Source organism: Streptomyces sparsogenes subsp. cuspidosporus (assembly GCF_039532705.1).
GTDB classification, from domain to species: domain Bacteria; phylum Actinomycetota; class Actinomycetes; order Streptomycetales; family Streptomycetaceae; genus Streptomyces; species Streptomyces sparsogenes.
Genome location: NZ_BAAASD010000011.1, coordinates 54,766 through 110,873, shown reverse-complemented (window position 1 = coordinate 110,873; position 56,108 = coordinate 54,766). Strand labels below are relative to the sequence as shown.

The 56,108-nt window shown below is 71.8% G+C and carries 53 protein-coding genes (2 of these 53 only partly in view); 35 read left to right on the top strand and 18 right to left on the bottom strand.

Annotation, left to right across the window (positions count from 1 at the left end):
- From uvrC to pgi, 11 genes are all read left to right on the top strand, one after another.
- Positions 1–1,463, top strand: partial view of an excinuclease ABC subunit UvrC gene (uvrC, locus tag ABFY07_RS16085; protein ID WP_346175161.1) — the 3' portion only. Its footprint begins 586 nt before the window's first position; only the last 1,463 of its 2,049 coding nucleotides appear in the window; its start codon lies off the left edge, out of view; its stop codon occupies positions 1,461–1,463.
- Positions 1,460–2,395 (top strand): RNase adapter RapZ, encoded by a 936-nt coding sequence (rapZ, locus tag ABFY07_RS16080; protein WP_346175160.1) that lies wholly within the window; start codon positions 1,460–1,462, stop codon positions 2,393–2,395. Before uvrC ends, rapZ begins: the two co-directional genes overlap by 4 nt.
- Positions 2,392–3,411 carry a gluconeogenesis factor YvcK family protein gene (locus ABFY07_RS16075; RefSeq protein ID WP_346175159.1) on the top strand — a complete coding sequence of 340 codons (1,020 nt, stop codon included), beginning with the start codon at positions 2,392–2,394 and terminating at the stop codon, positions 3,409–3,411. Before rapZ ends, ABFY07_RS16075 begins: the two co-directional genes overlap by 4 nt.
- On the top strand, positions 3,402–4,391 hold the full coding sequence (gene whiA, locus ABFY07_RS16070) for a DNA-binding protein WhiA (protein ID WP_065958444.1): 990 nt from the start codon (positions 3,402–3,404) through the stop codon (positions 4,389–4,391). Before ABFY07_RS16075 ends, whiA begins: the two co-directional genes overlap by 10 nt.
- A 283-nt stretch (positions 4,392–4,674) precedes the next feature.
- Positions 4,675–5,679 carry a type I glyceraldehyde-3-phosphate dehydrogenase gene (gap, locus tag ABFY07_RS16065; RefSeq protein WP_065958443.1) on the top strand — a complete coding sequence of 335 codons (1,005 nt, stop codon included), beginning with the start codon at positions 4,675–4,677 and terminating at the stop codon, positions 5,677–5,679.
- Positions 5,680–5,780: 101 nt separating this feature from the next.
- On the top strand, positions 5,781–6,983 hold the full coding sequence (locus ABFY07_RS16060; protein WP_346175158.1) for a phosphoglycerate kinase: 1,203 nt from the start codon (positions 5,781–5,783) through the stop codon (positions 6,981–6,983).
- A 5-nt stretch (positions 6,984–6,988) separates the two neighbouring features.
- Entirely contained in the window at positions 6,989–7,765 is a 777-nt protein-coding gene (gene tpiA / locus ABFY07_RS16055; protein ID WP_346175157.1) for a triose-phosphate isomerase, read from the top strand.
- 181 nt (positions 7,766–7,946) lie between these two features.
- Positions 7,947–8,174, top strand: coding sequence for a preprotein translocase subunit SecG (secG, locus tag ABFY07_RS16050; protein ID WP_065958451.1), 228 nt, complete (start codon positions 7,947–7,949; stop codon positions 8,172–8,174).
- A gap of 194 nt (positions 8,175–8,368) precedes the next feature.
- Positions 8,369–8,704 (top strand): RNA polymerase-binding protein RbpA, encoded by a 336-nt coding sequence (locus ABFY07_RS16045; protein WP_076971064.1) that lies wholly within the window; start codon positions 8,369–8,371, stop codon positions 8,702–8,704.
- A gap of 131 nt (positions 8,705–8,835) precedes the next feature.
- Positions 8,836–10,089 carry an MFS transporter gene (locus ABFY07_RS16040; protein ID WP_346175156.1) on the top strand — a complete coding sequence of 418 codons (1,254 nt, stop codon included), beginning with the start codon at positions 8,836–8,838 and terminating at the stop codon, positions 10,087–10,089.
- 49 nt (positions 10,090–10,138) lie between these two features.
- Positions 10,139–11,791, top strand: a complete 1,653-nt coding sequence (gene pgi / locus ABFY07_RS16035; RefSeq protein ID WP_346175155.1) for a glucose-6-phosphate isomerase — start codon at positions 10,139–10,141, stop codon at positions 11,789–11,791.
- A 121-nt stretch (positions 11,792–11,912) separates the two neighbouring features.
- Here the strand turns inward: pgi and pgl are convergent, their stop codons facing one another.
- From pgl to tkt, 5 genes are read right to left on the bottom strand one after another with little or no spacing between them, the layout of a single operon-like run.
- Complete coding sequence (pgl, locus tag ABFY07_RS16030) at positions 11,913–12,695, bottom strand: 6-phosphogluconolactonase (protein ID WP_076971062.1); 783 nt, start codon at positions 12,693–12,695, stop codon at positions 11,913–11,915.
- Positions 12,692–13,858, bottom strand: coding sequence for a glucose-6-phosphate dehydrogenase assembly protein OpcA (opcA, locus tag ABFY07_RS16025; RefSeq protein WP_346175154.1), 1,167 nt, complete (start codon positions 13,856–13,858; stop codon positions 12,692–12,694). The genes pgl and opcA overlap by 4 nt, the downstream gene beginning before the upstream one ends.
- On the bottom strand, positions 13,855–15,390 hold the full coding sequence (gene zwf, locus ABFY07_RS16020; RefSeq protein ID WP_346175153.1) for a glucose-6-phosphate dehydrogenase: 1,536 nt from the start codon (positions 15,388–15,390) through the stop codon (positions 13,855–13,857). Before zwf ends, opcA begins: the two co-directional genes overlap by 4 nt.
- Positions 15,391–15,396: 6 nt before the next feature.
- A complete protein-coding gene (gene tal / locus ABFY07_RS16015; RefSeq protein ID WP_346175152.1) occupies positions 15,397–16,539 on the bottom strand; it encodes a transaldolase in 1,143 nt (380 codons plus the stop codon).
- Between the two features lie 44 nt (positions 16,540–16,583).
- Positions 16,584–18,662 (bottom strand): transketolase, encoded by a 2,079-nt coding sequence (tkt, locus tag ABFY07_RS16010; protein ID WP_346175151.1) that lies wholly within the window; start codon positions 18,660–18,662, stop codon positions 16,584–16,586.
- A 290-nt stretch (positions 18,663–18,952) separates the two neighbouring features.
- Between tkt and ABFY07_RS16005 the strand changes: the two genes are divergently transcribed.
- From ABFY07_RS16005 to ABFY07_RS15995, 3 genes are all read left to right on the top strand, one after another.
- Positions 18,953–19,894, top strand: coding sequence for a heme o synthase (locus ABFY07_RS16005; protein WP_346175150.1), 942 nt, complete (start codon positions 18,953–18,955; stop codon positions 19,892–19,894).
- A gap of 24 nt (positions 19,895–19,918) precedes the next feature.
- Positions 19,919–20,323, top strand: coding sequence for a hypothetical protein (locus ABFY07_RS16000; protein WP_346175149.1), 405 nt, complete (start codon positions 19,919–19,921; stop codon positions 20,321–20,323).
- Positions 20,324–20,476: 153 nt separating this feature from the next.
- Positions 20,477–21,739, top strand: a complete 1,263-nt coding sequence (locus ABFY07_RS15995) for an amidohydrolase (protein WP_346175148.1) — start codon at positions 20,477–20,479, stop codon at positions 21,737–21,739.
- Here ABFY07_RS15995 and ABFY07_RS15990 read toward each other — a convergent pair.
- The 3 genes from ABFY07_RS15990 to ABFY07_RS15980 all read right to left on the bottom strand — a co-directional run bounded on the left by ABFY07_RS15990 (position 21,703) and on the right by ABFY07_RS15980 (position 24,706).
- On the bottom strand, positions 21,703–22,689 hold the full coding sequence (locus ABFY07_RS15990) for a COX15/CtaA family protein (RefSeq protein ID WP_346175147.1): 987 nt from the start codon (positions 22,687–22,689) through the stop codon (positions 21,703–21,705). The two genes, ABFY07_RS15995 and ABFY07_RS15990, sit on opposite strands and share 37 nt — an antisense overlap.
- Before the next feature lie 320 nt (positions 22,690–23,009).
- Positions 23,010–23,783, bottom strand: coding sequence for an ABC transporter permease (locus ABFY07_RS15985; protein WP_346175146.1), 774 nt, complete (start codon positions 23,781–23,783; stop codon positions 23,010–23,012).
- Entirely contained in the window at positions 23,780–24,706 is a 927-nt protein-coding gene (locus ABFY07_RS15980) for an ABC transporter ATP-binding protein (RefSeq protein WP_346175145.1), read from the bottom strand. The genes ABFY07_RS15985 and ABFY07_RS15980 overlap by 4 nt, the downstream gene beginning before the upstream one ends.
- Before the next feature lie 274 nt (positions 24,707–24,980).
- Here ABFY07_RS15980 and ABFY07_RS15975 point away from each other — a divergent pair, with 274 nt between their 5' ends.
- The 10 genes from ABFY07_RS15975 to ABFY07_RS15930 all read left to right on the top strand — a co-directional run bounded on the left by ABFY07_RS15975 (position 24,981) and on the right by ABFY07_RS15930 (position 32,721).
- Complete coding sequence (locus tag ABFY07_RS15975) at positions 24,981–25,805, top strand: helix-turn-helix transcriptional regulator (RefSeq protein ID WP_346175144.1); 825 nt, start codon at positions 24,981–24,983, stop codon at positions 25,803–25,805.
- Positions 25,802–27,223 carry a Fe-S cluster assembly protein SufB gene (sufB, locus tag ABFY07_RS15970; RefSeq protein WP_346175143.1) on the top strand — a complete coding sequence of 474 codons (1,422 nt, stop codon included), beginning with the start codon at positions 25,802–25,804 and terminating at the stop codon, positions 27,221–27,223. The genes ABFY07_RS15975 and sufB overlap by 4 nt, the downstream gene beginning before the upstream one ends.
- An 84-nt stretch (positions 27,224–27,307) precedes the next feature.
- Complete coding sequence (sufD, locus tag ABFY07_RS15965) at positions 27,308–28,477, top strand: Fe-S cluster assembly protein SufD (protein WP_346175142.1); 1,170 nt, start codon at positions 27,308–27,310, stop codon at positions 28,475–28,477.
- Positions 28,474–28,797: a bifunctional 3-phenylpropionate/cinnamic acid dioxygenase ferredoxin subunit gene (locus ABFY07_RS15960; protein ID WP_065958402.1), complete on the top strand. Its 324-nt coding sequence runs from the start codon at positions 28,474–28,476 to the stop codon at positions 28,795–28,797. The genes sufD and ABFY07_RS15960 overlap by 4 nt, the downstream gene beginning before the upstream one ends.
- Before the next feature lie 7 nt (positions 28,798–28,804).
- A complete protein-coding gene (sufC, locus tag ABFY07_RS15955) occupies positions 28,805–29,572 on the top strand; it encodes a Fe-S cluster assembly ATPase SufC (protein WP_346175141.1) in 768 nt (255 codons plus the stop codon).
- 48 nt (positions 29,573–29,620) lie between these two features.
- Entirely contained in the window at positions 29,621–30,877 is a 1,257-nt protein-coding gene (locus ABFY07_RS15950; RefSeq protein ID WP_346175140.1) for a cysteine desulfurase, read from the top strand.
- Between the two features lie 11 nt (positions 30,878–30,888).
- Positions 30,889–31,353: a Fe-S cluster assembly sulfur transfer protein SufU gene (gene sufU / locus ABFY07_RS15945; protein WP_065958399.1), complete on the top strand. Its 465-nt coding sequence runs from the start codon at positions 30,889–30,891 to the stop codon at positions 31,351–31,353.
- Complete coding sequence (locus tag ABFY07_RS15940; protein ID WP_065958398.1) at positions 31,350–31,688, top strand: metal-sulfur cluster assembly factor; 339 nt, start codon at positions 31,350–31,352, stop codon at positions 31,686–31,688. The genes sufU and ABFY07_RS15940 overlap by 4 nt, the downstream gene beginning before the upstream one ends.
- Before the next feature lie 149 nt (positions 31,689–31,837).
- Positions 31,838–32,158 (top strand): DMT family transporter, encoded by a 321-nt coding sequence (locus tag ABFY07_RS15935; RefSeq protein WP_346175139.1) that lies wholly within the window; start codon positions 31,838–31,840, stop codon positions 32,156–32,158.
- On the top strand, positions 32,158–32,721 hold the full coding sequence (locus ABFY07_RS15930) for a TetR/AcrR family transcriptional regulator (RefSeq protein WP_346175138.1): 564 nt from the start codon (positions 32,158–32,160) through the stop codon (positions 32,719–32,721). The genes ABFY07_RS15935 and ABFY07_RS15930 overlap by 1 nt, the downstream gene beginning before the upstream one ends.
- On the opposite strand, the gene ABFY07_RS15925 is transcribed toward ABFY07_RS15930, so the two are convergent.
- From ABFY07_RS15925 to ABFY07_RS15900, 6 genes are all read right to left on the bottom strand, one after another.
- The gene (locus ABFY07_RS15925; protein WP_346175137.1) at positions 32,703–33,635 is read right to left on the bottom strand and encodes a PfkB family carbohydrate kinase; all 933 of its coding nucleotides are present in this window, start codon (positions 33,633–33,635) and stop codon (positions 32,703–32,705) included. The two genes, ABFY07_RS15930 and ABFY07_RS15925, sit on opposite strands and share 19 nt — an antisense overlap.
- A 116-nt stretch (positions 33,636–33,751) precedes the next feature.
- On the bottom strand, positions 33,752–34,753 hold the full coding sequence (locus ABFY07_RS15920) for an SIS domain-containing protein (protein ID WP_346175136.1): 1,002 nt from the start codon (positions 34,751–34,753) through the stop codon (positions 33,752–33,754).
- Positions 34,754–34,838: 85 nt separating this feature from the next.
- Positions 34,839–35,684, bottom strand: a complete 846-nt coding sequence (locus ABFY07_RS15915) for an ABC transporter permease (RefSeq protein WP_346175135.1) — start codon at positions 35,682–35,684, stop codon at positions 34,839–34,841.
- Positions 35,681–36,508 (bottom strand): ABC transporter permease, encoded by an 828-nt coding sequence (locus ABFY07_RS15910; protein ID WP_065958436.1) that lies wholly within the window; start codon positions 36,506–36,508, stop codon positions 35,681–35,683. Before ABFY07_RS15910 ends, ABFY07_RS15915 begins: the two co-directional genes overlap by 4 nt.
- Positions 36,509–36,555: 47 nt before the next feature.
- Positions 36,556–37,827, bottom strand: a complete 1,272-nt coding sequence (locus ABFY07_RS15905; RefSeq protein WP_346175133.1) for a polyamine ABC transporter substrate-binding protein — start codon at positions 37,825–37,827, stop codon at positions 36,556–36,558.
- 16 nt (positions 37,828–37,843) lie between these two features.
- Positions 37,844–39,022 carry an ABC transporter ATP-binding protein gene (locus tag ABFY07_RS15900; protein ID WP_346175132.1) on the bottom strand — a complete coding sequence of 393 codons (1,179 nt, stop codon included), beginning with the start codon at positions 39,020–39,022 and terminating at the stop codon, positions 37,844–37,846.
- Between the two features lie 164 nt (positions 39,023–39,186).
- Here ABFY07_RS15900 and ABFY07_RS15895 point away from each other — a divergent pair, with 164 nt between their 5' ends.
- The 4 genes from ABFY07_RS15895 to dapD all read left to right on the top strand — a co-directional run bounded on the left by ABFY07_RS15895 (position 39,187) and on the right by dapD (position 43,343).
- On the top strand, positions 39,187–40,350 hold the full coding sequence (locus tag ABFY07_RS15895; protein ID WP_346175131.1) for a LacI family DNA-binding transcriptional regulator: 1,164 nt from the start codon (positions 39,187–39,189) through the stop codon (positions 40,348–40,350).
- A 127-nt stretch (positions 40,351–40,477) separates the two neighbouring features.
- Positions 40,478–41,092, top strand: coding sequence for an RNA polymerase sigma factor (locus ABFY07_RS15890; protein ID WP_346175130.1), 615 nt, complete (start codon positions 40,478–40,480; stop codon positions 41,090–41,092).
- A complete protein-coding gene (locus ABFY07_RS15885) occupies positions 41,085–42,206 on the top strand; it encodes a CU044_5270 family protein (protein ID WP_346175129.1) in 1,122 nt (373 codons plus the stop codon). The genes ABFY07_RS15890 and ABFY07_RS15885 overlap by 8 nt, the downstream gene beginning before the upstream one ends.
- Before the next feature lie 144 nt (positions 42,207–42,350).
- Positions 42,351–43,343, top strand: a complete 993-nt coding sequence (dapD, locus tag ABFY07_RS15880) for a 2,3,4,5-tetrahydropyridine-2,6-dicarboxylate N-succinyltransferase (RefSeq protein WP_346175128.1) — start codon at positions 42,351–42,353, stop codon at positions 43,341–43,343.
- A gap of 176 nt (positions 43,344–43,519) precedes the next feature.
- Here the strand turns inward: dapD and ABFY07_RS15875 are convergent, their stop codons facing one another.
- On the bottom strand, positions 43,520–45,346 hold the full coding sequence (locus ABFY07_RS15875) for an endonuclease/exonuclease/phosphatase family protein (RefSeq protein WP_346175127.1): 1,827 nt from the start codon (positions 45,344–45,346) through the stop codon (positions 43,520–43,522).
- A gap of 449 nt (positions 45,347–45,795) precedes the next feature.
- Here ABFY07_RS15875 and ABFY07_RS15870 point away from each other — a divergent pair, with 449 nt between their 5' ends.
- Together ABFY07_RS15870 and ABFY07_RS15865 are read left to right on the top strand one after the other, a co-directional pair.
- Complete coding sequence (locus ABFY07_RS15870; protein ID WP_346175126.1) at positions 45,796–47,307, top strand: hypothetical protein; 1,512 nt, start codon at positions 45,796–45,798, stop codon at positions 47,305–47,307.
- A 177-nt stretch (positions 47,308–47,484) separates the two neighbouring features.
- Complete coding sequence (locus tag ABFY07_RS15865) at positions 47,485–48,942, top strand: alkaline phosphatase PhoX (RefSeq protein ID WP_346175125.1); 1,458 nt, start codon at positions 47,485–47,487, stop codon at positions 48,940–48,942.
- 246 nt (positions 48,943–49,188) lie between these two features.
- Here ABFY07_RS15865 and ABFY07_RS15860 read toward each other — a convergent pair whose 3' ends face one another.
- Positions 49,189–49,617: a pyridoxamine 5'-phosphate oxidase family protein gene (locus tag ABFY07_RS15860; protein ID WP_346175124.1), complete on the bottom strand. Its 429-nt coding sequence runs from the start codon at positions 49,615–49,617 to the stop codon at positions 49,189–49,191.
- 114 nt (positions 49,618–49,731) lie between these two features.
- Here ABFY07_RS15860 and ABFY07_RS15855 point away from each other — a divergent pair, with 114 nt between their 5' ends.
- The gene (locus ABFY07_RS15855; protein ID WP_346175123.1) at positions 49,732–50,721 is read left to right on the top strand and encodes a cupin domain-containing protein; all 990 of its coding nucleotides are present in this window, start codon (positions 49,732–49,734) and stop codon (positions 50,719–50,721) included.
- Here ABFY07_RS15855 and ABFY07_RS15850 read toward each other — a convergent pair.
- A complete protein-coding gene (locus tag ABFY07_RS15850) occupies positions 50,696–51,928 on the bottom strand; it encodes a TerD family protein (RefSeq protein ID WP_346175237.1) in 1,233 nt (410 codons plus the stop codon). The genes ABFY07_RS15855 and ABFY07_RS15850 overlap by 26 nt on opposite strands.
- Before the next feature lie 161 nt (positions 51,929–52,089).
- Here ABFY07_RS15850 and ABFY07_RS15845 point away from each other — a divergent pair, with 161 nt between their 5' ends.
- From ABFY07_RS15845 to ABFY07_RS15830, 4 genes are all read left to right on the top strand, one after another.
- Positions 52,090–52,923: a YwqG family protein gene (locus ABFY07_RS15845; RefSeq protein WP_346175122.1), complete on the top strand. Its 834-nt coding sequence runs from the start codon at positions 52,090–52,092 to the stop codon at positions 52,921–52,923.
- 105 nt (positions 52,924–53,028) lie between these two features.
- The gene (locus ABFY07_RS15840) at positions 53,029–53,913 is read left to right on the top strand and encodes a hypothetical protein (protein WP_346175121.1); all 885 of its coding nucleotides are present in this window, start codon (positions 53,029–53,031) and stop codon (positions 53,911–53,913) included.
- 82 nt (positions 53,914–53,995) lie between these two features.
- Positions 53,996–54,751 carry an ArsR/SmtB family transcription factor gene (locus ABFY07_RS15835; protein ID WP_346175120.1) on the top strand — a complete coding sequence of 252 codons (756 nt, stop codon included), beginning with the start codon at positions 53,996–53,998 and terminating at the stop codon, positions 54,749–54,751.
- A 184-nt stretch (positions 54,752–54,935) separates the two neighbouring features.
- Positions 54,936–55,901, top strand: a complete 966-nt coding sequence (locus ABFY07_RS15830; RefSeq protein WP_346175119.1) for a DMT family transporter — start codon at positions 54,936–54,938, stop codon at positions 55,899–55,901.
- A gap of 8 nt (positions 55,902–55,909) precedes the next feature.
- Here ABFY07_RS15830 and ABFY07_RS15825 read toward each other — a convergent pair whose 3' ends face one another.
- Positions 55,910–56,108 carry the 3' portion of a serine hydrolase domain-containing protein gene (locus tag ABFY07_RS15825; RefSeq protein WP_346175118.1) on the bottom strand. Its footprint extends 1,178 nt past the window's final position, so 199 of the gene's 1,377 nt are visible here — the last part of the coding sequence; the start codon falls outside the window, past its right edge; it ends in the stop codon at positions 55,910–55,912.

The window sequence follows — 56,108 nt, the reverse complement described above, 5'->3', positions numbered from 1 at the left end:
CCGAGGAGTTCTGCGACTTCATGGCCGGGCGCACCGGCACCTACCTGCGCCGCCTCGAGCAGCGGATGCAGCAGGCCGCCGAGGAGATGGAGTACGAGAAGGCGGCCCGGCTCCGCGACGACATCGGGGCGCTCAAGCGCGCCATGGAGAAGAACGCGGTCGTCCTGGCCGACGCCACCGACGCCGACCTGATAGCGGTCGCCGAGGACGAGCTGGAGGCCGCCGTCCAGATCTTCCATGTGCGCGGCGGCCGGGTCCGCGGCCAGCGCGGCTGGGTCACCGACAAGGTGGAGGCCGTCGACACCGCCGGCCTGGTCGAGCACGCGCTCCAGCAGCTCTACGGGGAGGAGAAGGGCGACGCGGTGCCCAAGGAGGTCCTGGTCCCCGCCCTGCCCGACCCCGTCGCCCCGGTCGCCCAGTGGCTCGGCGACCGCCGCGGCTCCCGGGTCGACCTGCGCATCCCGCAGCGCGGCGACAAGAAGGACCTGATGGCCACCGTCGCGCGCAACGCCCAGCAGGCGCTCGCCCTCCACAAGACCAAGCGCGCCTCCGATCTGACCACGCGCTCCCGCGCCCTGGAGGAGATCGCCGAGGCCCTGGAGCTGGACTCCGCCCCGCTGCGCATCGAGTGCTTCGACATCTCGCATCTGCAGGGCGAGGACGTCGTGGCGTCCATGGTGGTCTTCGAGGACGGTCTGGCCCGCAAGAGCGAGTACCGCCGCTTCCAGATCAAGAGCTTCGTCGGCCAGGACGACGTCCGCTCCATGCACGAGGTCGTCAGCCGCCGCTTCCGCCGCTATCTGCAGGAGAAGACCGACACCGGGGAGTGGGGCCCGGCCGCCGAGGGCGGCGCCCCCGGCGACGAGGGCGCCGACGGGGCAGGAGCGACCTCGGGGCCCATCGACGACAGCGGCAGGCCCAAGCGGTTCGCCTACCCGCCGCAGCTCGTCGTCGTGGACGGCGGCCGGCCGCAGGTCGCCGCCGCCAAGCGGGCGCTGGACGAGCTCGGCATCGACGACGTGGCGGTGTGCGGCCTCGCCAAGCGGCTGGAGGAGGTCTGGCTGCCCGACGACGAGGACCCCGTCGTGCTGCCCCGCAGCAGTGAGGGCCTCTACCTCCTGCAGCGCGTGCGCGACGAGGCGCACCGCTTCGCCATCACCTACCAGCGCAGCAAGCGGGCCAAGTCCATGAAGGCCGGCCCGCTGGACACCGTGCCCGGGCTCGGCGAAAGCCGTCGGCAGGCCCTCCTGAAGCACTTCGGCTCGCTCAAGAGGCTGCGCGCCGCGACAGTGGAGCAGATATGCGAGGTGCCGGGGGTGGGCCGCAAGACCGCCGAAACGGTCGCCGCCGCCCTCGCCACGGCGGCCCCGGCCGCCCCGGCGGTGAACACCGCCACAGGAGAGATCATTGAGGACGAGGCCGCGAGCGCGGCGTCGTCATCGACGCGGGGGACGGGAACATGAACGAGCATGAGAAGTATGGAGACGGAGCGCAAGTGAATACGGGCACCCCGCCGGATGCCGCCGAGGCGACGGCCATCCCCGAGCTGGTGATCATCTCCGGCATGTCGGGGGCGGGCCGCAGCACCGCCGCGAAGTGCCTGGAGGACCTCGGCTGGTTCGTCGTCGACAATCTGCCGCCCGCGCTGATCCCCACCATGGTGGACCTCGGCGCCCGCTCCCAGGGCAATGTGGCCCGCATCGCGGTGGTCGTCGACGTCCGAGGCCGTCGTTTCTTCGACAATCTCCGCGAATCCCTGGCCGACCTGGCCGCCAAGAACGTGAAGCGCCGCGTGCTCTTCCTGGAGGCGTCCGACGAGGCCCTGGTGCGCCGCTTCGAGTCGGTGCGCCGCCCGCACCCGCTCCAGGGCGACGGCAGGATCGTGGACGGCATCGCGGCCGAGCGCGACCTGCTGCGCGAGCTGCGCGGCGACGCCGACCTGGTCATCGACACCTCCAGCCTCAACGTGCACGAGCTGCGCGCCAAGATGGACGCCCAGTTCGCCGGCGAGGAGGAGCCGGAGCTGCGCGCCACCGTCATGTCCTTCGGCTACAAGTACGGCCTGCCGGTCGACGCCGACCTGGTGGTGGACTGCCGCTTCCTGCCGAACCCGCACTGGGTCCCGGAGCTGCGCCCCTTCACCGGGCTCAACGAGGAGGTCGCCGGCTATGTCTTCAACCAGCCCGGCGCCAAGGAGTTCCTCGACCGCTACGCGGAGCTGCTGCAGCTGATCGCGGCCGGCTACCGCCGCGAGGGCAAGCGCTACGTCACCATCGCCGTCGGCTGTACGGGCGGGAAGCACCGCAGTGTCGCGATGTCCGAGCGCCTCGCCGCCCGGCTCGCCGCCGAGGGAGTCGAGACCGTCATCGTCCACCGTGACATGGGGCGCGAGTGACGATCCGGACCAGACGGCTGCGGCGGCTGGTCGGATCCCGGACGAGCCGGGGAGCGCAGCCCAAGGTGGTGGCGCTCGGCGGCGGCATGGGACTGTCCGCCTCGCTGGCCGCCCTGCGCCGGATCACCGGCGATCTGACCGCCGTCGTCACCGTCGCCGACGACGGGGGCTCCAGCGGGCGGCTGCGCGACGAGCTCGGCGTGCTGCCGCCCGGCGACCTGCGCAAGGCGCTGGCCGCGCTGTGCGGGGACGACGACTGGGGCCAGACCTGGGCCCGGGTCATCCAGCACCGCTTCGCCAGCGAGGGCGAGCTGCACGGCCACGCGGTCGGCAATCTCCTGATCGTCGCCCTCTGGGAGCAGCTGGGGGACCACGTCGAGGCCCTGGACCTGGTCGGCAAGCTGCTGGGCGCGCACGGCCGGGTGCTGCCCATGTCGGCGGTCCCGCTGGAGCTCCAGGCGTTCGTCCGCGGCCATGATCCGAGCCGCCCGGACGAGGTCTCCACGGTGCGCGGGCAGGCCACCGTCGCGCTCACCCCCGGCGAGGTGCAGTCGGTCCACCTGGTGCCGAACGACCCGCCGGCCGTCCCCGAGGCCGTCGAAGCGGTGCTGGACGCCGACTGGGTGGTGCTCGGCCCCGGCTCCTGGTTCTCCTCCGTGATCCCGCACCTGCTGGTCCCCGAGCTGCTCGAGGCGCTCACCGACACCAAGGCCCGGCGGGTCCTGTCGCTGAACCTGGCCCCCCAGCCGGGCGAAACCGACGGCTTCTCCCCGCAGCGTCATTTGGAGGTTTTGGCCCGACACGCCCCTAAACTCGCCTTCGACGTGGTGCTGGCCGACGAGGCCGCCGTCCCCGACCAGGGCAGTCTGTGCGAGGCCGCGAAGCGGCTGGGAGGCACGGTCGAGCTGGCGCCGGTGGCCAGGCCCGACGGCTCTCCGAAACACGACCCGGAGCTTCTGGCGGCCGCGTACGACCGTATTTTTCGGATGCATGGAAGGATCGGCCCATGGCGATGACGGCAGCGGTGAAGGACGAAATCTCCCGGCTCCCCGTCACCCGCACCTGCTGCCGGAAAGCGGAGGTCTCGGCGATCCTGCGGTTCGCGGGCGGGCTGCACCTGGTCAGCGGGCGCATCGTGATCGAGGCGGAGCTCGATACGGGCATCGCGGCCCGCAGAGTCCGCAAGGACATCCTGGAGATCTTCGGCCACTCCTCCGACCTGGTGGTGATGGCCCCCGGCGGGCTGCGCCGCGGCAGCCGCTACGTGGTGCGGGTGGTGGCGGGCGGTGACCAACTGGCCCGGCAGACCGGGCTGGTCGACGGCCGCGGCCGGCCGATCCGCGGGCTGCCGCCGCAGGTCGTCTCGGGTGCCACCTGTGACGCGGAGGCCGCCTGGCGCGGGGCCTTCCTCGCCCACGGCTCGCTCACCGAGCCCGGCCGCTCCTCCTCGCTCGAGGTGACCTGCCCCGGCCCCGAGGCCGCGCTCGCCCTGGTCGGCGCGGCGCGTCGGCTCCAGATCGCCGCCAAGGCGCGGGAGGTGCGCGGGGTTGACCGCGTCGTCGTCCGTGACGGTGATGCGATCGGCGCGCTGTTGACGCGGCTCGGCGCCCATGAGTCGGTGCTCGCCTGGGAGGAGCGCCGGATGCGCCGCGAGGTGAGGGCCACCGCCAACCGGCTCGCCAACTTCGACGACGCCAACCTGCGCCGCTCGGCCCGGGCCGCCGTCGCCGCCGGGGCCCGGGTGCAGCGCGCCCTGGAGATCCTCGGCGAGGAGGTGCCCGAGCACCTGGCCGCGGCCGGGCGGCTGCGCATGGAGCACAAGCAGGCGTCCCTGGAGGAGTTGGGCGCGCTCGCCGATCCGCCGCTGACCAAGGACGCCGTCGCGGGCCGTATCCGCCGCCTGCTGGCCATGGCCGACAAGCGCGCCCAGGACCTGGGGATCCCGGGGACGGAGTCCAGCCTGACCGAGGAGATGGCCGAGGGCATGGTCGGCTGACCCCACCGGCTGACCGCACCCGCTGACCGTACGTCAGGGGTCCGCGCCCCCGGTTCCCATGAGGAGCCGGGGGCGCCGCGGCGTCGACCGTCCGTGGCGGAACGTGACAGAACGTGACCGAGATGTCGACGGAGCGGGCGGTCCGTCCCCCTTTCCGGTGGCGGATGGCCACTGGTGCCAATGTCACGTACGTCCCGTGATAGCGGTAGGGTCGGAGGCGGTCGGGGACATCCAAGTCAGCTCGCCGGCGTCCATACCGGCACACCAACGAGGAGATCGGTTCGTGACGATCCGCGTAGGCATCAACGGCTTCGGCCGCATCGGACGCAACTACTTCCGCGCGCTCCTGGAGCAGGGCGCGGACATCGAGATCGTCGGTGTCAACGACCTGACCGACAACGCCACTCTGGTCCACCTGCTGAAGTACGACACGATCCTCGGTCGGCTGAAGCAGGAGGTCAGCCACACCGACGACACCATCACCGTCGGCAACCAGACGTTCCGCACGCTCGCCGAGCGCGATCCGGCCAACCTCCCGTGGGGCGAGCTCGGCGCCGACGTCGTCATCGAGTCGACGGGCATCTTCACCAAGCGTGACGACGCGGCGAAGCACCTGGCCGCAGGCGCCAAGAAGGTCCTGATCTCCGCGCCCGCCAAGGACGAGGACATCACCATCGTCATGGGCGTCAACCAGGACAAGTACGACGCCGCCAACCACCACATCATCTCCAACGCGTCCTGCACCACCAACTGTGTCGCCCCGATGGCCAAGGTCCTCGACGAGGCCTTCGGCATCGCCAAGGGCCTGATGACCACGGTGCACGCGTACACCAACGACCAGCGCATCCTGGACTTCCCGCACAAGGACTGGCGCCGGGCGCGGGCCGCCGCGCAGAACATCATCCCGACCTCCACCGGTGCCGCGAAGGCCACCGCCCTGGTGCTCCCGCAGCTCAAGGGCAAGCTGGACGGCATCTCCATGCGCGTCCCGGTGCCCACCGGCTCGGTCACCGACCTGGTCGTCGAGCTGGACCGCGAGGTCACCAAGGACGAGATCAACACCGCCTTCCAGAAGGCCGCCGAGGGCCAGCTCAAGGGCATCCTCGACTACACCGAGGACCAGATCGTGTCCTCGGACATCGTCAACTGGCCTGCCTCCTGCACCTTCGACTCCTCGCTCACCATGGCCCAGGGCAAGCAGGTCAAGATCGTCGGCTGGTACGACAATGAGTGGGGCTACTCGAACCGCCTCGTCGACCTGACCGTCTTCGTCGGCAACCAGCTCTGACCAGCCGCCGTTACCTGCTCTGACCGCTGTCGCGATGAGCCAGGACAGGGCCCGGTACGACGCTGTCGTACGGGCCCTGTCCCATGAACAAGGAGTCCTCAGTGAAGACGATTGACGATCTTCAGGTCGCCGGGAAGCGGGTCTTCGTCCGCGCCGATCTGAACGTGCCGCTCGACGGCGAGACGATCACCGACGACGGCCGTATCCGCGCCGCCGTGCCGACCATCGCCAAGCTCGTCCAGGCGGGCGCCAAGGTGATCGTCGCCTCCCACCTGGGCCGCCCCAAGGGCGAGCCCGATCCCCGCTTCTCGCTCGCCCCGGTCGCCCGGCGGCTCGGCGAACTCCTCGGCAAGGAGGTCGCGTTCGCGGCCGACACGGTCGGGGACGGCGCCCGCCAGGTCGTGGACGGGCTCGCCGACGGCGATGTCGCGCTGCTGGAGAACCTGCGCTTCAACGCCGGGGAGACCAGCAAGGACGACGCCGAGCGCGGCGCCTTCGCCGACCGGCTGGCCGCCCTCGCGGACCTCTACGTGGGCGACGGCTTCGGCGCGGTGCACCGCAAGCACGCCTCCGTGTACGACCTCCCGGCGCGGCTGCCGCACGCCGCGGGCGATCTGATCGCCGCCGAGCTGAACGTCCTCAAGCAGCTCACCGAGAATGTGAAGCGCCCGTACGCGGTGGTCCTCGGCGGCGCCAAGGTGTCCGACAAGCTCGGTGTCATCGGCCATCTCCTGGAGAAGGCCGACCGCATCCTCATCGGCGGCGGCATGGCGTACACCTTCCTCAAGGCCCAGGGCCACGAGATCGGCACCTCCCTGCTGCAGGAGGACCAGATCCCGGCCGTCCAGGAGTACCTGGCGCGCGCCAAGGAGCGCGGCGTGGAGTTCGTGCTCCCCGTCGACGTCCTGGTGGCCCCCGAGTTCCCGGACCTGAAGACGAAGGCCCCGGCCAACCCGCGGGCCGTCTCCGTCGCGGAGATCCCGGCCGACCAGCAGGGTCTGGACATCGGCCCGGAGACCCGCAAGCTGTACGCCTCGAAGCTGACCGACGCCGCCACCGTCTTCTGGAACGGGCCGATGGGCGTCTTCGAGCACCCCGACTTCGCCGAGGGCACCAAGGCCGTCGCCCAGGCGCTGGTCGAGAGCCCGGCCTTCACCGTGGTGGGCGGTGGCGACTCCGCCGCGGCCGTCCGCATCCTGGGCTTCGACGAAAAAGCTTTCGGCCACATCTCGACCGGCGGCGGAGCGAGCCTCGAATACCTCGAGGGCAAGACGCTCCCCGGCCTCGCCGCACTGGAGGACTGAACACCGTGAGTGACCGCACCCCGCTGATCGCGGGCAACTGGAAGATGAACCTCAACCACCTCGAGGCCATCGCCCATGTCCAGAAGATCACTTTCTCGCTCACCGACAAGGACTACGAGGCCGTCGAGGTCGCGGTCCTGCCGCCGTTCACGGACCTGCGGACGCTGCAGACCCTGGTCGAGCACGACAAGCTGAAGATCAAGTACGGCGCCCAGGACCTCTCGGCGCACGAGTCCGGCGCGTACACCGGGGAGATCTCCGGCGCGATGCTGGCCAAGCTGCGGTGCTCGTACGTGGCGGTCGGCCACTCCGAGCGGCGCCAGTACCACGCCGAGACCGACGAGCTGTGCAACGCCAAGGTCAAGGCCGCCTTCCGGCACGACCTGGTGCCGATCCTGTGCGTCGGCGAGGGCCTGGACGTGCGCAAGGCGGGCAATCAGGTCGCCCACACCCTCGCGCAGCTCGACGGGGGCCTCAAGGACATCCCGGCCGAGCAGGCCGAGCGGATCGTGATCGCCTACGAGCCGGTCTGGGCCATCGGCACCGGCGAGGTGGCCACCCCCGAGGACGCCCAGGAGGTCTGCGGGGCCATCCGGGGCCGGCTGGCCGAGCTCTACGGCCAGGAGGTGGCCGACAAGGTCCGGATCCAGTACGGCGGCTCCGTGAAGCCCGGGAACGTCGCCGCGATCATGGCCCAGCCGGATGTGGACGGCGCGCTGGTCGGCGGAGCGTGCCTGGACGCGGACGACTTCGTCAAGATCGTCCGGTTCCGCGACCAGTGAGCGGACCGGCGAGCGACCGGCGAGCAGACCGGTGGGTAACCGGCGAGCAGCCGGTGAGTAGGCCGTAGCAGGTCGCTCGTCGTACCCTGGCGGGGGTCGAGGTGGTGCGGTCGTCACCACCCGGCCCCCTCGTTCCTCAACCGTTCCGTCCAAGCCCGAGAGAGTTGGTCCAGCCGTGGTCATGGGGTTCTCGATCGCCCTCATCATCTTCAGCGTCCTGCTGATGATGCTGGTGCTCATGCACAAGGGGAAGGGCGGAGGTCTGTCCGACATGTTCGGCGGTGGCATGCAGTCCTCCGTGGGCGGCTCCTCGGTCGCCGAGCGCAACCTGGACCGGATCACCGTCGTCGTCGGACTGCTGTGGTTCGTGTGCATCATCGTGCTCGGCCTGCTGATCAAGCTCGATTGAGCCGATAGCTGACGTACCGTCGTGAGCGCGGCCTATCATGGGCTTGCGTCCTCGGGGGCACCTCCCGGCCGCGGGCTGCGGGAGGGTGTAACTCCTCTTACTGGACGCGCGTTGGGCCTTACGTAGACTGGGGCGCCCGGCAGCGGAGCTGCCTACCAATGCTTCGCGGCACCATCACGCAGGGAGTTACGACCGTGGCAAGTGGCAACGCGATCCGTGGAAGTCGGGTCGGAGCGGGGCCGATGGGAGAAGCGGAGCGAGGCGAATCGGCGCCTCGTCTGCGCATTTCCTTCTGGTGCTCGAACGGGCACGAGACTCAGCCGAGCTTCGCCAGCGACGCGCAGATCCCGGACACTTGGGACTGCCCCCGCTGCGGCTTCCCGGCCGGCAAGGACCGGGACAACCCGCCGGACCCGCCGCGCACCGAGCCGTACAAGACGCATCTGGCGTATGTGCGGGAGCGGCGGAGCGACGCCGACGGCGAGGCGATCCTCGCCGAGGCCCTCGCCAAGCTCCGCGGCGAGATCTGACCGACAGGCAGGACGGCGCACGGTACGACGGCCCGGCCGGGCACCTCTGACGGGGGTGCGCGGCCGGGCCGTTGTCAGTGGTGGGGGCTACGGTCGTGAGGTCGGTCGGGGCACGGGCGCGAGGGGGCGGCATGACCACGGCGGAGGCGGCGGACCAGGACGCCGGGGGACAGGCGCGGCAGGCGCCGCTCGCCTGGCGTGGCGGGTTCGGGCGCTTGTGGGGTGCCGCGGTGGTGTCGCGGTTCGGGGACGCGCTGCGCGGGGCGGCGCTGCCCTTGCTGGCCGTCTCACTGACCGACTCCCCGGTGCTGGTCTCCCTGGTGACCGTGTGCGGATTCCTGCCGTGGCTGCTGTTCGGGCTGCTCGGCGGGGCCATCGCGGACCGGGTGGACCAGCGGCGGGCGATGTGGGCGGTGGACGCGGCCCGGGGCGCGCTGATGGCCGCCTTCGCCGTCGCCGTATGGCTGGGGCATGCCACCATCGGCCTGCTGCTCGCCCTCGCCTTCGCCCTGACCACCCTGCAGACCCTCTTCGACAACGCGGCCACGGCCCTGCTGCCCTCCGTGGTGCCCCGGGAGGCCCTGAGCCGGGCCAACGCACGCCTGATGACCGGCCAGGAGGTCATGGGCCGGTTCGTGGGCGCGCCGCTGGTGCCGGTGGCCCTGGGGCTCGGCGCCGCGGTGCCGTACGCGGCGGACGCGGTCACCTATCTCGCCGCCGCCGCGCTGGTCGCCTCGCTGGGCGGGGGCGCGCGGGCGGAGCGGCGGGAGCCCCGGGCGCCGGGGCGCACGATCCGCAAGGACATGGCCGAGGGCGTCAGGGTGCTGTGGCGGGACCGGCTGCTGCGGGCGCTGTGCGTGTCCACCACGCTGTGCAATGTGGGCATCGGCGCCCTCATCGCCACGCTGGTGCTGCACGTCACCGGCTGGCTGGGCGCCGGGGACGCGGGTTACGCGGCCGTCATCACGGTGTACGGGATCGGCAGCGTGGCCGGCGGGCTGGTGGCCGCGCGGGTGGCGGAGCGGCTGGGGCGCGCCCCCACGATCATGGTGTGCGGTATCGCGCAGATCGCCGCCCTCCTCGCCCTGGGCACGATCCGCGCGCTGCCGGCCGCCATGGCCGCCCTCGGCGTCTTCGGCCTCGCCGGGATCATCTGGAACGTCACGGAGGTGACGATGATGCAGCAGCGCAGCCCCGCCGAGATGCTGGGCCGGGTCAGCGCCGCCTTCCGCACCCTGTCGATCGCCGGCAGCCCGCTCGGCGCCCTGCTCGGCGGGGTCATCGCCGCAGCCTGGGGGCTCAACACACCGGCGCTGGCGGCCGCCGCGCTGTTCGCCGGCGGTCTGGTGGCCCTCGTTCCCGGGATGCGGTCCCCGATCAATTAGGTTGGGGACACGGGGGCCAGGCACCGATGAGAAGTGGGCTGATTCCGAGATGAACGCAGACGGCCGCAGCAGGCTCGACCAGCTGCCCGAGTGGAACGCACTGGCCGCACACCGCCAGGAGCTGGGCGACGCGCATCTGCGCGACCTGTTCGCCCAGGACCCCGAGCGCGCGGAGCGGTTCACCCTTCAGGTCGGCGACCTCCATCTGGACTACTCCAAGCACCTGGTGACCGACGAGACCCTGCGGCTGCTGCGGGAGTTGGCCCGGGCGACCAAGGTGACGGAGCTGCGGGACGCCATGTTCCGCGGCGAGAAGATCAACACCACCGAGGACCGGGCGGTGCTGCACACCGCCCTGCGCGCGCCGCACTCCGCCGTCATCCGGACCGACGGCAAGGACGTCGTCCCGGAAGTGCACGCGGTGCTCACCAAGATGGGCACGTTCGTCGACCGCGTCCACTCGGGGGAGTGGACCGGCCACACCGGCAAGCGCATCAAAAACGTCGTCAACATCGGCATCGGCGGCTCCGACCTGGGCCCGGCGATGGCGTACGAGGCGCTGCGCGCCTACAGCCACCGCGAACTGCGGTTCCACTTCGTCTCCAACGTCGACGGGGCGGACCTGCACGAGGCGCTGCGCGGCCTGGACCCGGCCGAGACCTTGTTCATCGTCGCCTCCAAGACCTTCACCACCATCGAGACCATCACCAACGCCACCTCCGCCCGCCGTTGGCTGCTGAGGGGTCTCGAAGCGGGCCAGGAAGCGGTCGCCAAGCACTTCGTCGCCCTGTCGACCAACGCGGAGAAGGTCGCGGAGTTCGGCATCGACACCGACAACATGTTCGAGTTCTGGGACTGGGTCGGCGGGCGCTACTCCTTCGACTCGGCCATCGGCCTCTCGCTGATGCTCGCCATCGGCCAGGACCACTTCCGCGAGATGCTGGCCGGCTTCCACCTCGTCGACGAGCACTTCCGCTGCGCCCCGCCGGAGGAGAACGCGCCGCTGCTGCTCGGCCTGCTGGGCATCTGGTACGGGCAGTTCTTCGACGCGCAGTCCCACGCCGTGCTGCCGTACTCGCACTACCTGTCCAAGTTCCCCGCTTACCTCCAGCAGTTGGACATGGAGTCCAACGGCAAGTCGGTGGACCGCGAGGGCCGGCCGGTGAGCTGGCAGACCGGCCCGGTCGTCTGGGGGACACCCGGCACCAACGGGCAGCACGCCTACTACCAGCTGCTCCACCAGGGCACCAAGACGATCCCGGCCGATCTGATCGGCTTCGCCAACCCGGTGGCCGACCTGCCCCCGAAGCTCGCCGCCCACCACGACCTGCTGATGGCCAACCTCTTCGCCCAGGGCCAGGCGCTGGCGTTCGGCAAGACCTCGGAGGAGGTGGCCGCCGAGGGGGTGGCGCCGGAGCTGGTGCCGCACCGGACCTTCCCCGGCAACCGCCCCACGACCACCATCCTGGCCGCCGAGCTGAGCCCCTCGGTGCTCGGCCAGCTGATCGCGCTGTACGAGCACAAGGTGTTCGTCCAGGGCGCGATCTGGCACATCGACTCGTTCGACCAGTGGGGCGTGGAGCTGGGCAAGGTCCTGGCCAAGCGGGTGGAACCGGCGCTCACCGAAGGCGCCGCCGTGCCCGGACTGGACGCCTCCACCGCCGCGCTCGTCGCCACCTACCGTTCGCTGCGCGGGCGCTGACCCGTCGTAGGGCGCTGACCCCCCGTAGGGCGCTGAGACGCGGCAGGGCGCCTCTCAACGCCGGACGGGCCGACCGGGGTTCTCCCAGTCGGCCCGTCCGGGTCGGTCTCATGGGTGCCGGTCAGGGCGACGCCGGCGGGTACAGCTCGCGCGGCAGGCCCGCCGCGGCGGCCCGGTCCAGCAGCCACAGCGTGCGCCGGCGGCCGTACGCGCCCGCGGCCGGGGCCTGGATCTCCCCGGCGCCCGAGAGCGCGATCGTCACCGCCTTGGCCTTGTCCTCGCCCGCCGCGAGCAGCCAGACCTCCTGCGCCGCGCGGATCGCGGGCAGGGTCAGGGAGACCCGGGTGGGTGGCGGCTTGGGCGCGCCGCGCACCGCCACCACCGTCCGCTCGGTCTCCCGCACCCCGGGCAGCTCCGGGAAGAGCGAGGCCACATGGGTGTCGGGGCCGACGCCCAGCAGCAGCACGTCGAAGGACGGCGCCTCGCCGTGGTTCTCCGGCCGCGAGGCGCGGGCCAGCTCCTCGGCGTACGCCTCGGCGGCCGCCTCCACATCGCCGCCCCAGGGGCCGTCGGAGGCGGGCATCGGATGCACCCGGGCCGGGTCCAGACCGACCGCGTCCAGCAGCGCCTCCCGGGCCTGGGTGACATTGCGGTCCGCGTGGCCTTCCGGGAGGAACCGCTCGTCGCCCCACCACAGGTCGAGCCGCGACCAGTCCACGGCGTCCCGGGCCGGTGCCCCGGCGAGCGCGGCCAGCAGGCCGTTGCCGTTGCGACCGCCGGTCAGCACGACCGAGGCGGAGCCGCGGGCGGACTGGGCGTCCACGATCTTGGTGATCAGGCGGGCGGCGGCGGCCTGCGCCATCAGCTCCTTGTCGCGGTGGACGACCACCTGCGGAGCGGTCACGACGCCGCCTTGCCGGCGGTCCTGTCCCCCGCCTTGTCCGCTGTCCTGTCCCCCGTCTTGCGAGCTGCCTTGGCGCCGGTGCTGTCCCCGCTGTCGCTCTTCTCAGCGCTCTTGTCAGCGGTCTTCCCGGTGGTCTTCTCGGCGGGGGCCTTCGACGGGGCGGCCTTGCGGGCCCCGCCCGACCGGTTGTCCCCGCCGGACCCGGCCCGCGCCGTCGCGCGCTCCGCTCCGAGCACGCCCTTGCCGAGCCGGCTCACCCCGTACCGCACCGCCGAGGCGTAGGTCTCGTCCGGGTCGAGCCGGCGCAGCTCCTCCGCTATCAGCTCCGACTTCTCACGGCGCTGCAGCGCGACATGCCGGTCGGGCTGCCCCGGCATCGCCAGCTCGGCCAGCGACCCGTTGGCCCGGTCCAGGCAGATCTCGCCGTCGGCCGTCTCCAGCCGCACCGCGGTCAGCCCGGGGCCGTCCGAGACCTGCCGCTGGACCGGGACCCGCAGCCGCTCGGCGAGCCACAGCGCCAGCAGCTCGCTGCTCGGGTTGTACGCCTCACCCTCGACCACCGCGGAGGTGATCGCCGAGTGCTTCTGGTCGAGCGCCGCGGCCAGCACGCTGCGCCACGGGGTGATGCGGGTCCAGGCCAGATCGGTGTCGCCCGGGGTGTACGTGCGGGCCCGCAGCCCGAGCGTGTCCACCGGGTCCTCGGTGGCCTGGGCGTCGGTGATCCGGCGGGTCGCCAGCTGGCCCAGCAGGTCCTCGCTGGGGTGCTCCGGCGCGTCCTCCGGCCACCACACCACCACCGGGGCGTCCGGCAGCAGCAGCGGCAGCACCACCGACTCGGCGTGGCCGGCGAGCTCGCCGTACAGCCGCAGCAGCACCGTCTCACCGGTGCCGACATCGCCGGCGATCCGCACCTCGGCGTCCAGCCGGGCGACCCTGCGGTCGCGCGGCGAGCGCCCCGGCCGCTTGATGACGACCAGGATGCGCGACGGGTGTTCCTTGGACGCCTCGCTCGCGGCCTTCAGCGCGTCGTAGTGATTGCCCTCGTCGGTGACGATGACAAGGGTGAGCACCATGCCCACGGCCGGTATCCCCGCCGCCCGCCGCGCCTGGACCAGAGCGGAGTTGATCTGGCTTGACGTGGTGTCGGTGAGATCGATGTTCATGGCCGGCGCCAGCTCCGTCCGTCTCGTGCGAGCATCTCGTCCGCCGCCTTCGGCCCCCAGGTGCCCGCCGTGTACTGCTCGGGCTTGCCGTGCTGGTCCCAGTACTCCTCGATCGGATCGAGGATCCGCCAGGACTCCTCCACCTCCTGGTGGCGCGGGAAGAGGTTGGCGTCGCCGAGCAGGACGTCGAGCAGCAGTCGCTCGTACGCCTCGGGGCTGGACTCGGTGAAGGACTCGCCGTAGGCGAAGTCCATCGTCACGTCCCGGATCTCCATGGAGGTGCCGGGCACCTTGGAACCGAACCTGATGGTGACGCCCTCGTCCGGCTGCACCCGGATGACCAGGGCGTTCTCCCCGAGCTCCTGGGTGTCGGTGGCGTCGAAGGGCGAGTACGGGGCGCGCTGGAAGACCACCGCGATCTCCGTGACCCGCCGGCCGAGCCGCTTGCCCGTGCGCAGATAGAAGGGGACGCCCGCCCAGCGGCGGTTGTCGATCTCCAGCTTGATCGCGGCGTAGGTGTCGGTCTTGGAGTTGGGGTCGATGCCCTCCTCCTCCAGATAGCCCGGCACCTCGCTGCCGCCCTGCCAGCCGTGGGCGTACTGGCCGCGCACGGTGTGCTTGCCCAGGTCCTTGGGCAGCTTGACGGCCTTGAGCGCCTTGAGCTTCTCGGTGACCAGGGCGTTGGCGTCGAAGGAGATGGGCTCCTCCATGGCGGTCAGCGCGAGGAGCTGGAGCAGGTGGTTCTGGATGACGTCGCGCGCCGCGCCGATGCCGTCGTAGTAGCCGGCCCGGCCGCCGATGCCGATGTCCTCCGCCATGGTGATCTGTACGTGGTCGACGTAACTGCGGTTCCACAGCGGCTCGAACATGGTGTTGGCGAAGCGCAGCGCCAGGATGTTCTGGACCGTCTCCTTGCCCAGGTAGTGATCGATCCGGAAGACGTCGCTCGGCCGGAAGACCTCGTGGACGACCTGGTTGAGCTCCTGGGCGCTGGCCAGGTCGTGGCCGAAGGGCTTCTCGATGACGGCGCGCCGCCAGGAGTCGCCGGACCCGGAGGACAGGCCGTGCTTCTTGAGCTGCTGGACGACGGTGGGGAAGAACTTCGGCGGGACCGACAGGTAGAAGGCGAAGTTGCCGCCCGTGCCGCGCGCCTTGTCGAGTTCCTCGATCGTCTCCCGCAGCTTGTCGAACGCCTCGTCGTCGGAGAACTCGCCGGGTACGAAGCGGAAGCCCTCGGCGAGCTGCTGCCAGACCTCCTCGCGGAAGGGGGTCCTGGCGTGTTCCTTGACCGCGTCGTGCACGACCTGGGCGAAGTCCTCGTCCTCCCAGTCGCGGCGGGCGAAGCCGACGAGCGAGAAGCCCGGCGGCAGCAGGCCGCGGTTGGCCAGGTCGTAGACGGCCGGCATCAGCTTCTTGCGGGACAAGTCGCCCGTGACGCCGAAGATGACCAGGCCGGACGGCCCCGCGATGCGCGGAAGCCGCCGGTCCCGGGGGTCACGCAGCGGATTGGCTCCGCTCGTGGAAAGTGACAAGGTCTCTCACGCCTCCGAAGGTGCGAGGCGGCCCAGCTCCGCCTCAGTGGACTTCAGCAGGTCGTTCCAGGACGCCTCGAACTTCTCGACGCCCTCGTCCTCGAGGAGCTGTACAACGTCATCGTACGAGATACCGAGGCGCTCCAGCGCGTCGAGATCGGCCCTGGCCTGCTCGTACGTGCCGCGGACCGCGTCGCCGGCGATCTGGCCGTGGTCGGCGACGGCCTCCAGCGTGGCCTCCGGCATGGTGTTCACCGTGCCCGGCGCGACCAGCTCGTCCACGTAGAGCGTGTCCTTGTAGTCCGGGTCCTTGACGCCGGTGGAGGCCCACAGCGGGCGCTGCTTGTTGGCGTTCGCCCGGTCGAGGGCGGCCCAGCGCTCCGACGGCGGGGTCGACTTGTCGTGGGAGCCGAACACCTCCTCGTACGCCTGGTAGGCGAGGCGGGCGTTGGCCAGGGCGGCCCGGCCGCGCAGCGCCTTGGCCTCGTCGGTGCCGAGCTTGTCGAGGCGCTTGTCGATCTCGGTGTCCACGCGGGACACGAAGAAGGACGCCACCGAGTGGATCTTCTGCAGGTCGAGACCCGCGGCCTTGGCCTTCTCCAGACCGGCCAGGTAGGCGTCCATCACCTCGCGGTAGCGCTCCAGCGAGAAGATCAGGGTGACGTTGACGCTGATGCCGAGGCCGATCGCCTCGGTGATCGCGGGCAGGCCGGCCCGGGTGGCCGGGATCTTGATGAAGGTGTTGGGCCGGTCCACCAGCCAGGCCAGCTGCTTGGCCTCGGCGACGGTGGCGTGGGTGTTGTGCGCCAGGCGCGGGTCCACCTCGATGGAGACCCGGCCGTCCTGGCCGCCGGTGGCGTCGTACACCGGCCGCAGGATGTCGGCGGCGTCCCGGACGTCCGCCGTGGTGATCATGCGAATGGCTTCCTCGACGGTGACCTTGCGGGCCGCGAGGTCGGCCAGCTGCTGGTCGTAGCCGTCGCCGCCGCTGATCGCCTTCTGGAAGATCGACGGGTTGGTGGTCACGCCCACCACGTGGCTCTGGTCGATCAGCTCGGCCAGGTTGCCGGACGTGATGCGCTTGCGCGAAAGGTCGTCGAGCCAGACCGCGACGCCTTCGTCGGCCAGCCGCTTGAGTGCGTCTGTCATCGGGATTGCATCTCCTACTCGTCGCTACAAGGTCGTATACGGCGTCAGCGCTCGGCGGTCTCAAGCGACGCGCGGGCCGCGTCGAAGACGGCCTCCGCGGTCAGGCCGAACTCCCGGTAGAGCACCTTGTAGTCGGCGGAGGCGCCGAAGTGCTCCAGCGAGACGATGCGGCCGGCCTCGCCCACGAAGCGGTACCAGGTCAGGCCGATCCCCGCCTCGACGGCCACGCGGGCCTTCACCGACGGCGGCAGCACGCTGTCCCGGTACGCCTGGTCCTGCTCCTCGAACCACTCGACCGAGGGCATGGAGACCACGCGGGTCGGGATCCCCTCGGCCTCCAGGCGCTCGCGCGCCTCGACGGCGAGCTGCACCTCGGAGCCGGTGCCGATCAGGATCACCCGCGGGGTGCCGCCCTCGGCCTCGGCCAGGACGTAGCCGCCCTTGGCCGCGTTCTCGTTGGGCTCGTACGTAGGCACGTTCTGCCGGGTGAGCGCGATGCCATGGGGAGCCGGCTTGGCGGTGTGGCGCCGGGTGATCTCCTGCCAGACGATGGCGGTCTCGTTGGCGTCGGCCGGGCGGACCACGTTCAGGCCGGGGATGGCGCGCAGCGCGCTCAGGTGCTCGACCGGCTGGTGGGTCGGGCCGTCCTCGCCGAGGCCGATGGAGTCGTGCGTCCACACGTAGGTGACGGGGAGCTTCATCAGGGCGGCGAGGCGGACGGCGGGGCGCATGTAGTCGGAGAAGACCAGGAAGGTGCCGCCGTAGATACGGGTGTTGCCGTGGAGCGCGATGCCGTTCATGGTCGAGCCCATGGCGTGCTCGCGGATGCCGAAGTGGACCGTACGGCCGTACGGGTCCGCCTCCGGCAGCGGGTTGTCCTTCGGGAGGAAGGACGAGGACGCGTCGATGGTGGTGTTGTTCGAGCCGGCGAGGTCGGCGGAGCCGCCCCACAGCTCGGGCAGCACCCCGCCGAGCGCCTTGAGGACCTGGCCGGACGCCTTGCGGGTGGCCACGTCCTTGCCGGGCTCGAAGACCGGGATCGCCTTGTCCCAGCCCTCGGGCAGCTCACCGGCGGTGATCCGGTCGAACTCGGCGGCGCGCTCGGGGTTGTTGTCCCGCCACTCCTGGAGCTTCTTGTCCCAGGCGGCGTGGGCCTCGCGGCCGCGGTCGGCCAGCGAGCGGGTGTGGGCCAGGACCGACTCCTCGACCTCGAAGTGCTTCTCCGGGTCGAAGCCGAGGACGCGCTTGGTGGCCGCGACCTCGTCGGCGCCGAGCGCCGAGCCGTGGGCGGCCTCGGTGTTCTGCGCGTTCGGGGCGGGCCAGGCGATGATGGTGCGGGCGGCGATGATCGAGGGGCGCTCGGTCTCCGCCTGCGCCGCCTTCAGCGCCGCGTACAGCGCGTGGACGTCGAAGTCGCCGTTGGCGCCCTGCTCGATGCGCTGGACGTGCCATCCGTACGCCTCGTAGCGCTTCAGCACGTCCTCGGAGAAGGCGGTCGCGGTGTCGCCCTCGATCGAGATGTGGTTGTCGTCGTACAGTGCGACCAGATTGCCGAGCTTCTGGTGGCCGGCGAGCGAGGAGGCCTCGGCGGAGATGCCCTCCTCCAGGTCGCCGTCGGAGACGATCGCCCAGACGGTGTGGTCGAAGGGGGAGGAGCCCTCGGGCGCGTCCGGGTCGAAGAGGCCGCGCTCGTAGCGGGCGGCCATGGCCATGCCCACCGCGTTGGCGATGCCCTGGCCCAGCGGGCCGGTGGTGGTCTCGACGCCCGCCGTGTGGCCGTGCTCCGGGTGGCCCGGGGTCAGCGAGCCCCAGGTGCGGAACGACTTCAGGTCCTCCAGCTCCAGACCGAAGCCGCCCAGGTACAGCTGCACGTAGAGCGTCAGCGAGGTGTGACCGGGGGAGAGGACGAACCGGTCACGGCCCACCCATCCGGTGTCGGACGGGTCGTGCCGCATCAGCTTCTGGAAGAGCAGGTACGCGGCGGGGGCCAGGCTCATGGCGGTGCCGGGGTGGCCGTTGCCGACCTTCTGCACGGCATCCGCGGCCAGGACACGGGCCGTGTCCACGGCGCGCTGGTCCACATCGGTCCACTCGAGGTCTGTGGTAGTCGGCTTCGTGCTCACCCTGAGTCAGGGCTCCTCTCCACAATGTCGATATCCGGTGACGATGCGTACACCGGCTTTGTCGAGCCTACCCCTGGAAGAACGGTCATCTTTTCGGGCGAGTACCCGACGTCAGGGGAACGAATGCCGGAGATGCGGCATTCCCTCGACCGCCGTGACCACCGTGAACACGAGCCGACCCCGGCGGCGGGCGGAGTATCGCGGGCGTCTAGAGTGGCGTGGTACGCGCAAGTCTTTACCGGCTCTTCATGTCCGGTGCTTGCTGGTTCTTGCTTCTACCAGGGGTGTGCGTGACGGCCGTCGATTCCCGTCCTGCGGGGGTGCTCGATACGAGCCAGAGCCACCGGCCGTTCGGTGCCCGCGTCAAGGCGTTCGTGGCACTGACCAAGCCGCGTGTCATCGAGCTGCTGCTCATGACCACGGTGCCGGTGATGTTCCTGGCCGCCAGGGGCGTACCGGATCTGTGGCTGGTGCTCGCCACCTGCGTCGGCGGCTATATGTCGGCCGGCGGCGCGGCCGCGTTCAACATGTATTACGACCGCGACATCGACGCGCTCATGGCCCGCACCTCGCAGCGGCCGCTGGTGACCGGCATGGTCTCGCCGGCCGAGTGCCTGGTCTTCGCCTCCGCCCTCACGGTGGGGTCCACGGCGTGGTTCTGGTTCCTGGTCAACCCGCTGTCCGCGATGTTGTCGCTCGGCGCGCTGGCTTTCTATGTCGTCGTCTACACGATGTGGCTCAAACGGCGTACCGCGCAGAACATCGTCTGGGGCGGCATCGCCGGTTGTATGCCGGTCTTCATCGGCTGGTCCGCGGTCACCGATTCGGTCTCCTGGGCCGCGGCGATCCTCTTCCTCGTCATCTTCTTCTGGACGCCGCCGCACTACTGGCCGCTGTCGATGAAGGTCAAGGACGACTACGAGCGCGTGGGCGTGCCGATGATGCCCGTGGTCGCGGGCAACAAGGCGGTCGCCCGGCAGATCGTCCTCTACAGCTGGGTGATGGTGATCGTCTCGCTGCTGCTGTGGCCGCTGGGCTACACCGGCTGGTTCTACCCCGTGGTGGCCGCGGCGCTGGGCGCGTTCTGGCTCAAGGAGGCGCACGCGCTGCAGGCGCGCGCCAAGGCCGGGATCACCGGGCCGGGCCTCAAGGAGATGCGGCTGTTCCACTGGTCCATCACCTATGTGTCGCTGCTGTTCGTCGCCGTCGCCGTGGATCCCTTCCTGCGATGATTACCGGCCGGTAGCATCGGCCTCATGGCAGACACCACGCAGACGGACCCGGAGGACCGGGCAGGCAAGGCCGCACCGGCCGAGACCGCGTCGGGCGGGACCGCGTCGGGCACGGACAAGAAGGCCGACAAGGCGGCCAAGCGGCTCGCCCGCCAGATGACGGCCTTCGCCCAGCGCCACGGCGGCAGCGCCGAGGGCCAGCTGGCCCACATCGGCCGCGGCACCGTCCGCGTCGCCCTGGTCGGGGCCGGCGGCGACTGGGGCACCCTGGTCGCCCCCTCGTACGAGACGGCGCGCCGCGCCGCGGAGGCCGCGGGGATCACTCTGCGCGAGGACTTCGACGGCGAGCTGGCCGCGAAGGTCCGCACCGGGCCGTACGAGTGGACCCGGATGGCCGGCATCCAGCTCGGCGGCCCCCGCAACGCGTAACCCACGCCACGGCCGAGGTCCCGCGCGCCGGGTCCCGCCCCGCTCCGCCCCTGGCCGCCGCCGGGGGCGGTCTTGCCGACGGCGGCCGGTGCGGGCCAGGCTCGGGGGCGGGCCCGGCGACACCTCATACCGTTTCGCCCGTTAAGCCCTTCGATGCCCGACGGCGAGGAGGCGGCGGTGAAGGACGAGGCGACGGGCACGTCGGCCGACCTGGTCCCCTCGGGCGTACCGGAGACCGTGTCGGAGGCTGTACCGGAGGCCCTGCCGGGGACCGCCCCCGAGACCCGACTGGGGGCCGCCCGGGAGACCGAAGGCGCGCTCTCCGCCGGGCGGGCGCGGCTCGCGCGGGAGGCCTGGGCGAACGCGCTGCCGCCGCTCGTGGACCAGCACAGCCACGGCACGCTCCACGGCGAGCTGGGCCTCGGCACGTTCGAGGCGCACCTCGCCGCCGCCGTCGGGTCCGGCACCCCCGCACCCCCGGGCACCACCTTCTTCGACAGCTGGACCGGCCTGGCGGTGCGTCGCTGGTGCCCCCCGCTGCTCGGCCTGGAGGCCCACTGCTCCCCTGTCCGCTATCTGGCCCGGCGGCGTGAGCTGGGCGCCTACCGCGCCTCGCGGCTGCTGCTGCGGGGCGCGGGCATCGGCACCTTCCTTCTGGAGTCGGGGCCGCCGGGAGAGCTGACCTCCGCCGCCGAGTTCGCCACGGCCGCGGACGGCCCGGTCCACGAGGTGGTCCGCCTGGAGCCGCTGGCCCGGGAGGCCGCGGAAACCTCCGGCTCGGTCGACTCGTTCATCCGCGACACCGCCGAGGCCCTGTACGCCGCGGCCGGGCACGCCACCGCCTTCGCCGTGGGCGTCACCTTCTGTGACGAGACCCCGCCGGACCCCCGGGAGGTGCGGCGGGCGGCCGACCGCTGGCTCGGCGGGTGCGTACGGGAACGGGCCCGGCTCGCCGAGCCCGCGCTGCTCCAGCACCTGCTGTGGTGCGCCGTCGCGACCGGCCTGCCCGTGCAGCTCCACTGTGGCGACCCACAGGCGCTCGCGGGCTTTCTGCGCGCCACCGCGGGTGGCGGGACCGATCTGGTGCTGCTGCCCGCCCGGCCCCACCACCGCCGTGCCGCCCAGCTGGCCGCGGCCTTCGCGCACGTCTACGCCGACGCGGGGCCCCGGCCGGGGGAGACCCTCGCCGAGGCGCCGTTCGGCAAGCTGCTGTTCTCGACCGGGGCGCGGGCGCTGCCCGAGCTGTATGTGACCGGCGCCCGGCTGTTCGCGCGGGCGATGGCGCGGCTGGCGGCCGAGTGGGTCGCCGACGGCGTGTGCACCCGGCCCGAGGCGCGGCGCATCGGCGCGCTCGTCGCGGCCGGGACCGCGCGCCGGATCTACCGGCTGGACCCGGCGGGCTCGGCGACGGGCTGAGCCGGGGCGGGGGCGGGGACCGGCGCGGGCAGCTCGGCCCGCTCGCGCTGCGCGAAGAACACCCGCAGGACCGCGATCCACACCAGGCAGGACCCGAACATGTGGATGCCGACGACCACCTCGGGCAGGTGAGTGAAGTACTGGACGTATCCGATCGCACCCTGGAGGAGCAGCACGGCCAGCAGGTCGAGCACCGCACGGCGCTGGGCCGCCGGGGCACTCACGGCGCGCAGCGTGAACCACAGGGCGACGGTGAGGCCCAGCACGATGTAGACGAAGTCCACGTGAAGCTGGGTGATCTCCTGCCAGTCCAGCGGGATCCGGTGCACCTCACGGGCGTCACCGGCGTGCGGACCGGCTCCCGTGACCACGGTGCCGATCAGGATCAGCGCCAGGGTCGCGCCGACCAGCAGCCAGGTCATCTGGCGCACCGGGCGGGCCACCAGGTCGCGCGGCGCGCCGTCGCCCTCGCGGGAGCGCTGCCAGACGGCCATCGCGACCGTGAGGAGCGCGGTGGACAGCAGGAAGTGGGAGCTGACGATGTACGGGTTGAGGCCGGTGAGCACGATGATGCCGCCGATGACGGCATTGCCCATGATGAGCCAGAACTGGACCCAGCCCAACCGGGTGAGGGAGCGACGCACCGGAGTGCGGGCCCGGGCCGCGATGATCAGCAGGCCCACGAACACGCACAGCACGTACGTCAGCATGCGGTTGCCGAACTCGATGGCGCCGTGCATGCCCATGTCGGCGGTGGGCGTCAGGCTCCCGGAGGTGCACCTGGGCCAGGTGTCACAACCCAGCCCGGACTCGGTCAGCCGCACCGCGCCGCCGGTGACGACGATGACCACGGCCATCACCACGGTGGCCAGCGCGGCCCGCTCCACAAAGCGCGCGGAGGGCTGCCAGCGTCGGGCGATCAGCTCGAACGGATTCAGCGAATTCGGCACGCGTCCCATCGTAGGCGGGTGCTTGTGCAGCTTTTCACGAGGGGGGTGTGGGGGGAGTCGCTCCCCCGGAATGTGGCATTGGCGCTCATCGGCGGGACGATGTGGGCGGCGTCGCCGAGAAGGTACAGCCTGCCGTAGCTCACCGTGGCGGTGGCGAGCGCACCGGAGGCGGCATAGACCAGTTGCCCCTCGGCATGCGAGTGGGAATCGAGCCGGTAGCCGTGGGGCAGCCACGCGGCGCCTTGGAGCGGTCTCGCGTCCGGGGCGGACGGCGTCGAGTCCGTGAGGCGCTGGACGGTCATGAGGCCACGTGGAATCCGCTACTCCCAGCGGAAGAAGCGCGCCGCGGCCCCCAGGCCCAGCACCGCCCACACCGCCAGGATCCCCAGGTCGCTCCACGGCACCCCGGCCCCGTCCCGCAGCACGTCCCGCAGGCCGTCCGAGAGGGCGGAGATGGGCAGCAGCTCCAGCAGGCCGCGCGCCGCGCCCGGGAACTTGTCCAGGGAGACGATCACCCCGCCGCCGACGAGCAGCAGCAGGAAGACGAGGTTGGCGGCGGCGAGGGTCGCCTCGGCCTTGAGGGTGCCCGCCATCAGCAGGCCGAGGCCGGAGAACGCGGCCGTGCCGAGGAGCAGCAGCAGGGCCACGGTGAGCGGGTTGCCGTGCGGGGACCAGCCCAGGGCGAGCGCGATCACCGTCAGCAGGACGACCTGCAGCACCTCGGTGACCAGCACCGAGCAGGTCTTGGCGGTCATCAGGGCCCAGCGGGGCAGGGGGGAGGCGCCGAGCCGCTTGAGGACGCCGTACCGCCGCTCGAAGCCGGTGGCGATGGCCTGGCCGGTGAAGGCCGTGGACAGCACGGCGAGGGCCAGGACGCCGGGGGTGAGGAAGTCCACGGCCTTGCCGCCGGAGCCGGTGTCGACGATGTCGACGGTGCTGAAGAGCACCAGCAGCAGGGACGGGATGATCACGGTCAGCAGCAGCTGCTCGCCGTTGCGCAGCAGCATCCGGGTCTCCAGGACCGCCTGGGAGCGGATCATGCGGGGCAGCGGGGCGGCTCCCGGCTGGGGGGTGAAGGTTCCCGTGGCGGTCACGCGCGCAGCTCCTTGCCGGTCAGCTCGAGGAAGACGTCCTCAAGGGTGTGCCGCTCGACCGAGATCCGGTCCGGCATGACGCCGTTCTGGGCGCACCACGAGGTGACGGTGGCCAGCAGCTGCGGGTCGATCTTGCCGGCGACGCGGTACGAGCCGGACGTCAGCTCGTCGGCCGTGGAGTCGGAGGGCAGCGCCTTGAGTAGCGAGGCGAGGTCGAGCCCGGGGCGTCCGGTGAAGCGCAGGGTGTTCTCCGCCCCGCCGCGGCACAGCTGCTCGGGGCTGCCCTGGGCGATCACCTTGCCGCCGTCCACGATCGCGACGTCGTCGGCGAGCTGCTCGGCCTCGTCCATGTAGTGGGTGGTCAGTACCACGGTGACGCCGTCCCGGCGCAGGTCGCGCACGAGTTCCCAGGTGGCGCGCCGGGCCTGGGGGTCGAGTCCGGCGGTGGGCTCGTCGAGGAAGACCAGTTCGGGCCGGCCGACGACGGCCATGGCGAGCGCCAGGCGCTGCTGCTGGCCGCCGGAGAGCCGCCGGTAGGGCGTGCGGCCGCAGGAGGCGAGGCCGAGCCGCTCCATGAGGTGGTCGACGTTCACGGGGTGGGCGTGCAGGCCCGCGGTGTGGCGCAGCATCTCTTCTGCGCGCGCTCCGGAATAAACCCCTCCGGACTGCAGCATCACGCCGATCCGGGGGCGCAGCGCCGCCGCCTCGGTGACGGGATCGAGGCCGAGGACGCGGACCGTGCCCGCGTCGGGCCGCCGGTATCCCTCGCAGACCTCGACGGTGGTGGTCTTGCCTGCCCCGTTGGGGCCGAGCACGGCGGTCACGGCGGCGCGCGCGACGGACAGGTCGAGCCCGTCCACGGCGGTCTTCGAGCCGTACCGCTTGACGAGGCCGACGATGTCGACCGCGGGCTCTTCTCGCATGTCCGGCAGTCTACGAAGCGCTCGGGGGACGCCGGCGGGCAGGGCGGTGCGCAGCCGGGGCCCGGACGTCTCCCCGGACGTCTTCCCGGCCGTCTCCCGCACGTTTCCGCAGGTGACCCCGGACTCCCGGGCAGGTGCTCGCACAGGTGCTCAGGCAGGCGCCCGGGCAGGTGTTCGCGCAGGCAGGCTTAGGTGTGCCTTAGTGACGCACTCCACCGGGGTCCGGGCGAGGCCTCGCTTGTGCCTCCCCCGAGAATTACGCAACAATGGCGTTGTGAAATACGCGAGCGAAGCTCCGGCGGGACGCGCGGTCGAACAGGCCGCGCGATCTGCCGTGCCGGTGCCCGCGCCCGACGAGCAGCACGGCACCCGTAACCGGGTGGCCCGCTCCATCCTCGACCACGGCCCGTCCACCGCGGCCGAGCTGGCCCTGCGGCTCGAGCTGACCCAGGCGGCCGTGCGCCGCCACCTCGACACCCTCGTCGCCGACGGCGTCGTCGAGCCCCGTGAGAAGAGGGTGTACGGGGCGCGGGGCCGCGGCCGCCCGGCCAAGGTCTTCGCGCTCACCGACTGCGGGCGGGACGCCTTCGACCAGGCGTACGACAAGCTGGCCGTGGACGCCCTGCGCTGGATCGAGCAGAGCGCCGGCGGCGGCGAGCCGGGCCGGGCGGCGGTCGCCGCCTTCGCGCGCGCCAGGCTGGCCGCCCAGGCCGCGGCGTACCGCGAGGCCGTCGAGGCCGCGGAGCCCCAGTCCCGGGCCGAAGCCCTCGCCCGCGCACTGTCCGCGGACGGGTACGCTGCTACGGCGCGAAGCGCACCGGTCGGCGAACAGCTCTGCCAGCACCACTGCCCGGTCGCCCACGCGGCCGAGCGGTTTCCGCAGCTGTGCGAGGCGGAGACCGAGGTCTTCTCCCAGCTGCTCGGGACTCATGTGCAGCGTCTGGCCACCATCGCCCATGGCGACGGGGTGTGCACGACCTTCATCCCCGGGACCGGCAGGGCCGAGAAGACGCCCCCCAGCAAGACTTCCAGCACAACGTCCAGCACGACCAAGACCACCACAGCATCTGCCAGCACGGCCGGGAGGAACCCCGAATGACTCTCCCCACGGAGACCGCTCACCCCGAGCTCGAGGGGCTGGGCAACTACGAGTACGGCTGGGCCGACTCCGATGTGGCCGGTGCCTCCGCCAAGCGCGGCCTCTCGGAGGAGGTCGTCCGCGACATCTCGGCGAAGAAGTCCGAGCCGGAGTGGATGCTGAAGCTCCGCCTGAAGGGCCTCAAGCTCTTCGAGAAGAAGCCCATGCCGACCTGGGGCTCGGACCTGTCCGGCATCGACTTCGACAACATCAAGTACTTCGTGCGCTCGACGGAGCAGCAGGCCGCCTCCTGGGAAGAGCTGCCCGAGGACATCAAGAACACGTACGACAAGCTGGGCATCCCGGAGGCCGAGAAGCAGCGCCTCGTCGCGGGTGTCGCCGCGCAGTACGAGTCCGAGGTCGTCTACCACAAGATCCGTGAGGACCTCGAGGAGCAGGGTGTCATCTTCCTGGACACCGACACCGGTCTCAAGGAGCACCCGGAGCTCTTCAAGGAGTACTTCGGCTCGGTGATCCCGGCCGGCGACAACAAGTTCGCCTCGCTGAACACGGCGGTGTGGTCCGGCGGCTCGTTCATCTACGTGCCGAAGGGCGTGCACGTGGAGATCCCGCTCCAGGCCTACTTCCGGATCAACACGGAGAACATGGGCCAGTTCGAGCGGACGCTGATCATCGTCGACGAGGACGCGTACGTCCACTACGTCGAGGGCTGCACCGCGCCGATCTACAAGTCGGACTCGCTGCACTCCGCGGTCGTCGAGATCATCGTCAAGAAGGGCGCCCGCTGCCGCTACACGACCATCCAGAACTGGTCGAACAACGTGTACAACCTGGTCACCAAGCGCGCCGTGGCCTACGAGGGCGCGACCATGGAGTGGGTCGACGGCAACATCGGCTCCAAGGTGACCATGAAGTACCCGGCCGTCTACCTGATGGGCGAGCACGCCAAGGGCGAGACCCTGTCGATCGCCTTCGCGGGCGAGGGCCAGCACCAGGACGCCGGCGCCAAGATGGTCCACATGGCGCCCCGCACCTCGTCCAACATCGTCTCCAAGTCGGTGGCGCGCGGCGGCGGCCGCACCTCCTACCGCGGTCTGATCGAGATCGGCGAGGGCGCGGAGGGCTCCAAGTCCAATGTGCTGTGCGACGCGCTGCTGGTCGACACCATCTCCCGCTCGGACACCTACCCGTATGTGGACGTCCGCGAGGACGATGTGTCCATGGGCCACGAGGCGACCGTCTCCAAGGTCAGCGACGACCAGCTCTTCTACCTGATGAGCCGCGGCCTGTCCGAGGACGAGGCCATGGCGATGATCGTGCGCGGCTTCGTCGAGCCGATCGCGCGCGAGCTTCCCATGGAGTACGCGCTGGAGCTCAACCGGCTGATCGAGCTGCAGATGGAAGGCGCCGTCGGCTGACGCCGGCGCCTCCCCCGATACCCGCGGCGGCCGTCCCCAGGGAGGGCCGAGGTACGTCACGAGAAAGCGAGCTGTACAGCTGCCATGGCTGAAACCATTCCGGCCGGATCCACCACGGACGGTGCCATCCAGGTGGGCCAGCCCACCGACGCGAGGGTCGGCGCCATCGCGTCGTACGACGTGGCCGACTTCCCGGTGCCACACGGCCGTGAGGAGGAGTGGCGGTTCACCCCGCTGGAGCGCCTGCGCGGTCTGCACGACGGCACCGCCAAGGCCACCGGCGGGCTGCGGGTCGACGTGAGCGCCCCCGAGGGCGTCACCGTCGAGACCGTGGACCGCACGGACCCGCGTGTGGGCAAGGCGGGCAAGCCGGTCGACCGGGTCGCGGCCCAGGCGTACAGCTCCTTCGAGAAGGCCTCGGTGGTCTCCGTCGCCAAGGAGACCGTGCTCACCGAGCCCGTGCGGATCTCCGTACACGGCGAGGGCGGCACCGCCTTCGGCCACCAGGTCGTGGAGGTCGGCGCCTTCGCCGAGGCGGTCGTGGTCATCGACCACACCGGCGACGCGACGCTCGCGGCCAATGTGGAGTTCCTGGTCGGCGACGGAGCCAAGCTCACCGTGGTCTCCATCCAGGACTGGGACGACACCGCCGTCCACGCCGGGCAGCACACCGCGCTCGTCGGGCGTGACGCCACGTTCAAGTCCGTGGTCGTCACCTTCGGCGGCACCCTGGTGCGCCTGCACCCGCGGGTCATCTACGGCGCCCCGGGCGGTGAGGCCGAGCTCTACGGCCTGTACTTCACCGACAACGGCCAGCACCAGGAGCACCGGCTCTTCATCGACCACGACACCCCGCACTGCCGCAGCAACGTCGCCTACAAGGGCGCGCTGCAGGGCAAGGACGCCCACGCGGTCTGGATCGGCGACGTGCTGATCCGCGCCGCCGCGGAGGGCACCGACACCTACGAGCTCAACCGCAACCTCGTCCTGACCGACGGCGCGCGCGTCGACTCGGTGCCGAACCTGGAGATCGAGACCGGCGAGATCGTGGGCGCCGGACACGCCAGCGCGACCGGCCGCTTCGAGGACGAGCAGCTGTTCTACCTGATGGCGCGCGGCATCCCCGCCGACGAGGCCCGCCGCCTCGTCGTCCGAGGCTTCTTCGCCGAGCTGGTCCAGCAGATCGGCATCCCGGAGCTGGAGGAGCGCCTGATCGCCAAGATCGAGGCCGAGCTGGAGGCGTCCGTCGCATGAGCCAGACCTTCGTACGCGCCTGCGCGCTGAGCGAGCTGGAGGAGGACACCCCCAAGCGGGTGGAACTCGACGGCGTGCCGGTGGCGCTCGTGCGCACCGAGGGCGAGGTCTTCGCGGTCAACGACATCTGCTCGCATGCGAACGTCTCGCTGTCCGAGGGCGAGGTGGAGGACTGCCAGATCGAGTGCTGGCTGCACGGCTCCAGCTTCGACCTGCGCACCGGCAAGCCGTCCGGCCTCCCCGCGACGCGCCCCGTCCCCGTATACCCCGTAAAGATCGAAGGGGACGACGTGCTCGTCTCCGTCACCCAGGAGTCCTGAGGCACCCATGGCAACGCTTGAGATCCACGACCTGCACGTCTCCGTCGAGGCCGAAGGCGGCCCCCGCGAGATCCTGCGCGGGGTCGACCTGACCGTGAAGCAGGGCGAGACCCACGCCATCATGGGCCCCAACGGCTCCGGCAAGTCCACGCTGGCGTACTCGCTCGCGGGTCACCCCAAGTACCAGGTCACCGGCGGCACGGTGACCCTGGACGGCGAGGACGTGCTGGCCATGTCCGTCGACGAGCGGGCCCGCGCGGGCGTCTTCCTCGCCATGCAGTACCCGGTGGAGGTCCCCGGCGTCTCCGTCTCCAACTTCCTGCGTACCTCGGCCACCGCCATCCGCGGCGAGGCGCCGAAGCTGCGCACCTGGGTGAAGGAGGTCAAGGAGGCCATGGAGCGCCTTTCGATCGACCCCTCCTTCGCCGAGCGCAACGTCAACGAGGGCTTCTCCGGCGGTGAGAAGAAGCGCCACGAGATCCTCCAGCTCGAGCTGCTGAAGCCCCGTATCGCGATCCTCGACGAGACGGACTCCGGTCTGGACGTCGACGCGCTGCGCGTGGTCTCCGAGGGCGTCAACCGCGTCCGGGAGACCGGCGAGGTCGGCACCCTGCTGATCACCCACTACACGCGCATCCTGCGGTACATCAAGCCCGACCACGTCCATGTGTTCGCGGCCGGCCGGATCGCCGAGTCGGGCGGCCCGGAGCTCGCGGACAAGCTGGAGGAGGAGGGCTACGAGGCCTATGTGAAGGGCGGCTCCACGAGTGAGTGACGACGACGGCGGCCGCTTCGGCGGCGAGGGATTCGGAGGCGCAGGGACATGACACAGCTGCCGGGCCTCCTCGACACCGAGGCGATCCGCAAGGACTTCCCGATCCTGGACCGGCAGGTCCACGACGGCAAGAAGCTCGTCTACCTGGACAACGCGGCGACCTCACAGACGCCGCGCCAGGTGCTCGACGTGCTCAGCGAGTACTACGAGCTGCACAACGCGAATGTGCACCGCGGGGTGCATGTGCTCGCCGAGGAGGCCACGGCGCTGTACGAGGGCGCCCGGGACAAGGTGGCCGCCTTCATCAACGCGCCGAGCCGGGACGAGGTGATCTTCACCAAGAACGCCTCGGAGTCCCTCAACCTCGTCGCCAACATGCTGGGCTGGGCCGATGAGCCCTACCGCGTGGACAGCGACACCGAGATCGTCATCACGGAGATGGAGCACCACTCCAACATCGTCCCCTGGCAGCTGCTCTCGCAGCGCACGGGCGCGAAGCTGAAGTGGTTCGGCCTCACCGACGACGGCCGTCTGGACCTGTCGAACATCGAGCAGGTCATCACCGAGAAGACCAAGGTCGTCTCGTTCGTGCTGGTCTCCAACATCCTGGGCACGGTCAACCCGGTCGAGGCGATCGTCCGCCGCGCCCAGGAGGTGGGCGCCCTCGTCGTCGTGGACGCCTCGCAGGCCGCCCCGCACATGACGCTGGACGTGCAGGCGCTTCAGGCCGACTTCGTGGCCTTCACCGGCCACAAGATGTGCGGCCCGACGGGCATCGGGGTGCTGTGGGGCCGCCAGGAGCTGCTGGAGGACCTGCCGCCCTTCCTCGGCGGCGGTGAGATGATCGAGACCGTCTCGATGCACTCCTCCACCTACGCCCCCGCGCCGCACAAGTTCGAGGCCGGTACGCCCCCGATCGCCCAGGCCGTCGGCCTCGGCGCGGCCGTGGACTATCTGACCTCGATCGGCATGGACAACATCGCCCGCCATGAGCACGTGGTCACCGAGTACGCGGTGCGCAGGCTCCTGGAGGTCCCCGACCTGCGGATCATCGGCCCGACCACGGCCGAGGACCGCGGCGCCGCGATTTCCTTCACCCTCGGCGACATCCACCCCCACGACGTGGGTCAGGTGCTCGACGAGGAGGGCATCGCGGTCCGGGTCGGCCACCACTGCGCCCGGCCCGTGTGCCTGCGGTACGGAATTCCCGCCACCACGCGAGCGTCGTTCTATCTGTACTCCACCCCGGCCGAGGTCGACGCCCTGGTCGAGGGCCTGGAGCACGTACGGAACTTCTTCGGGTAGGGGCGTGCCGCGTGAAGCTTGATTCGATGTACCAGGACGTGATCCTGGACCACTACAAGCACCCGCACGGGCGGGGCCTGAGGGACGGGGACGTGGAGGTGCATCACGTCAATCCGACCTGCGGGGACGAGATCACTCTCCGGGTGCGGCTCGACGGGCAGAGGATCGAGGACGTCAGTTACGAGGGCCAGGGCTGTTCCATCAGCCAGGCCAGCGCGTCCGTGCTCAACGAGCTGCTGGTCGGCAAGGAGATCGCCGAGGCGCGCAAGATCCAGGAAACGTTTCTGGAGCTGATGCAGTCCAAGGGCAGGACCGAGCCGGACGACGCGATGGAGGAGGTGCTGGAGGACGCGGTCGCGTTCGCCGGCGTCTCCAAGTATCCGGCCCGGGTGAAGTGTGCCCTGCTGAGCTGGATGGCGTGGAAGGACGCGACCGCCCAGGCGCTGGGCGAGGGCGCCGAAGGGAAGATCGCATGAGTGACAACGTGGAAACGGCGACCAAGCCGGCCAGTGAGGAAGAGGTCCGCGAGGCGCTGTACGACGTCGTCGACCCGGAGCTGGGCATCGACGTGGTCAACCTGGGCCTCGTCTACGGCATCCACATCGACGACGCCAATATCGCCACCCTCGACATGACGCTGACGTCCGCGGCCTGCCCGCTGACCGATGTCATCGAGGACCAGGCGAAGTCGGCCACCGAGGGCATCGTCAACGAGCTGCGGATCAACTGGGTCTGGATGCCGCCGTGGGGCCCGGACAAGATCACCGACGAGGGCCGCGAGCAGCTCCGCGCGCTCGGCTTCAACGTCTGACGACACCCCGGCCCGAGCCCCGAACGGCCCCCGCGCACCGCTGGAACCCAAGAACCCCAGGCGGCGCGCGGGGGCCGTTCGCGTGCTCGCGGGATCCCGGGCGGGCGGGTTGTGTACGCCCGTACGCATCGTTGTGTACGCTCGTACGCATGGGATATCTGACGCTCGCCGGGGCCATCGCCGCCGAGATCATCGCCACCACCTCGATGAAGTACAGCGAGGGCTTCAGCAGGCTCTGGCCCTCGCTGGCCACCGTGGCCGGCTATCTGGTCGCCTTCGCCCTGCTCGCGCAGACGCTCAAGACGATGTCGGTGGGCACCGCCTACGCCATATGGTCCGGGGCCGGGACCGCCGTGGTCGCCGCGATCGGGATGCTCTTCCTCGGCGAGGCCGCCACCGCCGCCAAGGTGCTCGGGGTGCTGCTGGTGATCGCCGGAGTGGTCGTGCTCAACCTCGGCGGGGCCCACTGATGGCCCGCCGCTACGACCCCGGGCGGCGGCAGCGCATCATCGACGCCGCGGCCGCCGTGGTCCGCGCCCGCGGCATCGCCGGGTTGAGCCACCGGGCCGTGGCCGCCGAGGCCGATGTGCCGCTCGGCTCCACGACCTACCACTTCGCGACCCTCGACGACCTGCTGGTCGCCGCGCTCCGGCAGATCAACGCCGAGTGGCTGGCGGACGTCGGGCGCTGGGCGGAAGGCGTCGCTCCGGAGGCTGAGCTGGCCGACGAGCTGGCCCGCTGGCTGGGGGAGCTGCTCACCGGGGAGCGGGCGCGGCTGGAGCTGGAGTACGAGCTGTACTTCGCCGCGCTGCGCCACGAGGCGGCGCGGCCGCTCGCCGCCGAGTGCCTGGACGAGATGGGGCGGATACTGACCCGGATCGTCCCGGACGCCGCCACGGCGCGCGCGGTGGTGGCCCTGATCGACGGGCTGACCCTCCAGGCGCTGCTGACCGACCGCCCGTACGACCCGGAGGGCGCGCGGACGGCGCTGGCCCGGATCATCGGCGGAAGCGGTCACTCCGCCGGGGCGTGAACCTCACCGTTGCCGGGCCGTCCGGTCGCCGCCCGGTCGCCGTCCGGCCCGGGCGCCGTCGGCCAGCCGCAGCCGAAGGCGGCCTCGATGAAGCACTGCTGGTACGCCGCCCGCGCGCCCTGGTGCAAGGCGCGCCCCAGGACCTCGGGGGGCAGGGAGACGCCCCGGGACCAGCCGTGGTGAAGCAGCGACACGACGAACCCGGCGAGGAAGGCGTCCCCGCAGCCCATCGTGTCGGACAGGGAAGCGGGGTCCGCGGCACGGGCCGGCGCGGCGGCCGTGGTCCGGCCGTCGTACGCGATCGCCCCGTTGAGCCCCCGGGTGGCGAGCGCCATTCCGGCCCCCCGCCGCACCGCCTCGGCGAGCAGCGCGCGGGTGGCGGCCTCGTCCAGGTGCGAGCAGGACAGCAGCGCCAGGTCCACATGGGGGCAGACGCGGTCGAGGTAGGCGGGGGTACGGAACTCGTCCTCGTCCGAGAAGTCGAAGCTGACCAGGGGACCGGCCGCGGCGAGCGGGGCGAGGTCGGCCTCGGTGTGGGAGTAGACGCTGGAGTGCACCAGGGAGAACGACGCGGCGTAGGCGAGCAGCTCGGGGGTGAGGGCGAGGGGTTCGCGGACCGCCTCGCCGCCGGGGTCGTAGCCGAGGAACACCCGGTCGCCGTCCCGCACATGCAGGGTGGAGACCGAGGTCTCGCCGTGGCGCACGACGCTGCGGTCCGTGGCGACGCCCTGCGCGGCCAGGGCCGTGCGCAGGGAGGCGCCGAGGTCGTCGTCGCCGAACACCCCCAGGTAGGCGGCGTCCAGACCGAGTCGGCGGGCGTAGACGGCGACGTTGACACAGTTGCCGCCGGGGTAGTCGGTGCCGCGGTCCACGAAGCGGTCGATGGTGTTGTCGCCGAAGCCGAGGACGTTCATCAGGGTCTCCCGAGGTGCGGGCCCGGTGCGCGAGGACACGGCGCCCGCCATGGGCGCGCCGGTGCCGGGGCACCGGCGCGCTGGGCGGATGGACGAGGGGGAACCGGTCAGGGGGCTCAGTAGTCCATGACGCGGTAGTAGCGGCGCAGGTCGAGCGAGTGGTCGCGCACCCGCTCGAGGTGCTTGCTGACCCGGTCCATCACGGTGTCCATGACCAGGGGGGCGAGCAGGCCGCGGAACTGAGGGCTGATGCCCTCCAGGGGGTAGTCGCGGGTGTCGAAGACGGTGACGTCCTTCGAGATGCGCTTGGCGAAGGCCTCGGCCCGGTCGGTCAGCGCCCGGGTCTCGTCCTCACCCTGGAAGACGACCACGCTGGTGTTCTCCTCCAGGAGTTCCAGCGAGCCGTGGAAGAACTCCGCGCTGTGCACCCGGGTGGTGCGCAGCCACTGCATCTCCTCGAGGATGCACATGGAGTACAGGTAGGTGAACCCCCACAGGTTTCCGCCGCCGATGAGGAAGTGGTAATCGGTGTCCTTGTGGGCCTCGGCGAAGTCCGCCGCCACCGGCTCGGCCCGCCGGGCGACGTCCACCAGGATCCGGGGCAGGCCGCCCAGCTCGTCGGCGAGGCGCTCGTAGCCCTCGAACTCGCCCCGGCGGGCGAGCAGTCGGCCCATGAACAGCAGCATCTGCACGTCGAACGGCCAGGCCTTGGGCTCGGAGATCAGCGCGGTGTCGACGCCCTGGGCGATGGGGGAGTCCGGGTAGCCGGTGAAGCCGATCGTGTGGGCGCCGTGGGACTTGCAGTAGTCGATGGCGCGGAGGCTGTCGTCGGTGGTGCCGGAGACGGAGGTGAAGACGGCGACGGTGCGCTCGCCGAGGCGGGCGTCGCCGGAGACGACGAGTTCGGCGGCGATGGCGGCCCGGACCGGCAGCGTCGAGGTACGCCGGGCGAGGTGCTCATAGGGCCACATCTGCGCGTACGTGCCGCCGGCGCCCACGAGGAGGACGTTGTCGTAACCCTCGTCGAGCAGGCGGTCGACGACCTTCTCGATCTCGGGGCGCAGCGCCACAAGGCTTTCCGTCTGGGCGACGAACTCGGCTTCGTTGAACTTGAGCACGGTGATGACTTCCTCAAGGGTTGTTGCGAACCGGCCGGCGTGTGCCGCTGAGCCGGTGTTCGAGGGGGCGCGGGACCGGATGGGGTCAGGACGCGCGACGCCGGGAGAACAGCACGTTCGATCCGGCGATGATCAGGCCGCCGACGAAGATCAGCGTTCCCATGACGTTGACCTGCGGGGGCACGCCGGTACGGCTGGCGCTGTACACCCACAGCGGGAAGGTGACCGTACGGCCGGCGTTGAAGCTGGTGATGACGTAGTCGTCGACGGACAGGGCGAAGCACAGCAGGGCGCCCGAGGCCACGCCGGGCAGCAGCATCGGCAGGGTGACCAGCCGGAACGCCGTCCAGGGTCCCGCCCCCAGGTCCCGGGCGGCCTCCTCGAGCGTCGGGTCGTGTCCCACCATGCGCGCCCGTACGGTGATGGCGACGTAGGGGATGCAGAACGCCACATGGGCGATGACGATCGTCCAGTAGCCACGGGGCACGCCCGTCACGATGAACAGCGACAGCAGCGCGGCGCCGAGGGCGATCTCGGGGGCCGCGATGGCGGCGAACATCAGCAGGTCCACGGAGCCCCGGCCGCGGAAGCGGTAGCGGCCGAGCGCCATTCCGATCGGGGTGCCCAGGAGGGTGGCGACCACGGCCACCACCAGGGCGATGGTGAGGCTGTTGACCAGGGCGGAGGTCAGGTTGGGGATGGCGAACAGGTGCTCGTACCAGTTGAGGGTGAAGCCCTGCCAGGTGAAGTTCACCTTGCTGTGGGTGTCGTTGAACCCGAAAAGGATCATGACGGCGATCGGCAGCAGCAGCCAGGCCAGCACCAGACCGGTGTACAGGGTCAGGGTGGGGCGGCGGCGGCCGCGCCCGGCGCGGCGTGGCCGGGGCGTGGCGGGTGCGTCGGCCGTGGGGGCGACGGTGGTGGTGGTCATCGCGCGGCCGCCTCCAGGACCTTCTCGGTGCCCAGGGTCCGGGCGTAGGTGAAGACGGCCAGCAGCAGCGCGCCCATGAGCACGAAGGACAGGGCGGAGGCGGCCGGGTAGTCCAGGTTGGTGAAGTACTCGGTCTGGATGATGTTGCCGATCATGGTCGTGGAGGGGCCGCCGAGGATGCCGGCGTTGACGTAGTCGGCGCAGGAGGGCACGAAGGTCAGCAGCACTCCGGCGAAGACGCCGGGCAGCGACAGCGGCAGCACCACCCGCAGGAAGGTCTGCGTCCGGGAGGCGTACAGGTCGGTGGAGGCCTCGATCACCTTGGGGTCCACCCGTTCCAGGGCGACGTACACGGGCAGCACCATGAAGGGCAGGAAGTTGTAGGTCAGGCCGCCGATCACCGCGTAGGGCGTGGCCAGCAGGTGGAAGTCGGCGGAGAGCAGCCCGATGTCCTTCAGCGGTCCGAGCACCACGCCGTGGTCGGCCAGCACCACGTTCCAGGACTGCGTCCGGATGACGAAGGAGACGAAGAACGGCAGCAGGAGCAGGAAGAGGAACACCGACTTGTGCCGGCCGGCCCGGAAGGCGATCCAATAGGCCACCGGGTAGCCGATGAGGGCGCACGAGACGGTGGCTATGGCCCCGTAGGTCAGGGACCTGACCAGCTGCACATGGTAGGTGCGGACCACGTCGGCGTAGGTGCTGAAGTGGAACGTCTGGCGGAAGCCGTCGATGAAGTCGCCGGTCTGCAGCGACAGCGACACCATCACGATCACGGGGGTGATGAAGAAGGCGGCCAGCCACAGCCAGCCCGGGAGGATCATCAGATAGGGGGCCAGCGCGTCGCCGGGGCGGCGGCGCCGCCGCCGGGTCACGCCTGGTAGATCGGTTCGAACAGCGCGTTCCACTGCTTCTCCTCCTCTTCGTCGAGCACCCGCAGACGGCGCAGCTTGGACTGGTCGGCCTTGGTCGGGAAGACCAGGGGGCTGGTGCTCAGGGCCTCGAGCACGGTGCGCCGCTTGCCGGTGGCGGCGGCCGCGTCGCGGGCGACGACCGGTTGCGCGGCGGGAACGGGGCTGACGAACTGCACGGTCTCGCTGATCTTCGCGGCGACCTCGGGCCGGAAGGCGTAGTCCATGTAGGCCAGCGCGTCGACGGGATGGGCGGCCGTCGAGGGGATGCAGAGGTTGTCGGTCCACAGCAGACCGCCCTCGTCGGGGATGACGAACTCCAGTTTCGAGCCGCTCTGGTTGGCCTGGAACACATCGCCCGAGTACACGAGCGAGGCCGCGAGGTCGCCGCGCTGGAGGGAGGACTGATAGGTGGCGGTGGAGTAGGAGCGGACCATCCCGGCGTCGCGCTGCTTGCGCAGCCAGGCCGCCGCCTTGCGCCAGTCGGCATGGGTGGAGGTCTCCGGGTCCACGCCGACGGCCAGCAGGCCGATGTTGCCCATCTGCACCGCGTCGTTCCACATGCCGACCCTGCCGTGCAGCTTGGGGTCCAGCAGGTCCTGCCAGCTGGTGATCTTCCGGCCGACCAGGGCCGGGTCGTAGCCGATGCCGGTCATGCCGGACTGCCAGGGGACGGTGTAGACGTTGCCGTGGTCGTAGGCGGAGTTCTTGAACGCGGCCCCGCCGTACTTCGCGAAGTTGGGCAGCCGGGTGTGGTCGAGCGGGGCGAGGTAGCCGAGTTGGATGTACTTGCCGAGGTAGCTGTCGCCGCCGACGACCATCAGGTCGTAGCCGATGCCCTCACCGGAGGCGAATTCGGGCTGGATCTTGCCGAACCAGGAGGCGCTGTCGTCGATCAGCTCGTTGTAGCTGACCTTGATACCGGTCTCGCGGGTGAAGGCGTCGAGGGTGGGGTGCCTGCCCTGATCGTCGGGGTCGACGTCGATGTACTGGGTGTAGTTGACGAAGTCCAGCTTTCCGGACCGCTTCTTCCCGGCCCAGAAGTCGGAGACGGCGGCGGCGATCTCCGCCTTGCCGGTGGGCACGTGGACGCGGGCGCCGGGGACGCTGCACGCGGTGAGCGGGGCCAGCGCGGCGGCGCCGAGCGCGGCGCGCAGCAGGCCGCGCCGGGTGCAGCCGCGCGGGGTCAGCCCGCGCGGCCGGGGCGCGAAGGGAGGGGAGTGCTCGGGCATGGTGGTCCGCCTGTCGTCAGCGCGAGGTGAGGGAAACCGGGTCCGCGGCGGTCGCCGCGGCGGCGGGGGCGGTGGTGAGCAGGTACGAGTGGTCGGTGGCCCAGGAGAGCCAGACGATGTCGCCGCGGGCCGGGGTCGCGCAGGCGGAGCCGTCGTTGGGCTGGAAGACCGTCATCTCCGCGCCGGTGCTGGTGTCCACCGTGTAGCTGGTGGAGGTGCCCAGGTAGACCACCTCCCGGACGGTGCCGCGGATGCGGCTGGCGGTGTCGGTGGGCTCGGTGGTCAGCGTGATCTTCTCCGGCCGCACGGTGAGTTCGACGTCCTCTCCGGCGGCGTGGGAGCCGCGCAGCGGGACCGTGATGCGCTGGCCGTCGCCGAGGTCGAGCACCCCGGTCCCCGCCTCGGCGGAGGTCAGGCGGCCGCCGATCAGGTTGGAGGTGCCGATGAACCCGGCGACGAACGCGGTGGCGGGCCGTTCGTAGACCTCCTGCGGCGGGCCGACCTGCTCGACCAGCCCGCGGTGCATCACCGCGATCCGGTCGGACATGGTCAGCGCCTCGGCCTGGTCGTGCGTGACATAGATGAAGGTGATGCCGACCTCGCGCTGGATGCGCTTGAGTTCCAGCTGCATGGCCTGGCGGAGCTTGAGGTCGAGGGCGCCGAGGGGTTCGTCGAGGAGCAGCGCGCGGGGGCGGTTGACCAGGGCGCGGGCCAGGGCGACGCGCTGCTGCTGGCCGCCCGAGAGCTGGCGGGGGCGGCGGTCGGCCTTGTCGGCGAGTTCGACGGTGTGCAGGATCTTCTCGACCCGGTCGCGGATCTCGTCCTTGGGGACGCGCTTGCGGCGCAGCCCGAACGCCACGTTGTCGGCGACGCTCAGGTGCGGGAAGAGGGCGTAGGACTGGAAGACCATGTTGATGTCGCGCTTGTTGGCGGGCACCCCGACCATGTCGTGACCGTGCAGCAGGATCTGGCCGGAGGTCGGCTCCTCGAACCCGGCGATCATCCGCAGGGTGGTGGTCTTGCCGCAGCCGGAGGGGCCGAGGAGCGAGAAGAACTCGCCCTCGCCGATGACGAGGTTGACGCCGCGGACGACCGCCGCGTCCCGGGCGCCGGCGCCGCCGAAGTCCTTGACCACGTCGACGAGCGTGATGGCGGGGCCGGCCGTCGGTGGCGGCGAGAGGGTGTCGGTTGCCATCCGTGATACCTCCGGTGTTCGGGGCGTGGGGTCGGGGCGGGCGAGGGCAGACGGGTGCCGTGGTCGCCGGGAAAGGCAGGGTTGTGGGGGCGTCGGTGGATCTTGATAACGTTACCAACGAGCCAGACCTTACCCACGGACCCGCGTCGTCCGTCAATGGTTGAATGGCCTCGAATTTCATCGGCCGGTTCCTCGGCGTCCGCCGAGCCGTCACCTACGAAAGATCGCCCATGCCGAATCCCCCACCACCGCCGCGCCGCGTCACCATCCCCGACGTCGCCCGGCACGCCGGCGTGGGACAGGCCACCGCCGCCCGGGTCCTGGGCGGATACGGCTCGTCCAGCGCGGCCACCCGGGAGCGGGTGCTGGCCGCCGCCGCGGAACTGGGCTACAGCACCAACGCGGTGGCCCGGAGCATGATCAGCGGACGCACCCACACGCTGGGCGTGGTCGTCGCCGACGTGGAGAACGCCTACTTCGCCCGCGCGGTGCGCGGCGTCGCCGACGTCGCGGCCAAGGCCGGCCTGCAGGTCGTCCTCGCCAACAGCGACGAGAAGGGCGAGACGGAGAAGTCCGCGGTGCAGATGTTCATCGAGCGGCGGGTGGACGGCCTGGTCGTGGCGCCCGCCGCGACCGATCACGAGCACCTGGACAAGGCCGTCGCCGCGGGCATCCCCGTAGTCCTCCTGGACCGCGCGCTGAGCGGCGCCGGGCTGGACACGGTCGTGGTGGACAACCGCGGGGCCGCCAAGGCGGCGGTGACCCGGTTCACCGAGGCGGGGCACACCCGCATCGCGGTGGTCACCTCGGCGTCACCCGACGAGAACGCCACCCAGCTCGCGCCCGGGGCGGACATCTGGACCACGACCGAGCGTCTCACCGGCTACCGGCAGGCCCTGCGGGCCGCCGGCATCCCGCGCGAGGCGGAGCTGATCCGGCACACCGGATACGACCGGACCTGGGCGCGCTCGGCCGTCCTGGAGCTGATGAGCTCCCCCGACCGGCCCACCGCGCTGTTCACCACCGACAACGTGGCCACGCTCGGAACCCTCGACGCCCTGCTCGACCTGGACGCCCACATCCCCGGCGACGTCTCGGTCATCGGCTTCGACGACGCCGAGTGGGCCACGCTCGTCCGGCCGAGGCTGAGCGTGGTCAGCCAGCCGGTGCAGGAACTGGGCGGCCTGGCGGCCGACATCCTGGTCCGCCGCATCAACGGCTCCACGGCCCGTCCGCGCAGGCACACCCTCCCCACCGCCTATGTCCCGCGCGAGTCCACCGGTCCCGCGCCCGCGCGGGTGCGGCCGCTGCGGGCGCCGGGGGAGTGAGGCGCCCGCCGGCGCGGTCTCCCGCCCGGCTCATCGGCGGAAGCGGTCATTCCAGGGCGTGAACCCGTCCGGCCCCATCGGGGAACAGGGGGTGAACACCGACCCCGAGGGGAGCTACGGAGACCCTGTGACCGACCCGCCACCGCTCCACCGTCCCGAACCCGACGACGCCGCGCTCATCGCCCGGTCCCTGGAGCACCCGGAGGCCTTCGCGCGGCTCTACGACCGGTACGCACCGGACATTCACCGCTATGTCACCCGCCGCCTCGGCGACGGCGCCGCCGACGACATCACGGCCGAGACCTTTCTGATCGCCTTCCGCAGCAGGTCCCGGTACGACGCGGCGCGGGCCGCCGCCCGCCCCTGGCTGTACGGCATAGCCGCGAACCTCATCGGCAGGCACCGCCGCTCCGAGGTGCGGGCCCTGCGCGCCCTGGCCCGCGGCGGCACCGACCCGGTCGCCGAGTCCTGGGTGGAGCGCGCCGACAGCCGGGTGGCCGCCCAGGCGGCGCAGGCGCCGCTGGCCGGCGCGCTCGCCGGGCTGTCCGCCGGGGACCGACACGTCCTGCTGCTGATCGCCTGGGCGGACCTGAGCTACCAGGAGGTCGCGGACGCGCTGCGCATTCCGCTCGGCACGGTCCGCTCCCGGCTCAACCGAGCCCGCCGCAAGGTGCGCGCCGCGCTCGGCGGCGCCGACCCCACCCTCGTACACGACGTCCAGGAGGCAGTCAGCCATGGATGAGATCACCGCCGTGCGCGCCCTCCGCGAGGACGCCCCCGCCCCCGACCGGGCCCGGCTGGCCACCGGCCGCCAGGCGCTGCTGAACGCCGCCGCGCGCGGCACCCGCGCCCGGCGGCTCCGGGCCGACTGGCGGCTCGCGTCGCTCGGCGCGGCGGCCGCCGTCGCGGCGGCGGCGCTGGTCGCCACCCAGCTCGGGCCGCAGGCCGGCGGTGGCGGGCAGGAGGGGCCGAGGCTGCGGAACGCGGCCGCGGTGCTGGAGAACGCCGCCCACACCGTCGAGGACAACGAGCAGGGCAAGGCCGGCGAGCCACGCCCGCACCAGTGGATCTACACCAAGTGGGCGCGCGAGGGGCTTCTCGTCGGGCAGACGACGGCAGGGCGGACGACGGCCGAGAACCCGAAGGACCCGGAACCGAAGCCCGGCGAGACCGTCGAATACGAGGAGTGGGTGCGCTACGACGGCGAGAAGTTGGCGAACGCCGACCCGGCCGACCCCCAGCGCGTCGTCGTCCATGACGTGCGCGGAGAGCGGACCCCGCGCCAGTGGTACCGGCTGCTGGCCTCGCTCCCGACCGAACCCGACGAGCTGCTGAAGGCCCTGCGGGAGAAGATCGTCACCCGCCCGGAGGGGAACACCCAGGCGGAGCGCGACTTCACCGGGGTGCGGGTGCTGCTCGGCAGCGCCCCGCTGTTCCCGCCGGACGTCCAGGCCGCGCTGTACCGGGCACTGGCCACGATCCCGGGCGTCGAGGTGGGCGATCACCTGGTCAAGGACGCGGCCGGGCGGGATGCCATCGCTGTCACCCACACCGATGTCGACGTGGCGGACGGTCCTGTGTTCCGGCACGAGCTGCTGCTCGACCCCCAGACGTACGCCTACCTCGGGTACCGGATGGTCGCGGCCAAGGACTACACCTACCCCCTCCCCAAGGTCCCCTCCCGGGTCGACATCGGCGAGGCCCCCGACGGCGGGGACCCGATCCAGGTGGACAAGGGCCAGAAGGTGCCCAAGGCCGGGAAGGGCAGGAAGGTGACCAGGGTCGAGAAGGGACAGCTGATGGTCAACGAGGCGAGGGTGACCACCACCGTCGTCGACCGGGCCGGTGACCGGTGACCGGCGGCTGACCGGGCCGGGGGCGGCCGGTGGTCGGTGACCGGCCGGGCCGAGGGGGCCGGAGGGGCGGGCCGGACCGGGCCGGCGGGACCGGCCGATGAGACCGGTTCGCCTCCCGGGCCCGCCTCCGGTTAGCGTCTGACCATGACCGACGCAGCCATCACCACCAGCACCACCGGCGCAGCCGCCGCCGGCCTTGCCACCCTCGCCGAGGACGGCACCGTCCTCGACACCTGGTTCCCGGCCCCCCAGCTGGTCGCCGAGCCCGGCCCGGCCGGGACCGAGCGGCTGAGCGACGAGCGCGCCGCCGAACTGCTGGGCGACACCGTCCTGAAGGCCGTCGGGCCGGACCCGCGCCGCGGGGTCGAGGTCGTGGCCGTCCGTACGGTCATCGGCTCACTGGAGGACAAGCCGCTCGACGCGCACGACGTCTACCTGCGGCTGCACCTGCTCAGCCACCGCCTCGTCAAGCCGCACGGCCTCAGCCTGGACGGCCAGTTCGGCCTGCTGGCCAATGTGGCCTGGACCTCGCTCGGCCCGGTCCCCGTCGACCAGGTCGAGCGGGCCCGCCTCGCTGCCCGTGCCGAGGGGCTGCAGCTGTCGGTGACCAGCGTGGACAAGTTCCCCCGGATGACCGACTACGTGATCCCCGCCGGGGTGCGCATCGGCGACGCCGACCGGGTCCGGCTCGGCGCCCACCTGGCCTCGGGGACCACGGTCATGCACGAGGGCTTCGTCAACTTCAACGCCGGGACGCTGGGCACCTCCATGGTCGAGGGCCGGATCAGCGCGGGTGTCGTGGTGGGCGACGGCTCGGACATCGGCGGCGGCGCGTCGATCATGGGCACGCTGTCGGGCGGCGGCAAGCAGACGATCTCCCTCGGCGAGCGCTGCCTGCTCGGCGCCGAGGCGGGCATCGGGATCTCGCTCGGCGACGACTGCATCGTGGAGGCGGGTCTGTATGTGACCGCGGGCACCCGGGTCACCCTGCCGGACGGCACGATCACCAAGGCGCTGGAGCTGTCGGGCGTCAACAACCTGCTCTTCCGCCGCAACTCCACCACCGGCACCGTCGAGGCGCTGCCGCGCAGCGGCTCGTGGGGCGGGCTCAACGAGGCGCTGCACAGCCACAACTGAGCCGTACGGCCACAAGCACAGCCACAAGCACAGCCACACGCACGGCCACACGCACGGCCACACGCACGGCCACACGCACGGCCGGAACTGAGCCGTAAAGCCACAGCTGAGCCGTAACGAGTGAGCCCGGCGCGGGCGGCCCCGGTCATCGGGCGGGGGCCGCCCGCGCCGGTGTGTTAAGGCTTCAGCCGGACGACCTGCGGGTCGTGGTCGCTCGACTGGTCCGCGAACTCCGCGTTGATGTGCACGATGTCGTAGTCCGGGCGGCGCAGCGCGCGGCTGGTGAGGATGTGGTCGAGCACCTGCGAGTTGCCGTTGTAGACGTAGCCGTAGCGCTCGTCCTTCCGCATCCCGGTGACCAGGTCGGTGAGCACCCCGCCCGCGGTGAGGTCGGCCAGGGCGGGCGAGAACTGGTAGTCGTTGAGGTCGCCCGCGACGACCACCCGGGCCTGAGCGTCCACGGCCAGCAGCTTCTTCACGAAGGCGTTGACCGCCTGGGCCTGGCCGGTGCGCTGGGTCTCCGAGCCGCGGGCCGGGGGCTGGAAGCGGCTGTCCAGGCCCTGGTCGCCGCCCTTGGAGTTGAAGTGGTTGGCGATCACGAACACCGGGCGGCCGCGGAAGGAGAACTGCCCGACCAGCGGCTTGCGGCTGTCCTTCCAGACCGGGTTGCCGGGGTCGATGCGGCCGGGGGAGGCCGACAGCGCCGCCTCGCCGTCCTTGTCCGTGACCCGCACCGGCGTGGTGGCGTCGCCGCCCGCGACATCGGTGAAGGAGACCCGCTCGGGGTTGAAGAGGAAGGCGACGCGGATGTTGCCGCCCGGCTGTCCGCCGTCCTGGTCGTCGGCCGGGTCGATCTGCCGCCACTCGTACGCCGGGCCGCCGGCCGCCTTGATCGCGTCGGTGAGCTTCTTCAGCGTGGCTCCGGCGCTGGTGACCGCGTCGTTCGTCGCGCCGTTGTCGTCCTGGACCTCCTCCAGGGCGACGATGTCGGGCGTGGCCAGGTTGTGCACGAGACCCGAGGCGAGCCGGTCGAACTTGGCCTGCGCGGTCTTGGGGGAGAGGTTCTCCACGTTGTAGGTGGCGATGGACAGCTCGTCGGCCTTCTGCGCGCGGGTGGTCTCCCGGGGCAGGTTCCCGTCCTCGAGGGCGCCGAGCGTGGTGGCCTGGATCTCGTAGCCGCCGAAGTTGTCGTAGTCCAGCGGTCCCGCGGTGGTGCCGGTCAGCGCGTCGCCCACGTCGGCGACGGGGAAGGGGCGCTGGGCGAAGGGGATGAGGGAAGCCACCTTGACCCGGCCGGAGTTGGGGTCACGGTAGGAGCTGTAGAGCGCGCCGCCGCGCGCGGTGCGGGCGTGGCCGGGCTCCGCGGTGACCCACAGCTCGTTGTACGGGGTGGTCGCGCCGACGACCGGGGCGTCCTCCACCGAGACGCGCATGCCCTCCAGCGACTCGTAGCGGTCCAGGGCGTAGGAGTTCGGGCGCAGCCGCAGCCCCTCGATGGAGCCGCCCCCGGCGTCGGGGGCGTAGCGGTCGGGGACGGTGGCGGGCTTGAGGGGGAAGGCGGCGGGCAGCTCGTTGCCCGAGGACTCGACCGTCCAGGTCGCCTTGGTGAGCTCGGTGACCGACTGGAGCCCGGCGTCCGCGCCGCCGGGGTAGTACTCGCTGACCGTCCCGGAGACCCGCACCGCGTCCCCGACGGCGACCGAGGGGGTTTTCGAACCGGTGAAGACGAAGATCGCCTCGCTGGTGGCCCGGTCCCGGTCGGGCCGCTGGTCCTGGAGCCAGAAGCCGCGGGACGAGCCGAAGGCGCGTACCGCGGTGACCGTGCCGGGCACCTCGGACACCTGGGTGCCCGCGAACGGGGATATTCGGGTGCTGCCCTGGATGTCGTGGATCCGGACCTCGGCGGCGGACGCGGACTGCGGGGCGGCGAGCAGCCCGGCCGCGAGGGCCGAGGCGACGACGGCGGTGACGGCGGCGGGCCCGCGCACGGCGCGTGGGGACATGGTGTTGCCTCCGATGTGGAGTGACCAGGGGGGAACAAGCCTCTACGCGCGTCAATTTCTTGCCTCGCCAGGGCCGTTGTCAAGGGATGGCCGGTGTACGGCCCGGGTCGGGGGAGTGAACCGGAGCGCCGTGGGGCACCCGGCGCGCTCCGGCGGCCGCGGCGCCGGCCACCGGTCCCGGGCGCCGGTCCCGACCGCCGGTGCCGACCGCCGGGCCGGTGGCCGAAAGCGTGGGGCGATGGCCGAAACAGCGGGCCGGTGCCCCCTCGGCGCCACATCGGGACGAAACCGGCCCCGCCTTCCGTCTAGGCTGGGACCGGTCGCGCCCGTGGCGCTGTGCCCTCCAGACCCGCTCCACCCCCGTGCCTCTCGTTCATCCGTCTCGTCCGCTTCATTCGCCTGATCCGTTTCATCCGTCTCGTCCCGCTCCCGAGGAGTTGACTCCGCCGATGCCCGGAGACCGCCCCACCATGCCGCCCGTGCGGCTCCACTCCGAGGCCGAACTCGCCCGCGACGCGCTCACCGCCCCGCTGCTGGCCCGCGCGGTCCGGCTCGCCCGCTGGGCCGGGCCGAGCAGGCCGGTCGCCGCGGGCGGCGTGCTGACCGAGCCCGACCTGCGGGCGGCGGCCGAGCACCTGGGGCTCGGGGCCGACGAGGAGGGCCCGGGGTATGTGGCGGAGGCCTGGCAGCTGGCCGTCGACACCGGGCTGATCGAGGTCCGGGAGCCCGCTGAGGAGGCGGCCGCCGGTCAGGAGGCGGACGGGGACGGGGATGCGGGCGGGGAGGAGACCACGGGCGTGGCCACCCCCGGCCAGGAGCTGCGGCTGATCACCGAGGGCAGCCCGCGGGACGTCCTGGACATCTGGCTCGGCGGCTTCGAGACCGTACTCGCCGACGCGGCGGCCCCCGACCTCGCCGAGATCGTCGACCAGATCGGCGAGGACGGCGAGCTGGACCTCGACGGGATCGACTGGAACCCTGAGGAGGAGGCCGACTTCCTGGACGGGGTGCTGGGCAATCTGTATCTGCTGACCGCCCTGGACGAGCAGGACTCCGGCCGCGCTGTGCCGCTGCCCGCCCTCGCCGCCGCCATGATCGTCCCCGACGACATGGAGGAGCCCACCGACGACATCCTGGAAGAGATCTCCGAGGCGATGGTCCGCCTGGACGACCAGTTCCGGATGCTGGAGCCGACCGGCCTGGTGGAGTACCAGCCCGTGGACGAGGCGCTGATCGAGGAGGTCGACGGCGAGGGCCGCTTCCCCGAGACCGCCGAGTCGCCGCACGGCCCCGATGAGGAGGACGTCTCCCGGTACGGCATGGTCAGGCTCACCCCGCTCGGCGTCTTCGGCGTACGCACCCGCATGCTCGACGCCGGCATCGACGCCCCGGCCGTCGGAGACCTGGCCGGCAAGGGTGCCGAGGTCCTGCTGGACGCCCTGCCCGGACACCCGGAACCGGCCGCGCGCGCCGAGGCCGAGCAGTGGCTGGCCCGCCGTACGCCCGACGAGGCCGCCCGCGAGCTGCTCGCCGCCGCCCGCGGCGACGATCCGGGCGCGCCCCTGCGCCGCCTGGCCTGCCAGCAGACGCTCTCGCTGGTCGGAGCCGCCGCCGAGCCCGCGCTGCGCGAGGTGCTGGACGACCGGCACCTCGGCGGCCTCGCCCGGGTGTGGCTGGCCGAGCGCGCCATGCCCGACATCCCGGAGCCGTCCGAGGAGATGGTGTTCTGGCTGACGGTGGACACCATCGCGGCCCAGCTCGCCGCGGACGGCGACTCCGTGGAACTGCGCGACCTGGTGCGCGGCCTGGTCGAGCAGTCGGGGAGCTTCTTCGACTCGGCGTGGCGGGTGGACCACCCGGCGACCGCCGAGGTGCTGGAGGCGATGGGGCGGCTGCACCCGGACAAGAAGGCCGCGAAGCAGGCGCGGAAGGCGGCTTTCAAGGCGCGTTCGCGCGCCTGACACCTCAGCGGGGGCGGTGGCCGCGGTGGTCACCGGCCCGGAGGACGGCGCCAGAGGTTCAGACCGACGGCGCCAATCGGTCCTTTGATGTCGCGTCCAGTTCAACTGCTGTTCGGTCAGGAGCGGGAGCGTATGCCCGCAGTCGGTGGACAGATCTGGCCATTCAGGAGATGAAAGATGCCGCTCACCCGCAGAGACTTCGCGAAGAGTTCCGCGTACACCGGGGCCGGGGTCGCCCTCGTCGGCAGCGCCGGGGTGCTCGCCACCGCCCCCGGCGCGCTCGCCGCCGAGCCGACGGCGGCCGAGGCCACGGACGCGGCCCAGCACGGCGGCTCCCGGCTCGGCTACGGCCCGCTCGTCGCGGACCCGAAGGGCATCCTCGCCCTGCCCGCCGGATTCAGCTACCGGGTCATCACCCGCACCGGCCAGACCACGCTGGAGTCGGGCGAGTCCACCCCCTCCAACCACGACGGCACCGCCACCTTCCGGGGCACCCGCGGCGCCACGCTGCTCGTCAACAACCACGAGCTGAAGGGCCCGCGGGCCGACTGGCCGCACCCCGTGCCGCTCGTCGAGGGCCTGGTCTACGACCCGGCGGCCTCCGGCGGCTGCACCGTCGTCGAGGTCTCCAAGCACGGCGACCACGTCACCGAGTGGGTGGGCATCGCCGGCACCTCCACCAACTGCGCGGGCGGCAGCACCCCCTGGGGCACCTGGCTCACCTGCGAGGAGACCGAGGACAAGGCCGGCAAGAACGGCATGACCAAGGACCACGGCTACGTCTTCGAGGTCGACCCGCTGGACCGCCGGGCCAACCGCGACCCGAAGCCGATCAAGGCGCTGGGCCGCTACGCCCACGAGGCCGTCGTCGTCGACCCCAAGCGCGGCCACCTCTACCTGACCGAGGACGCCTCCGGCCCGAACGGCCTCTTCTACCGCTGGGTGCCGCCGCGCGGCTTCGAGCACGGCCGGGGCAAGCTGCGCACGCTCGCCGACGACGCGGGCGTGCTCCAGGCCCCCAAGTGCTTCGACGCCGGCGGCAACTTCGTCGACGACCTCTCGCGCGCCACCAAGACCGGCACGGTCTACGGCGTCGACTGGGTGGACGTGCCCGACCGCGACGCCAGGACGGTCTCCGTGCGCAAGCAGTTCACCGCCGGCCAGGTCACCCGCGCGCGCAAGCTGGAGGGCATGTGGTGGGGCGACGGGGGCGCGTACATCGTCTCCTCGTACGCCCGCGAGGAAAGCCCGGTGGCGCACGACGGCCAGGTCTGGTTCTACGACCCGAAGCGGCGCACCCTCACCCTCAAGGTGCTGCTGGGCGTCAACCCCGACCCGGCCGAGGACGGCGCCTTCGACGGCCCCGACAACATCACCGTCTCGCCCTACGGCGGCCTGGTCATCGCCGAGGACGGCGAGGGCGTCCAGCACCTCTTCGGCGCCACGGACGACGGCCGCACCTACCCGATCGCGCGCAACGAGCTGAACATCGGCACGAAGGAGGAGCCGGAGTACAGCGAGTTCACCGGCGTCTGCTTCTCGCCCGACGGCGACACCCTGTACGCCAACATCCAGACCCCGGGCATCATGCTCGCCATCACCGGCCCCTGGCGCCGCCAGCGCCCCCGCGGCTGACCCGCGGCCCGGCCCGCTCCGGCCCGGTCCGGCCCCGCTCCGGCCCCGGTCCGGCCCGCCCCCGTGTCCTGCGGGGGCGGGCCGCGTCACTTCCGGGGCCCTCGCTCGTTGTACGGGCTATGGGACGGGCCGGGCCGGAGCGCCGATCCTCCTCCCTCTTCGGCGCTCCGGCCCGGGCCCCCAGGTCTTCGGTCTCCCAGGTCTTCGGGTCGCCAGGTCTTCGGGTCGCCAGGGAAGTACGGAGCGTCAAAACGCGTAGCGGCTCACGGTCTCCGGGTGGATGACGAGACGAACCCAGTCCGCGGCCAGCATCTCGGAGAGGGTGTCGGCGCGGGCCGGGTCGCCGAGGTCCCAGTAGCGAGCGGCCAGACGGCCGCACAGGTCGTGTGCTCCGTCGGATTCCACCGTGGTGCGGCCGGCGACCGACAGCCAGCGCTCGGGTTCCCCCACCGGGGCGGCCACGACGATCGAGGCGCGGGGGTCGCGGCGCAGACGCCGCACCTTGAGCGAGTCGGGGGCGGTGAACAGCTGGATCGTGCCCTCGGCGGTGGCCTCGAACCACACCGGCCGGGGCTGTGGCGGCAGTGGCCCCGCGGCCACGGACAGGAACCCGTGCAGGGGGCGTCGGAGGAACTCGAGGTCCTGGGCGGTCAGCGAACTGGCGTCGGTGCTCATCACAGCCCTTCCGTTGTCATCGAAGTTCTTTCAGACGCGATTGAACACGGCCGACTTGGACGATCCCATGGGCAGGAAGCCGAATCGCCTGCGTATTCGTCTAACCTCGCTGAGGTGGACGTGTTCAGTGACCTGATCCGTGGGGTGCGAGCCCACGGTTCGTTGTTCGGCAGCTCGACCCTGTCCCCGCCCTGGGCACTCCACTTCGTGGACGGCGCGCCGCTGACCCTGTGCACCGTCCTCACCGGGGCGGGCTGGATCGTGCCGGAGCACCGTCCGCCCGAGCCGCTTCGCGCCCGCGAGACGCTCGTCGTGCGCGGCCCCGCGACGTTCACCTTCGTCGACGAGCCGGGCACCCTGGCCGAACCGATCGCGTGCGGCGAACACTGCGCGACGCCCGAGCAGGGTGGGATGCGGCACCGGCGCGGCTGGAACGACCCCGGCGGGGACGCCGGTGCCGGCGGCGGTGCGACGACCCTGATCGTCGGCGCCTATCCCGTGCACGGCGAGATCAGCCGCCGACTGCTGGACGCGCTGCCCGTCGTGCTGCGCGTGGGCGGCGGGGGAACGGCTGACGCCGTGCTGGACCATCTCGCCGCCGAGGTCACCGTCGACGCCCCGGGCCAGCAGGCAGTACTCGACCGGTTGCTGGACTGGATGCTGGTCTGCACGCTGCGCGAGTGGTTCGACCGGCCCGGCGGCGAGCCCCCGGCCTGGTGGGCCGCCCAGCGGGACCCGGTGGCCGGCGCCGCGCTGCGCCTGCTGCACGCCGAACCCGCGGCTCCATGGACGGTCGCCGCGCTGGCCGAGCGCATCGGAGTGTCGCGTTCGACGCTGGCCAAGCGGTTCGCCGACCTGGTCGGCGAACCGCCGCTGACCTACCTCACCCGCTGGCGCATGACGCTCGCGGCAGACCTCCTGCTCGAACAGGAGGCCGCGACCCTCGCGGATGTCGCCCGCGCGATGGGTTACGCCGACCCGTTCGGCTTCAGCGCGGCGTTCAAACGGGTCCGAGGCGTCAGCCCCAGCGCATTCCGGCGCACCGCGACCACTGCCTCCCCGGCGGCCGACGGCATCCTCAGAGCGCCCGGCCGGCGGGCTTGACCATGCCACGGACCGTACGGGAGTCCACGTACTCGCCCATCGCGGTCATCTCCCACTCGCCCGAGAACTGCTTGATGAACTTGGCCATCATGACCCCCGTGCGCGGCTCGGAGTGGGTCAGGTCGAAGCGGACCAGCTCCTCGCCCGTCCCCGCGTCCAGCAGCCGGCAGTAGGCCTTGGCGACATCGGTGAACTTCTGGCCGGAGAAGGAGTTGACCGTGAAGACCAGGCCGGTCACCTCCGGCGGCAGCCCGCCGAGGTGGACCGTGATGGTCTCGTCGTCGCCGCCGCCCTCGCCGGTGAGATTGTCGCCGGAGTGCTGGATCGCGCCATTGAGGATCGCGAGCTTGCCGAAGAAGCAGGCGTCGATTTTCTTGCGGTCCACGCCGAAGGCGATCACGGACGCGTCCAGGTCGATGTCCTTGCTGCGGAAGGCGGGCTCCCAGCCCAGGCCCATCTTCACCGAGGTCAGCAGCGGCCGGCCGCCCTTGACCAGCGACACGGTCTGGTTCTTCTGCAGATTGACGCGGCCCTTGTCGAGATTGATCTTCCCGGCGCCGGGCGCGGGAGCGGCGGCGGCCGGGGGAGCGGGCGGCGGGGCGGTGGGCATGGGCGGGGGCTGGAAACCGGCGGGCGGGCCGGAGGGCGGCGGAGCCTGGACGGGCGCGGCGGCGGGGGCCGCGGGCGCGGCGGCGGGGGCCGCGGGCGCGGCGGGCTCCTCCACCGTCACGCCGAAGTCCGTGGCGATGCCCGCCAGCCCGTTGGCATAGCCCTGCCCGACCGCGCGGACCTTCCACGCGCCATTGCGCCGGTACACCTCGACGACCACCAGCGCCGTCTCGGAGCCCAGCCGCGGCGGGGTGAAGGTGGCGATCACGGCGCCGTCGTCGGCGCCGCGCACGGTGGCGGTCGGCTCGGTGCCCGAGAACGTCGCCCCGGGCGCGTCCAGGCTCGCGGTCACCACGATCTTCTCGATGTCGCCCGGCACGGCGGCCGTATCGACGGTGATGGTGTCACCCGCCCCGCCGGACCCGGCCCGGTGGGTGACGCCGGGGCCGGCGGGCTGGTTGTAGAAGACGAAGTCGTCGTCGGAGCGCACCTTGCCGTTGGCGGTGAGCAGCAGGCCCGACACGTCCAGCCGCACCGGGGCGGTGACGTCCACCGCCACGCGCGCGACGGGCAGGGGGAGGTTCGAGCCGGGAGTCATAGCGGTCATGCCCGGGTAACGAACCTCCCCGCTTTACGGTTCCTTGACCTGCTCCTCTATCTGTTCCCTGACCTGCTCCTCGACGTGCACCCTGCCCTGCTTCCCGACCTGCCCGCCGACCCCACGGGGGAGCGCGCGCCGCACCCGGCATCATGGCCCGCATGACCACCGCGCCCGACCCGCTGCACACCCTGGCCCACGCCCACCTGCCCGCAGACCTCGCCGACCGCTGGACCGCGCTGCTGCGCCCGGCCGCGCACCTCAGGAAGGCCGGGCCCGCCGATCCGGTCGTCGGCCGGCTCGGCGGACTGCCCCGGCTGCCGGACGGGGTGGACTGGCCGGTGTGGGAGGGGCACGGGCCGCTGGCGTTCGTGGCGGCGGTCGACTGCGCCGCGCTGCCCGGGGAGGCGCTGGACATACCGCTGCCCGCGGACGGCGTCCTCGCCTTCTTCTACTACGGCGACGAGGACGACGACGCGCTCGTCGACACCGCCGACCCGGACACCTGGCCCGGCGCCCGCGTCCTCCACCTCCCGCCCGGGTCCGCCGCCGCGCCCGAGCGGCCCGCGCCGGCGGGGATCACCCCCTACCCGGTGGTGGACCTCACGGTCCACACCGCCCCGAGCGCCCCCGACTTCGACTCGCTCGCGCTGACCGCCGCGTTCGGCGAGGGCGAGCTTCCGGACGCGTTCCAGAGGGCGGTGTGGCAGCACCAGAGCGGTGCCGCGCACCAGATCGGCGGCCACGCCCAGTCCGTCCAGACCGCCGTGGAGATAGTGGTGGCGCATGGCGCGCTGGGCGGCCGCGAGGTGTCGTGGGAGGACCCGCGGATCGAGAAGGAGGCGGAGGGCTGGGTGCTGCTCGCGCAGTTCGACTCCGACGAGGACGCGGACATGATGTGGGGCGACGCCGGCGCGCTGTACTGGCTGATCCGCCCCGACGACCTGGCCGCGGGCCGCTTCGAGCGGGCGATGTTCACCTGGCAGTGCTGCTGAGGCCCAGGGGGCTCGGGCGGTCCCGGCGACCTCTGCCGGGAGAGACTGGCCCTCTCGCCGATCGACCTCGTTGAGACCGCGTTGAGACCGCGTTGAGGGAGACTCATGGACCTGCCGCCGGTGCCCGCCCGTGTCACCGCAATGATCACCTCCGGAGAGCTGCCGCAGGAGTTCACCGCGTTCTTCACCCCCGCCGGAGAGCTGAACGACGCCACGTACTGGTCCGATGTCGCGTCGGCCGTGGAGGCGCACCTGGCGACCGGCGCCGTGGACGCCGTGGACGAGACCGTTCGGGGTGCGCTGGCGCTCGCCGGGGCGTACGCCTGTCTGGACTCCCTGGAAGACGGCACGGACCCGGACCACATGAGCGAGGACAGCGACCGGGCCATGGAGCTGTTGCGGCAAGCCGAGGCCCACGGCATCGACGAGGACGAGACCGCCGAGCTGTGGGAGTACGCCGAACACATCCAGAGCCTCGCGGCCGAACTCAGCGACGAGCTGGCGAAGTTGGAAGCCTATGTGGCCGAGCACGGGGCGACGCCCCGGGGCCGGCTGGACGCGAAGCTGGGGCAGGCGCACGAGCGCTACTCCGCCGGAGATCGGGGCCCGGCACTCGCGCTCTTCCGCGAGGTCGCCGAAATCAGCCCGTGGGACAGTGAGTTCAGCGGCTGTCTGGATCGCATCGACATCGGCTGGTGCCGTCTGCTCCACGACGCGGCCCAGGTCGAGGGCCCGGATGCGGCGCGGACGGTATGGCGGGAAGCAAGGGCGCATTACCGGGCGGCGAAGTTTCCCGTCACGATGCACGCCTGGCCGTTGGTCGAGATGCTGTTGGGGCAGGGGGTGCCGGACCTCATCGAGGTGATCATTCACGAGTGGCTGGAGGCCGCGAAGGAGAACGGACGGTGGGAGGTGCCGGTGACCGAGGACGAGCAGCGGATCTTCGAGCTGGCCCTGGCCGAGATCGAGGCAGCTGCCCCCGAGGGCTAGCCGCGCCATCCCCGCGCTGTGCGGCACCGGGCCGCTGGGCCAAGCTTCGGCACCCACCGAAATATTGGGGCATGATGGAGGCGTGACCGACGCCTCGCCCCCCGCCGCCCGCCTCGCCGCCTTCGCCGCCGCCTTCGCCGACGAGACCCGGGCCGCCATCTGCATGGCCCTGCTGGAGGGACGCGCCTGGAGCGCGGGCGAGCTGGCCCGGATCACCGGCGTGGCGCCCTCCACGGCGAGCGGGCATCTGGCCCGCCTGCTGGAGGCCGGGATCTGTGTGACCGAACGGCAGGGCCGCCGTACGTACGTACGGATCGCCGACGCGGAAACGGCGCGCCTCGTCGACTCGCTCGCCGCGCACGCGATCCCCGGCCGGGACGCGGCCCACGCGGCGCCGGTCGTCGCCGCGCCCGACCCGCTGGCCGGCGCGCGGACCTGCTACGACCACCTCGCGGGGCGGCTCGGCATGGCGGTCACCGACGCCATGGCCGAGCGCGGGCTGCTGCGCGCGGACGGGGTGTTCGAGCTGACCGACGCGGGGCTGGAGTGGTGCGCCCGGGTGGGCGTCGACCTGGCCGACGGGGGCCGCCGGCCGACCGTGGACTCGCGCCTGGACTGGACCGAGCGGCGCGGCCGGCCGATCGTCAGCTCGTGCCTGGACTGGACCGAGCGCCGCCGCCACCTGGGCGGGGTGGCCGGTGCGCGGCTGTGCGCCCTGGCGCTGCGCCGGGAGTGGGTGGCGCGGCGGGAGGAGGGCGGGCGGGCCCTGCGGGTGACGGACGCGGGGGAGCGGGCCTTCGGCGAGCTCCTGGGGATAGGGCCGGACGCCTGGCGCTGAGCCGGCCGGCATGCGACAGCGGTCGCGTCAGCCGTTGCGACACCCGTCACGGCACCCGTCCGGGCACCCCTCGCGTCAACCGTCGCCACAGCCGTCACGGCACCCGTTCGCGTCAGCCATTGCAACAGCCGAACAGATGAACATTTCGGTGGACACCAAAATGTTCGCCCCCTAGGCTGCCCGCATGAGCTCCCGTCCCCTCTCGCCCGGCGTCATCACGGCCGGCGCCGCCACCTTCTCCGTGTTCGCCTGGGCGTCCGCCTTCGTCTCCATCCGCAGCGCGGGCGCCGCCTACTCTCCCGGCGCGCTCGCGCTTGGCCGGTTGCTGGCCGCCTCGCTCGTGCTGATCCTCCTCGTGGCGATACGCCGAGAGGGCCTGCCTCCCCGGGGCGCCTGGCGCGGCATTCTGGTGTCCGGGGTGGTCTGGTTCGGCGGTTACATGGTCGCGCTGAACTGGGGCGAACGCCTGGTCGACGCGGGGACGGCGGCCCTCCTGGTCAACGTCGGACCCATCCTGATGGCGCTGCTCGCGGCGCGGCTCCTCGGCGAGGCGCTGCCGCCCAGGCTGCTCGCCGGGATGGCGGTGTCCTTCGGCGGGGCGGTGGTGGTCGGCCTGTCGACCTCCTCCGGGCACGGCGGCGGCACCTCGCTGCTCGGGGTGGTGCTGTGCCTCCTCGCGGCGGTGGCGTACGCGACCGGCGTGGTCGCCCAGAAGCCCGCCCTCGCGTACGGGACCCCGCTCCAGGTCACGGCGTACAGCTGCCTGATCGGCACGGTGGCGTGCCTGCCCTTCGCCGGGCAACTGGCCACCGAACTCCCGAAGGCCCCGCCCTCCGCGACGCTCAACATGCTCTACCTCGGCGTGGTGCCGACCGCCCTCGCCTTCACCACCTGGACCTACGCCCTGGCCCGCACCCCCGCCGGCAAGATGGGCGCCACCACATACGCCGTCCCCGCCATCGTGGTCCTGCTGAGCTGGCTCTTCCTCGACGAGGTGCCCGCCTGGCTGACCCTCCTCGGTGGCGTGCTCTGCCTGGCCGGCGTGGCCGTCTCCCGCTCCCGCCCCCGCCCGTCCCGCGCACCTGCCCCGCAGGCCGCACAGCCCGAGTCGGAGCCCGAGCCCAAGCCCGAAGCCGCCGACGTGCCCTGACCGCGTGGTCAGCTTTGCCGTGGGTGCACCCGGCAGTTGGTGTGGAGGTATTGGGCGGCGCCGTTCGTGAAGTCGTAGATCGTGACCGTCTGGGTGTCCTCCAACGGATCCGCCGGCGGCATCAGGAAATGGGTCTCGCTCACCGGAAGCAACTCATATCCGATGCGGTCCGGCTTCTGGAGGAACTCGGCCTGCATCGGATCGAGG

Excerpts from the sequence above, each read along its gene's own strand:
- ABFY07_RS15950 (WP_346175140.1), top strand. The coding sequence starts at position 29,621 with ATGACACAGCTGCCGGGCCTCCTCGACACCGAGGCGATCCGCAAGGAC.
- ABFY07_RS15935 (WP_346175139.1), top strand. The coding sequence starts at position 31,838 with ATGGGATATCTGACGCTCGCCGGGGCCATCGCCGCCGAGATCATCGCC.
- ABFY07_RS15830 (WP_346175119.1), top strand. The coding sequence starts at position 54,936 with ATGAGCTCCCGTCCCCTCTCGCCCGGCGTCATCACGGCCGGCGCCGCC.
- ABFY07_RS16040 (WP_346175156.1), top strand. The coding sequence starts at position 8,836 with ATGACCACGGCGGAGGCGGCGGACCAGGACGCCGGGGGACAGGCGCGG.
- ABFY07_RS15960 (WP_065958402.1), top strand. The coding sequence starts at position 28,474 with ATGAGCCAGACCTTCGTACGCGCCTGCGCGCTGAGCGAGCTGGAGGAG.
- ABFY07_RS15860 (WP_346175124.1), bottom strand. The coding sequence starts at position 49,617 with ATGAGCACCGACGCCAGTTCGCTGACCGCCCAGGACCTCGAGTTCCTC.
- ABFY07_RS16000 (WP_346175149.1), top strand. The coding sequence starts at position 19,919 with ATGGCAGACACCACGCAGACGGACCCGGAGGACCGGGCAGGCAAGGCC.
- opcA (WP_346175154.1), bottom strand. The coding sequence starts at position 13,858 with ATGAACATCGATCTCACCGACACCACGTCAAGCCAGATCAACTCCGCT.
- sufB (WP_346175143.1), top strand. The coding sequence starts at position 25,802 with ATGACTCTCCCCACGGAGACCGCTCACCCCGAGCTCGAGGGGCTGGGC.
- whiA (WP_065958444.1), top strand. The coding sequence starts at position 3,402 with ATGGCGATGACGGCAGCGGTGAAGGACGAAATCTCCCGGCTCCCCGTC.
- ABFY07_RS15940 (WP_065958398.1), top strand. The coding sequence starts at position 31,350 with ATGAGTGACAACGTGGAAACGGCGACCAAGCCGGCCAGTGAGGAAGAG.
- tal (WP_346175152.1), bottom strand. The coding sequence starts at position 16,539 with ATGACAGACGCACTCAAGCGGCTGGCCGACGAAGGCGTCGCGGTCTGG.
- ABFY07_RS15870 (WP_346175126.1), top strand. The coding sequence starts at position 45,796 with ATGCCCGGAGACCGCCCCACCATGCCGCCCGTGCGGCTCCACTCCGAG.
- ABFY07_RS15930 (WP_346175138.1), top strand. The coding sequence starts at position 32,158 with ATGGCCCGCCGCTACGACCCCGGGCGGCGGCAGCGCATCATCGACGCC.
- ABFY07_RS15925 (WP_346175137.1), bottom strand. The coding sequence starts at position 33,635 with ATGAACGTCCTCGGCTTCGGCGACAACACCATCGACCGCTTCGTGGAC.
- ABFY07_RS15840 (WP_346175121.1), top strand. The coding sequence starts at position 53,029 with ATGGACCTGCCGCCGGTGCCCGCCCGTGTCACCGCAATGATCACCTCC.
- sufD (WP_346175142.1), top strand. The coding sequence starts at position 27,308 with ATGGCTGAAACCATTCCGGCCGGATCCACCACGGACGGTGCCATCCAG.
- ABFY07_RS15875 (WP_346175127.1), bottom strand. The coding sequence starts at position 45,346 with ATGTCCCCACGCGCCGTGCGCGGGCCCGCCGCCGTCACCGCCGTCGTC.
- ABFY07_RS15895 (WP_346175131.1), top strand. The coding sequence starts at position 39,187 with ATGGCCTCGAATTTCATCGGCCGGTTCCTCGGCGTCCGCCGAGCCGTC.
- secG (WP_065958451.1), top strand. The coding sequence starts at position 7,947 with ATGGGGTTCTCGATCGCCCTCATCATCTTCAGCGTCCTGCTGATGATG.
- ABFY07_RS15905 (WP_346175133.1), bottom strand. The coding sequence starts at position 37,827 with ATGCCCGAGCACTCCCCTCCCTTCGCGCCCCGGCCGCGCGGGCTGACC.
- rapZ (WP_346175160.1), top strand. The coding sequence starts at position 1,460 with ATGAACGAGCATGAGAAGTATGGAGACGGAGCGCAAGTGAATACGGGC.
- ABFY07_RS15900 (WP_346175132.1), bottom strand. The coding sequence starts at position 39,022 with ATGGCAACCGACACCCTCTCGCCGCCACCGACGGCCGGCCCCGCCATC.
- ABFY07_RS15885 (WP_346175129.1), top strand. The coding sequence starts at position 41,085 with ATGGATGAGATCACCGCCGTGCGCGCCCTCCGCGAGGACGCCCCCGCC.
- ABFY07_RS15910 (WP_065958436.1), bottom strand. The coding sequence starts at position 36,508 with ATGATCCTCCCGGGCTGGCTGTGGCTGGCCGCCTTCTTCATCACCCCC.
- ABFY07_RS15845 (WP_346175122.1), top strand. The coding sequence starts at position 52,090 with ATGACCACCGCGCCCGACCCGCTGCACACCCTGGCCCACGCCCACCTG.
- ABFY07_RS15995 (WP_346175148.1), top strand. The coding sequence starts at position 20,477 with ATGCCCGACGGCGAGGAGGCGGCGGTGAAGGACGAGGCGACGGGCACG.
- pgi (WP_346175155.1), top strand. The coding sequence starts at position 10,139 with ATGAACGCAGACGGCCGCAGCAGGCTCGACCAGCTGCCCGAGTGGAAC.
- ABFY07_RS15915 (WP_346175135.1), bottom strand. The coding sequence starts at position 35,684 with ATGACCACCACCACCGTCGCCCCCACGGCCGACGCACCCGCCACGCCC.
- ABFY07_RS15865 (WP_346175125.1), top strand. The coding sequence starts at position 47,485 with ATGCCGCTCACCCGCAGAGACTTCGCGAAGAGTTCCGCGTACACCGGG.
- sufC (WP_346175141.1), top strand. The coding sequence starts at position 28,805 with ATGGCAACGCTTGAGATCCACGACCTGCACGTCTCCGTCGAGGCCGAA.
- dapD (WP_346175128.1), top strand. The coding sequence starts at position 42,351 with ATGACCGACGCAGCCATCACCACCAGCACCACCGGCGCAGCCGCCGCC.
- ABFY07_RS15980 (WP_346175145.1), bottom strand. The coding sequence starts at position 24,706 with ATGCGAGAAGAGCCCGCGGTCGACATCGTCGGCCTCGTCAAGCGGTAC.
- ABFY07_RS15850 (WP_346175237.1), bottom strand. The coding sequence starts at position 51,928 with ATGACTCCCGGCTCGAACCTCCCCCTGCCCGTCGCGCGCGTGGCGGTG.